The organism is Sphingomonas sp. DC5200-1 (genome assembly GCF_049897245.1).
In the GTDB taxonomy this organism is placed as follows: Bacteria; Pseudomonadota; Alphaproteobacteria; order Sphingomonadales; family Sphingomonadaceae; genus Sphingomonas; species Sphingomonas aquatilis.
In genome coordinates this window covers 1-57,671 of sequence record NZ_JAFCVW010000005.1, presented here as the reverse complement: position 1 = coordinate 57,671, position 57,671 = coordinate 1, and the positions used below count along the sequence as shown (strand labels likewise).

At 66.4% G+C, this 57,671-nt stretch carries 49 protein-coding genes (1 of these 49 running past the window's edge); 20 read left to right on the top strand and 29 right to left on the bottom strand.

All coding sequences use genetic code 11. The features are described from left to right. On the top strand, positions 1-549 hold the 3' end of the coding sequence (locus ACP7A3_RS11860; RefSeq protein ID WP_426255709.1) for a putative bifunctional diguanylate cyclase/phosphodiesterase. It extends 1,401 nt beyond the left edge of the window; 549 of the gene's 1,950 nt are visible here — the last part of the coding sequence; its start codon lies off the left edge, out of view; its stop codon occupies positions 547-549. A gap of 101 nt (positions 550-650) precedes the next feature. Then, the gene (locus ACP7A3_RS11855; RefSeq protein WP_331360170.1) at positions 651-1,301 is read left to right on the top strand and encodes a TetR/AcrR family transcriptional regulator; all 651 of its coding nucleotides are present in this window, start codon (positions 651-653) and stop codon (positions 1,299-1,301) included. 67 nt (positions 1,302-1,368) lie between these two features. On the opposite strand, the gene ACP7A3_RS11850 is transcribed toward ACP7A3_RS11855, so the two are convergent. Both ACP7A3_RS11850 and ACP7A3_RS11845 read right to left on the bottom strand, forming a co-directional pair. Next, a complete protein-coding gene (locus tag ACP7A3_RS11850) occupies positions 1,369-2,391 on the bottom strand; it encodes a FecR family protein (protein WP_426255708.1) in 1,023 nt (340 codons plus the stop codon). Continuing rightward, a complete protein-coding gene (locus ACP7A3_RS11845; RefSeq protein ID WP_024310307.1) occupies positions 2,388-2,957 on the bottom strand; it encodes an RNA polymerase sigma factor in 570 nt (189 codons plus the stop codon). The genes ACP7A3_RS11850 and ACP7A3_RS11845 overlap by 4 nt, the downstream gene beginning before the upstream one ends. 262 nt (positions 2,958-3,219) lie before the next feature. Between ACP7A3_RS11845 and ACP7A3_RS11840 the strand changes: the two genes are divergently transcribed. The 3 genes from ACP7A3_RS11840 to ACP7A3_RS11830 all read left to right on the top strand — a co-directional run bounded on the left by ACP7A3_RS11840 (position 3,220) and on the right by ACP7A3_RS11830 (position 11,163). Beyond that, entirely contained in the window at positions 3,220-6,354 is a 3,135-nt protein-coding gene (locus ACP7A3_RS11840; RefSeq protein ID WP_426255707.1) for a TonB-dependent receptor, read from the top strand. Positions 6,355-6,559: 205 nt separating this feature from the next. Beyond that, positions 6,560-9,421, top strand: coding sequence for a M16 family metallopeptidase (locus ACP7A3_RS11835; RefSeq protein ID WP_426255706.1), 2,862 nt, complete (start codon positions 6,560-6,562; stop codon positions 9,419-9,421). A gap of 83 nt (positions 9,422-9,504) precedes the next feature. Then, entirely contained in the window at positions 9,505-11,163 is a 1,659-nt protein-coding gene (locus ACP7A3_RS11830; RefSeq protein ID WP_426255705.1) for a peptide-N4-asparagine amidase, read from the top strand. An 18-nt stretch (positions 11,164-11,181) separates the two neighbouring features. On the opposite strand, the gene ACP7A3_RS11825 is transcribed toward ACP7A3_RS11830, so the two are convergent. Next, the gene (locus ACP7A3_RS11825) at positions 11,182-12,789 is read right to left on the bottom strand and encodes a DUF6055 domain-containing protein (RefSeq protein WP_426255704.1); all 1,608 of its coding nucleotides are present in this window, start codon (positions 12,787-12,789) and stop codon (positions 11,182-11,184) included. Positions 12,790-13,170: 381 nt separating this feature from the next. Between ACP7A3_RS11825 and ACP7A3_RS11820 the strand changes: the two genes are divergently transcribed. The 6 genes from ACP7A3_RS11820 (at position 13,171) to ACP7A3_RS11795 (ending at position 21,735) form a co-directional block, all read left to right on the top strand. Next, positions 13,171-14,241, top strand: coding sequence for a helix-turn-helix domain-containing protein (locus tag ACP7A3_RS11820; RefSeq protein ID WP_426255703.1), 1,071 nt, complete (start codon positions 13,171-13,173; stop codon positions 14,239-14,241). Positions 14,242-14,336: 95 nt separating this feature from the next. Beyond that, positions 14,337-15,416: an efflux RND transporter periplasmic adaptor subunit gene (locus ACP7A3_RS11815; RefSeq protein ID WP_426255702.1), complete on the top strand. Its 1,080-nt coding sequence runs from the start codon at positions 14,337-14,339 to the stop codon at positions 15,414-15,416. Between the two features lie 3 nt (positions 15,417-15,419). Then, positions 15,420-18,461, top strand: coding sequence for an efflux RND transporter permease subunit (locus ACP7A3_RS11810; RefSeq protein ID WP_426255701.1), 3,042 nt, complete (start codon positions 15,420-15,422; stop codon positions 18,459-18,461). Next, positions 18,454-19,881 carry an efflux transporter outer membrane subunit gene (locus ACP7A3_RS11805; protein WP_426255700.1) on the top strand — a complete coding sequence of 476 codons (1,428 nt, stop codon included), beginning with the start codon at positions 18,454-18,456 and terminating at the stop codon, positions 19,879-19,881. Before ACP7A3_RS11810 ends, ACP7A3_RS11805 begins: the two co-directional genes overlap by 8 nt. Positions 19,882-19,897: 16 nt before the next feature. Next, positions 19,898-20,752: a MipA/OmpV family protein gene (locus ACP7A3_RS11800; protein WP_426255699.1), complete on the top strand. Its 855-nt coding sequence runs from the start codon at positions 19,898-19,900 to the stop codon at positions 20,750-20,752. A 602-nt stretch (positions 20,753-21,354) separates the two neighbouring features. After that, on the top strand, positions 21,355-21,735 hold the full coding sequence (locus tag ACP7A3_RS11795) for a hypothetical protein (RefSeq protein WP_426255698.1): 381 nt from the start codon (positions 21,355-21,357) through the stop codon (positions 21,733-21,735). Positions 21,736-21,917: 182 nt separating this feature from the next. Here ACP7A3_RS11795 and traA read toward each other — a convergent pair whose 3' ends face one another. Then, positions 21,918-24,776, bottom strand: coding sequence for a Ti-type conjugative transfer relaxase TraA (gene traA, locus ACP7A3_RS11790; RefSeq protein WP_426256040.1), 2,859 nt, complete (start codon positions 24,774-24,776; stop codon positions 21,918-21,920). Positions 24,777-24,789: 13 nt separating this feature from the next. Next, a complete protein-coding gene (locus ACP7A3_RS11785; RefSeq protein ID WP_426256050.1) occupies positions 24,790-25,143 on the bottom strand; it encodes a hypothetical protein in 354 nt (117 codons plus the stop codon). On the opposite strand from ACP7A3_RS11785, the gene ACP7A3_RS11780 reads away from it, so the two are divergent. The 3 genes from ACP7A3_RS11780 to ACP7A3_RS11770 all read left to right on the top strand — a co-directional run bounded on the left by ACP7A3_RS11780 (position 25,042) and on the right by ACP7A3_RS11770 (position 26,134). Next, a complete protein-coding gene (locus tag ACP7A3_RS11780; RefSeq protein WP_426256039.1) occupies positions 25,042-25,281 on the top strand; it encodes a conjugal transfer protein TraD in 240 nt (79 codons plus the stop codon). The two genes, ACP7A3_RS11785 and ACP7A3_RS11780, sit on opposite strands and share 102 nt — an antisense overlap. Continuing rightward, positions 25,193-25,534 (top strand): conjugal transfer protein TraD, encoded by a 342-nt coding sequence (locus ACP7A3_RS11775; protein ID WP_426257155.1) that lies wholly within the window; start codon positions 25,193-25,195, stop codon positions 25,532-25,534. The genes ACP7A3_RS11780 and ACP7A3_RS11775 overlap by 89 nt, the downstream gene beginning before the upstream one ends. Before the next feature lie 81 nt (positions 25,535-25,615). Further along, a complete protein-coding gene (locus ACP7A3_RS11770) occupies positions 25,616-26,134 on the top strand; it encodes a MucR family transcriptional regulator (protein ID WP_426255696.1) in 519 nt (172 codons plus the stop codon). Between the two features lie 46 nt (positions 26,135-26,180). On the opposite strand, the gene ACP7A3_RS11765 is transcribed toward ACP7A3_RS11770, so the two are convergent. The 3 genes from ACP7A3_RS11765 to ACP7A3_RS11755 form a co-directional block, all read right to left on the bottom strand. Further along, entirely contained in the window at positions 26,181-27,101 is a 921-nt protein-coding gene (locus tag ACP7A3_RS11765) for a HEPN domain-containing protein (protein WP_426255695.1), read from the bottom strand. Between the two features lie 69 nt (positions 27,102-27,170). Beyond that, positions 27,171-27,365, bottom strand: coding sequence for a sigma factor-like helix-turn-helix DNA-binding protein (locus ACP7A3_RS11760; RefSeq protein ID WP_426256038.1), 195 nt, complete (start codon positions 27,363-27,365; stop codon positions 27,171-27,173). Further along, entirely contained in the window at positions 27,365-28,270 is a 906-nt protein-coding gene (locus ACP7A3_RS11755) for an ArdC family protein (RefSeq protein WP_426255694.1), read from the bottom strand. Before ACP7A3_RS11755 ends, ACP7A3_RS11760 begins: the two co-directional genes overlap by 1 nt. A 475-nt stretch (positions 28,271-28,745) precedes the next feature. Here ACP7A3_RS11755 and ACP7A3_RS11750 point away from each other — a divergent pair, with 475 nt between their 5' ends. Then, a complete protein-coding gene (locus ACP7A3_RS11750; protein WP_426255693.1) occupies positions 28,746-28,958 on the top strand; it encodes a helix-turn-helix transcriptional regulator in 213 nt (70 codons plus the stop codon). Positions 28,959-29,211: 253 nt separating this feature from the next. Here ACP7A3_RS11750 and ACP7A3_RS11745 read toward each other — a convergent pair whose 3' ends face one another. Beyond that, the gene (locus ACP7A3_RS11745; protein WP_426255692.1) at positions 29,212-29,793 is read right to left on the bottom strand and encodes a TetR/AcrR family transcriptional regulator; all 582 of its coding nucleotides are present in this window, start codon (positions 29,791-29,793) and stop codon (positions 29,212-29,214) included. Next, positions 29,790-30,254, bottom strand: coding sequence for a DUF1348 family protein (locus tag ACP7A3_RS11740; RefSeq protein WP_426255691.1), 465 nt, complete (start codon positions 30,252-30,254; stop codon positions 29,790-29,792). Before ACP7A3_RS11740 ends, ACP7A3_RS11745 begins: the two co-directional genes overlap by 4 nt. Before the next feature lie 378 nt (positions 30,255-30,632). Between ACP7A3_RS11740 and ACP7A3_RS11735 the strand changes: the two genes are divergently transcribed. After that, positions 30,633-31,730 (top strand): helix-turn-helix transcriptional regulator, encoded by a 1,098-nt coding sequence (locus ACP7A3_RS11735; protein ID WP_426255690.1) that lies wholly within the window; start codon positions 30,633-30,635, stop codon positions 31,728-31,730. Between the two features lie 80 nt (positions 31,731-31,810). Continuing rightward, a complete protein-coding gene (locus tag ACP7A3_RS11730) occupies positions 31,811-33,250 on the top strand; it encodes a S41 family peptidase (protein ID WP_426255689.1) in 1,440 nt (479 codons plus the stop codon). 313 nt (positions 33,251-33,563) lie between these two features. On the opposite strand, the gene ACP7A3_RS11725 is transcribed toward ACP7A3_RS11730, so the two are convergent. The 12 genes from ACP7A3_RS11725 to ACP7A3_RS11670 form a co-directional block, all read right to left on the bottom strand. Further along, positions 33,564-34,895 carry a sensor histidine kinase gene (locus ACP7A3_RS11725; RefSeq protein ID WP_426255688.1) on the bottom strand — a complete coding sequence of 444 codons (1,332 nt, stop codon included), beginning with the start codon at positions 34,893-34,895 and terminating at the stop codon, positions 33,564-33,566. A 2-nt stretch (positions 34,896-34,897) separates the two neighbouring features. Beyond that, on the bottom strand, positions 34,898-35,575 hold the full coding sequence (locus tag ACP7A3_RS11720) for a response regulator transcription factor (RefSeq protein WP_426255687.1): 678 nt from the start codon (positions 35,573-35,575) through the stop codon (positions 34,898-34,900). A 7-nt stretch (positions 35,576-35,582) separates the two neighbouring features. Continuing rightward, the gene (locus ACP7A3_RS11715; RefSeq protein ID WP_426255686.1) at positions 35,583-36,959 is read right to left on the bottom strand and encodes an efflux transporter outer membrane subunit; all 1,377 of its coding nucleotides are present in this window, start codon (positions 36,957-36,959) and stop codon (positions 35,583-35,585) included. Next, a complete protein-coding gene (locus tag ACP7A3_RS11710; RefSeq protein WP_426255685.1) occupies positions 36,956-40,078 on the bottom strand; it encodes an efflux RND transporter permease subunit in 3,123 nt (1,040 codons plus the stop codon). The genes ACP7A3_RS11715 and ACP7A3_RS11710 overlap by 4 nt, the downstream gene beginning before the upstream one ends. Further along, on the bottom strand, positions 40,078-41,055 hold the full coding sequence (locus ACP7A3_RS11705; RefSeq protein ID WP_426255684.1) for an efflux RND transporter periplasmic adaptor subunit: 978 nt from the start codon (positions 41,053-41,055) through the stop codon (positions 40,078-40,080). Before ACP7A3_RS11705 ends, ACP7A3_RS11710 begins: the two co-directional genes overlap by 1 nt. A gap of 115 nt (positions 41,056-41,170) precedes the next feature. Continuing rightward, positions 41,171-41,824, bottom strand: a complete 654-nt coding sequence (locus ACP7A3_RS11700; protein ID WP_426255683.1) for a DedA family protein — start codon at positions 41,822-41,824, stop codon at positions 41,171-41,173. Between the two features lie 98 nt (positions 41,825-41,922). Next, complete coding sequence (locus tag ACP7A3_RS11695; RefSeq protein ID WP_426255682.1) at positions 41,923-42,582, bottom strand: phosphatase PAP2 family protein; 660 nt, start codon at positions 42,580-42,582, stop codon at positions 41,923-41,925. A 23-nt stretch (positions 42,583-42,605) separates the two neighbouring features. Next, entirely contained in the window at positions 42,606-43,613 is a 1,008-nt protein-coding gene (locus ACP7A3_RS11690; protein WP_426255681.1) for a YncE family protein, read from the bottom strand. Beyond that, positions 43,610-46,684 (bottom strand): efflux RND transporter permease subunit, encoded by a 3,075-nt coding sequence (locus ACP7A3_RS11685; protein ID WP_426255680.1) that lies wholly within the window; start codon positions 46,682-46,684, stop codon positions 43,610-43,612. The genes ACP7A3_RS11690 and ACP7A3_RS11685 overlap by 4 nt, the downstream gene beginning before the upstream one ends. Next, complete coding sequence (locus ACP7A3_RS11680; RefSeq protein ID WP_426256037.1) at positions 46,684-47,718, bottom strand: efflux RND transporter periplasmic adaptor subunit; 1,035 nt, start codon at positions 47,716-47,718, stop codon at positions 46,684-46,686. The genes ACP7A3_RS11685 and ACP7A3_RS11680 overlap by 1 nt, the downstream gene beginning before the upstream one ends. Positions 47,719-47,723: 5 nt before the next feature. After that, complete coding sequence (locus tag ACP7A3_RS11675; protein ID WP_426255679.1) at positions 47,724-49,031, bottom strand: TolC family protein; 1,308 nt, start codon at positions 49,029-49,031, stop codon at positions 47,724-47,726. Between the two features lie 98 nt (positions 49,032-49,129). After that, complete coding sequence (locus tag ACP7A3_RS11670) at positions 49,130-49,444, bottom strand: PepSY domain-containing protein (protein WP_426255678.1); 315 nt, start codon at positions 49,442-49,444, stop codon at positions 49,130-49,132. Between the two features lie 124 nt (positions 49,445-49,568). On the opposite strand from ACP7A3_RS11670, the gene ACP7A3_RS11665 reads away from it, so the two are divergent. Continuing rightward, entirely contained in the window at positions 49,569-50,243 is a 675-nt protein-coding gene (locus ACP7A3_RS11665; protein ID WP_426255677.1) for a winged helix-turn-helix domain-containing protein, read from the top strand. A gap of 7 nt (positions 50,244-50,250) precedes the next feature. Further along, the gene (locus ACP7A3_RS11660) at positions 50,251-51,645 is read left to right on the top strand and encodes a sensor histidine kinase (RefSeq protein WP_426255676.1); all 1,395 of its coding nucleotides are present in this window, start codon (positions 50,251-50,253) and stop codon (positions 51,643-51,645) included. On the opposite strand, the gene ACP7A3_RS11655 is transcribed toward ACP7A3_RS11660, so the two are convergent. The 4 genes from ACP7A3_RS11655 to ACP7A3_RS11640 all read right to left on the bottom strand — a co-directional run bounded on the left by ACP7A3_RS11655 (position 51,606) and on the right by ACP7A3_RS11640 (position 54,330). Continuing rightward, the gene (locus ACP7A3_RS11655) at positions 51,606-52,304 is read right to left on the bottom strand and encodes a protein-L-isoaspartate(D-aspartate) O-methyltransferase (protein WP_426255675.1); all 699 of its coding nucleotides are present in this window, start codon (positions 52,302-52,304) and stop codon (positions 51,606-51,608) included. The two genes, ACP7A3_RS11660 and ACP7A3_RS11655, sit on opposite strands and share 40 nt — an antisense overlap. Positions 52,305-52,666: 362 nt before the next feature. After that, a complete protein-coding gene (locus ACP7A3_RS11650) occupies positions 52,667-53,203 on the bottom strand; it encodes an AAA family ATPase (protein WP_426255674.1) in 537 nt (178 codons plus the stop codon). A gap of 57 nt (positions 53,204-53,260) precedes the next feature. Continuing rightward, the gene (locus tag ACP7A3_RS11645; protein WP_426255673.1) at positions 53,261-53,812 is read right to left on the bottom strand and encodes a VOC family protein; all 552 of its coding nucleotides are present in this window, start codon (positions 53,810-53,812) and stop codon (positions 53,261-53,263) included. A gap of 134 nt (positions 53,813-53,946) precedes the next feature. Continuing rightward, positions 53,947-54,330 (bottom strand): VOC family protein, encoded by a 384-nt coding sequence (locus tag ACP7A3_RS11640; RefSeq protein ID WP_426255672.1) that lies wholly within the window; start codon positions 54,328-54,330, stop codon positions 53,947-53,949. 151 nt (positions 54,331-54,481) lie between these two features. Here ACP7A3_RS11640 and ACP7A3_RS11635 point away from each other — a divergent pair, with 151 nt between their 5' ends. Beyond that, positions 54,482-55,408, top strand: a complete 927-nt coding sequence (locus ACP7A3_RS11635) for a LysR substrate-binding domain-containing protein (protein WP_426255671.1) — start codon at positions 54,482-54,484, stop codon at positions 55,406-55,408. Positions 55,409-55,559: 151 nt separating this feature from the next. Here the strand turns inward: ACP7A3_RS11635 and ACP7A3_RS11630 are convergent, their stop codons facing one another. Genes ACP7A3_RS11630 through ACP7A3_RS11620 form a run of 3 tightly spaced genes read right to left on the bottom strand, consistent with a single transcriptional unit; the run spans position 55,560 to position 57,499 of the window. Next, positions 55,560-56,312 (bottom strand): SDR family NAD(P)-dependent oxidoreductase, encoded by a 753-nt coding sequence (locus ACP7A3_RS11630; protein ID WP_426255670.1) that lies wholly within the window; start codon positions 56,310-56,312, stop codon positions 55,560-55,562. Positions 56,313-56,357: 45 nt separating this feature from the next. Next, positions 56,358-57,248, bottom strand: coding sequence for an aldo/keto reductase (locus ACP7A3_RS11625; RefSeq protein ID WP_426255669.1), 891 nt, complete (start codon positions 57,246-57,248; stop codon positions 56,358-56,360). Beyond that, the gene (locus ACP7A3_RS11620) at positions 57,245-57,499 is read right to left on the bottom strand and encodes a tautomerase family protein (RefSeq protein ID WP_426255668.1); all 255 of its coding nucleotides are present in this window, start codon (positions 57,497-57,499) and stop codon (positions 57,245-57,247) included. The genes ACP7A3_RS11625 and ACP7A3_RS11620 overlap by 4 nt, the downstream gene beginning before the upstream one ends. Between the last annotated feature and the right edge of the window lie 172 nt (positions 57,500-57,671).

Below are 57,671 nucleotides of genomic sequence, written 5' to 3'. Positions count from 1 at the left end.
TTCGCCCGCGCGCTCGCCAGGGCGACGCAATGGCCGTCGCACCTCGCGCTGTCGTTCAACGTCACCGCGGGCGAGGTCGGGCCGCATCTGTGCGCCATGGTCGCCGCCGCCTGCGAACGCCACGGCTTCCCACTCGATCGCCTGATCGTCGAAATCACCGAAACCGCGCTGCTGCGGGACCTGGAGGTGGCGCGACGGACCATCGCCGAATTGCAGGCGCTCGGCGTCCGCGTGGCGCTGGACGATTTCGGCGCCGGCTTTGCCTCGATCGGATACCTCAAACACATCCGGTTCGACCTGATCAAGATCGACGGCGGCCTCGTTCAGTCGATCGCCGAATGTCCGCTCGCCGGTCAGTTGCTGATCGGCGTCGTCGAGCTGTGTCGTGCGGTCGGCACGCCGATCGTGGTGGAACAGGTGGAGACGCAGGCGCAGCTGGATATTCTGCGCGTGCTGGGCGTCGACAAGGTGCAGGGCTATCTGCTCGGCCATCCGACCGCCGATCCCGATCTCACCCCACAGCCCTCGCTGCGGGCCAACCAAATGTGACGGCACCCGCCGGGGGAGCGCGGCCGGTTCCATGGCTGCCCGAGCGCTGGGCCCGGCGACGTCGGTTGTCAGCGTATCGCACCACGGCTAGAGCCGGCACCATGGCGGCTTCGAAGAACGCACCCGACCCGGCGGCGCCGCGCGCCAATTATCATCGGGGCAATGTCGTCGAGGATCTGCGCAAGGTCGCTGAACATATCCTCGCCACCGAAACGCTGGAACATGTCACGGTGCGCCGCCTGTCGCGCGAACTCGGCGTGACGCCCGGCAATTTCTACAACCATTATCCCAGCATCGACTTCCTCGTGCTCGACATCGCGCGCGAGGCGTTCGATCGGCTCGAGGTCGTGTTGCAGGCCGCTGCCGCGACCAAGGATACGAAGGTCGACCGGCTGATCAGCCACGCCCAGATCTACGTCCGCTTCGGCGTCGCCCAGCCCGAGCTGGTCCGGGTCATGTTCGGGCGCACCGATCGGGGCACGATCCATCCGGGGTTTCGCGCCGCCTCGCTGCGCGCGTTCGTCGGCATGGCCGAACTGATCTATGGCGAGGGTGGGTTCGACCTCAGCGATACCGCCGCGGCGCATCGCAACTGTCCGCTCGCCTATAGCTGTTTCGCTTTGTGCATCGGTCTGGCGCGAACGATCGGCGCCGGCCAGTTCGACATCGACCTCAGCCGCAGCGAAGATATCGACCGGTTCGTGGACCTGACCGTCCGGCCGATGGTACAAGGGGCGATGGCGACGTTTTAGCGAGCATCGGATGGTCGATGCCGACCGACCGCTCTGGCATCCGGCGCCCCCGCCCCGCGCGCGCCGATCACGGCTCGACGACGATACCGTTCGCTTCGGATCGCACCTTTAGCCCGTACGCGGAGTGAAGGAGGTCAAGGAACCCCGCACTGTTGTCGATCTGGAACGTCCCGCCGATCCGGATGTCGGCGGTGGACGGATCGGCGATACGGATCGGGCGGTTGGTATAGCGGTTGAAATCCGCCACCGCGTCCCCCAGCCGCTGGTTGTCGAACACCAGCAGGCCGTCGCGCCATCCGGTCATCGCTTCGACCCGCGCCGGTGCCGCCAGCGCCACCAGCGTGCCGTGCGATTGGGCATAGGCGATGTCGCCCTGTCCGATGACGGCGGAGCGCGTGCCCGTGCCAGCGGTCGCATCCTCGATCCGCACCCTGCCCGACAGCACCGCCACCGTCACCTTGTCCCCATCCCGGCGAACCGTGAAGCGCGTGCCCAGGACGGTCACCGTTCGCGGCCCCGCATGCACGACGAAGGGATCGTCGGGGCGGTGGACGATATCGAAATAGGCCTCGCCCTTATCCAGCCAGACCTCGCGCCCATGATCGGCGGCCGCGGTGCGCACAACGGTCGCGGTGTTCAGTTCCACCCGGCTGCCATCGCGCAGCGCAATCGCATGGCGAACGCCGACCGGCGTCTGCACGCGCACCGGCGCGGACTGCGATGGCGACGCCGTGTCCTGCGCACCATGCCCCAGGCCAAAACCCGTCGGCGATCGCAGCACCGTGGTGCCGATCCCCACCGTCACCGCAAGCGCGGCGGCGATCGCCCCGATCGCGCGAGGGCGGGCGCGCAGCACAGCCTGCCAGCCGCGCCGCGCGCGCGATCGCGGGGCGGCGCTCTGGAACCCAAGCGCGCCGACCCGGTCTGCCGCCGCCCAGCCGTGGCGCAGACGCCAGAACGCGGCCTTGTGCGCCATCTGCTCGTCCAGCCACGCGGTCAGCGCGGCGGCGTCCTCGGCGGACCATTCCCCGCTTTCCTGTTGGACGATCCAACGCGCGGCGGTTTCTTCGATCATCGTCGCGCGGTTCATTGGCGGCGCGCCTTGCCGGTGCCGGCCGCGCCGCCGCGACGGATCTTGCCCGCGCCGCCCAGCATCGCATCGGCCATCGCGCGGATACCGAGCACCAGCTGGCGTTCGATCGTATCGATGCCGACGCCCATGCGCGCCGCCGCCTCGCGGGTCGACAAGCCTTCGATCTTGCGCAGGCGCACGACCTCGCGGCAGCGCGGAGGCAGCCGCTCGATCCCCTCCTGCGCCCGGCGCAGCGCGTCGCGCGCATCCAGATGGCGGTCGGTTGCGGACAGATCCACGCCCTGGTCGACGCTTTCCATGTCGGCATAATGTTCGAACTGCACGATCCGTTCGCGCTTCGCCCGATTGACCAGAATATTGCGGGCGATCGTGAAGACATAGCCTGGGGTGTTCGTCGGCAATTCCTGCCGCCCGCCCGTCAGCGCCGCCTCATATATGTCCTGCCGGATATCCATGATCTGCTCGGCCGTCCGCCAGTTACGACGCAGATAGCGGGTCAGCGACGCTTCCAGGGGAAGCACCTCCTCGCAAAACCACCGCTCCAACTGCCTGTCGTCTACCATCGTCCGCTCGAGACACTCCTTCGTCCAAGGGGTTCGGCCGTCATGACAATCGGCCGCGTCAAAACCCTAACGGAAAAACGCGACAAGCCCCTCTCCGACCACTTTTGGCGAAAAGTTCCACGATCGTAAACTTTTTTGAAATCCGATGTTACGGGTTCGTGGCGCCCGAATGACAATCTTGCCGAGCGGCGTGATGGGAGCGACCGCAACAAGGGGGCATCAGATGAAAAGACGGGGTGTGGCGATCGCCTTGGGGGCGAGCATGCTGACGGCCTTTGTGCCAGGCCATGTCGCGGCGCAGACCACGCAGGGCGTACGGGCCGCCCAGCGGTTCGATATTCCGGCCGGGAGCTTGGCGGCGGCGCTGCAAGCCTGGAGCAAGGTGACCAAACTCCAGATCGTGTATCGGATGGACGATGTCGGCCGCAAGCGGACGAACGGCATCCATGGCGACTATGCCCCGTTGCTGGCGTTGCAAGGCCTGCTGATCGACACCGGTCTGAAGATCGTCACGACGGAGGATGGTGCGGTCGCCCTCCGCCCTTTGGCCGGCGACGAGGTCGACACCAGCGCCACGCCTGACATCCTCGTCAACGGCAAGGTCAATTGGTCGCTCAACACCGGCATCGAACGCACGCAGGACGATAGCCAGCCGTTCATCGTGCTCGGTCGCAAGGAGATCGAGCGCAGCGGCGCGCCCAACCTCGAAACGTTCCTGCGCAACCAGCTGAACGTCAACACCTCGCCCACCGTCGGCGATCAGGCGATCGGCGGCAGCACCGCAGCCGATCCCCGCCGCCCGATCGGCGTCAGCGCGATCAACCTGCGCGGCATCGGCCTGCGCGACACGCTGATCCTGGTCGACGGTCGGCGTCAGCCCGGCATCAACCTGGGCAATGGCGACATCACCCAGCCGTCGATCACCGGCATCCCGATCGCTGCGGTGGAGCGGATCGAGGTTCTCGCCTCGTCGGCCTCCGGCATCTACGGCAGCGGCGCATCGGGCGGCGTCATCAACATCGTGCTGCGCCGCGACTTCAAGGGCGCCGAACTGTCGGCGAACTACGACAACACCAGCGATTTCAAACAGGGTCGCGGCTCGATCGATCTCACCGGCGGCCTGCCGCTGGAAGGAGGACGCACGCGCCTGACCTTTACCGGCAATTGGACCAAGCAGCTGGCGCTGCGATACGGCGACCGCGACAATCTGCGCCGCCGTGGGCTGGACGACATCCTCGCCAACGACCCCGGCTCTTTCTATGGTGGCTTCACCAATCCGCCGCAGGGTTCGCTGGTCAACTTCAAGACGCAGGACGGCTCGCCGCTCCAGCTGAAGCCCCAATATGGCGGTCAGACGCTGTCGAGCGGCCTGGGAACCATTCCCAAGGGCTATGCGGGGATCGCGAAGGCCGGCCTAGCTCCGCTGCTCTCGTCACTCGGCACCTTCAACCTCGACCAGCCGAATACCGCCGCCGGCACCGGCGCGCGCGCGCCGCTGCTCTATCCGATGAATCAGTACAGCGGTTCGGTCGCGGTGCGGCGCACGTTCAACAGCTGGCTGACCGCCTATGCCGAAATCGGCATGTCACATTCCTCGGCGGTCAACACCTTCTCCAACACGCTCAACTCGGTCTTCCTGTTCGCGTCGGCCCCCAGCAACCCGTTCACGCAGGATCTCGCGATCGCGTTCCCGGCCAATCCCGCCTATGATGCCCGGATCAAGCAGGTGTCGTCGACACTGCGTACGCTGGGCGGTGCCATCGTCCGGCTGCCGGCAGACTGGCAGGCGGTCGCCGAAGTCTCCTACTCCAAGTCCAACTTTTCGGTCGCGAACAGCCCGCCGGCGATCAACGCGTTCGCTTCCAACGATCTCCAGTCCGGGGTTCTGAACGCGCTCGTCGATACCTCGACCTATCCACTCCCCTTCACCTACGACAAGACGCCTTATTATCAGCGCCAGCAGGACGGCAAATCGAGCAACGTCGCGCCCTCGCTACGCCTCGCCGGGCCGCTGCCGTTCTCGCTGCCGGGCGGCAAGCCGCAATTGACCGTCAACACCGAGATCAACACCCAGAAACTGGACTCGCGCCTTCTCACGCTGCTGACCGACGATGGCGCGGTCACCACCTTCACCCCCACCGCGCACCAGACGACCAAGTCCGTCTATGGCGAAGTCGTATTCCCGATCCTGGGCGACAAGCATCAACTGCCGCTGATCCGATTGCTGGAATTGCGCCTGTCGGCACGGCATGAATCCTATAGCGGCGACGGCACCGATACGTCGGACCCGGTATCGTGCGCGACGCCGTTCGAGGCGAAACTATATAATTATTTCGACAACTGCCCGCCGACGGGAACTGTCATCGAGCGATCGACAACCACCAATGCGCATACCGATCCCAGCATCAGCCTGCTCTGGTCGCCGATCGATGGCGTCACGCTGCGCGGCTCGTACACGACCGGCTATCTGCCGCCACAGCTCAGCCAGTTGGTCAAGGTCCCCCGCCCGCAGATCACCCTTCAGATGCGCGATCCGCAGCGTAACAACGAGTTGATCGGCACCCAGATGTTCGGCCTTGGCGTCATCTCGGGATTTTCGGGCGGCAATCCGGCCGTTCGGCCGGAATCGTCCAAGACGTGGACGGCCGGCCTGATCCTGAAGCCGCATTTCATCGACGGCCTGCGATTCTCGGTCGACTGGACGCGCATCCACAAGCGGGACATGTATTTCGATCCGCTGCTGCTGCTTTTCGGTGCCGTGCAGTCGCAGTTCAACCAGTTCATCACATCCAACCCCGACCGCGTCACGCGCGGCCCGGCATCGGGGGGCTTTGCCGTCGGGCCGATCACCGCGCTGGACATATCGCTGATCAACCTGACGTCGCTGGTCACCTCGGCCTATGACTTCACGCTCAACTACGACACGAACCTGTTCGGCGGTCAGCTGTCGGCCATCGGTCGTGCGACCTATGTCGACCAGTTGGTGATCCAGCCGTTCGCCGACACGCCCGCACAAAATTACGCAGGCGTCGTCACGGCCGGTTTCGCGGCCGGCACCAGTGCATCCGGGTCCCTGCGCTTCCGGGGCAGCGGGTCGCTGCAATGGACGAAGGACCGGCTCAGCCTCGGCTGGCAGACGCGTTATCTCAGCGGCTATTACCTGACGCTGGATCGCAGCGTCGTGGCCGCGCAGGGATCGGCAAAGGTCGCCAGCCAGATGTATCATGATATGAACATCAGCTACCGCCTGCCGCAGAAGATGACGGTGCGTTTCGGCATCAACAACATCTTCAACAAGATGCCGCCGCTCGATGTGACGCAGGCGCCGCTCTATTACAGCCCGTACGGCGATCCGCGGCTGCGCAACTTCTATCTGGGGGTCAGCAAGTCGTTCTGACCCCGGCCGCCGCATCCCGTCGAAACGACGGGGTGCGGCGGATCGTCGACAGGCGCAGCGCGGCCGGACGCCGCCCCAAACACGGTCCTCGCCATTACGGTTTTCCCACCCCCGATTGTCCTGTCCCGCGACGGTTCCGCACCCCTGTCACGGTGCCGAACCGTCGTTCGACCAGTGCCTACCCCAACCGATCAAGGATAAGTCGATGAGCCTGCGTATGATGTTGATGGCCGGTACGGCACTGATCCTGGCCCCCGTCCCGGCCTTGGCCGGACGTCCCGCGAACGCCGCAACCACCACGGCATCCCGCCCGGACACCACCCCGGCGGAGCTCGTCAAGCTGGTCCGCGACTTCACCATTCCCTATCAGACGTTCACGCTGCCCAACGGCCTGACGGTCATCGTCCTCACCGATCACAGCGTGCCGATCGTCTATACCAGCATCAATTATGCCGTCGGCTCCACCTTCGAGCCCGCGGGGCGCAGCGGCTTTGCCCATCTGTTCGAGCATCTGATGTTCAACGGCAGCGAGAATGCGCCGGGCGACTATTTCAAATATCTGCGCGACGCCGGGTCGATCGGCGTCAACGGCAGCACCGGCTATGATTTCACCAACTATCACGAAGCGGTGCCGACCGGCAGCCTGGACCGCGTGCTGTTCGTGGAAAGCGACCGGATGGGGCATCTGCTCGGTGCGATCACCCAGGGCGTGCTCGACGAGCAGCGCGGCGTCGTCCAGAACGAAAAGCGCAACAACGACAACAACCCCGCCAGCATCCTGGGCTACAGCCGCCGCAGCGCGATCTATCCCGCCTCGCACCCCTATGGCCACAGCGTCATCGGATCGATGAAGGATCTGAACGCGGCGTCGCTCGCCGACGTGCATCAGTGGTTCAAGGATTATTACGGTCCGAACAACGCCACGCTCCTGCTGGCGGGCGACATCGATCTCGCGACCGCCAAGGAAAAGGCGATGCGCTATTTCGGCGACATCCCGCGCGGGCGCGCGATCACCGCGCCCGCCGCCGAGCCGCCGGTCCTGACCGCGCCGATCAACCAGTCGTTCACCGGCCCCGTCTCGACGGCTCAGATCGCCCGGACCTGGCCCGTGCCCGGCGGGCGCGACCCGGCGAACTTTTCGCTCGACGCGGTATCGGGCCTGATGACCGGAATCGACGGCGCACCGCTGTTCGACAAGCTGGTGCGTCAGGAGAAGCTGTTCAACAATCTCAGCGCCGACAACACGACCTATCGCGGCGTCGGCGAATTCACCATTTACGGCTCGGTCCGGAAGGGTGTCGATCCGAACGTCGCGGCAAAGGCGCTGGACGACGCGATCGCCGCCTTCCTGCGCAGCACGCCGTCCGCCGATGCGCTGGAGCGCTACAAGGCGACGCGGATCATTCCGGCGGTCCGCAACAACGAGACGATCGAGGCGCGCGGCGGCCTGTTGATGCAGGCCAATTCGGTGCTCGGCTCGCCCGCCAAATATAAGGACGACCTGATGGCGTATCTCGCCCTGACCCCGGCAAAGGTCATGGCCGATGCGCGCAAGTGGCTGGGCCGTCCGGGCTATCGCGGCATGATCGTCCCGGGACCGCGCATGACCGCGGCGGGCGACGAAAGCGTCGCAGGGACCGAGGTGCCCGATGCACCCAAGACCGCCGTCGTCGCCCCGCAAAGCGGCACGCGCGGCCCCATCCCCGGCGTCGGCGAGCCCCAGGCCGCCCGCTTCCCGCCGGTGCAGCACGCCAAACTGGCGAACGGCATTCCCGTCCTCTACGTCCAGCACGACGCCGTCCCCTTCACCACCGCCGAACTGTCGTTCGACGTGGGCAGCGTCGACGATCCCGCCGGCAAGCCCGGCACGATCCGCGCGATGTTCCAGATGCTGGACGAAGGTGCGGGTGGCCATGACGACCATTGGTTCAAGCAGCTGCGCGAACGGACCGGCGCGGCGATCTACGGCAGCGCGCAGAACACCGATTCCGGCGTCTCGTTCGCGGCGCCCAGCGCCAGCCTGGACACGACGCTCGACACGATGATGCTGATGCTGACCCGCCCCGACTTTCCGCAGGATCGGCTGGAGGAATATCGGCGGCAGGAATTGTCGCGCGTCACGGCCGCACCGACCAGCCCCGGCACGTTGTTGGGCACGGCCTTCACGCAAGCGCTCGCGCCCGGGACGCTGCTCGCCAAGGCATCGCAGGTGCCCAGCGTGGCCGAGGTCGACGCCATCACCCGCCCCGATCTGGAGGCGGCCTTCCGTCGCTGGATTCGCCCCGAAGAGGCCAAGCTGGTCATCGTCTCGAACGAGCCGCTCGCCACGCTCCTACCGAAGCTGAACGCCACGCTGGGCCATTGGAGTGTGCAAGGGCGCGGCCCCGCCCCGGTCGCGCTGGACCCGCGCCCGGCGCTCGTCACCGGACCGCCCAAGATCGTGCTGGTCGACATGCCCGGCCAGGTCCAGGCGTTCCTGGGGGGCGGGCAACTGGTCGACATGCCGCGCAGCTATGAGGGCGTCGCACCGCGTCTCGCCAACATCGCGCTGGGCGGCGAGTTCACCTCGCGCATCAACATGAACCTGCGCGAGGACAAGCACTGGACCTATGGCGCGTCGGGCAATTTCGACGTCAACGATTTGGGGTCGAGCTATCAGGTCGAGGTGCAGCTGCAACCGGACAAGGTCGGCCCCGCGATCAAGGAGGTGCAGAAGGAGCTGAACGCGATCGTCACCGACCGGCCGATCACGCAGGAGGAGTTCGACGAGGCCGTCGCCAACACGCTGCGCAAGAATGTCGCCTCGTTCCGCTTCGGCGGGCAGGTGATGGCTGCTGCCGCCATGCTCCAGCGCAATGGCTGGCCGGATGACTTCTTCAGCACCTTCGACGCGCGCATTCGCGCGGTGGCGCTACGCGACGCGAACGCCGCGATGCGGCAGTATCTGCAGCCCGCCAAATGGGTCTGGACCGTCGTGGGCGATGCCAAGACGATCCGCCCGCAGCTGGAAGGACTGGGCCTGCCGGTCGAGGTGGTGACCCCGGCCCAGGTGCTGGCCAAGCATTGAGGTGCACCGGGGCGAGGCCGATCCTGCCTCGCCCCGGGCGGCCATTGGCGCGGACGCGCTCCTCTTTTGACATGGGACAGGCCATGGACATCGATCATATGCCGCGCGTCCGCCTTTGCGGCATCATGGGGCGGGCGCTGTTCGCTGCCGGGTTATCGGCCAGCATCGGCGCACCCGCCGCTGGCCAGACCGCGCCACGGCCGATCGGCAACGCCGTCGTCGACCTGAGCCCGCCGCTGCCCCGCCCCAGCGGCCCATCCTGCACCGTCACCTTGTTCGACCGGCGCGAGTTCCAGGGCGACGAACCCTTGCCACTGGCCTACCGCCCGCCTGCCGACTGTCCCGGCCCGTGGCGCAAGGTGGTGCTGGAGGCGGACTTCGACGTCTCCACGGGTACGCAATTCGATCGCTCCGCCGACCTGACGCTGGGCGGTGCCACCCTCTTCCTCGGCACGACGATGGAACCCGGCGATACCTATGCCCCGCATTGGCATGTCGCCCGCGACGTAACCGACTATGCCGCGCTCCTCCGCACGCCGACCGACGGCCGGGCGACCTTGGTCAACTATCTCGACAAGGACCATGATGCGCATGTCCATTGGGGCGCACGTCTGGTCTTCTACGCTGGCGAGGCGCCCGCTCCGAACGGCGTGGTCCTGCCGGTGACAGCGGGACTGGCGCGGCTCGACCCGCAAAAGCCGCTGGTGTCACGCACGATCCGTTTCCCGCGCAACCTGACGAGCCTGGCCATCGACCTGTTCGCCATCGGGCAGGAACGCGAGGAATTCTGGTACGATTGTGCGCCCGGCAATCTCGCCCAGCGCAACATCTTCGGGCCGCCGCCCTGCGACGCACCGTATCGCGAGGTGGAGGTACGGATCGACGGACGGCTGGCGGGCGTCCGCTCCGTCCAGCCCGACATCTTCACCGGCGGCATCAATCCCGGCCTGTGGCGACGCGTGCCCGCCCTGCGCGCGCTGAACCTGCCGCCCGCCCGGGTCGACCTCACGCCGTTCGCCGCGCTGCTCAACGACGGCCAGCCGCATGTGATCGCACTTGCGATGCCGACCGCCGGCACGTTCTTCCGAGTGTCGGGCACGCTGATCGGGACGGTCGATCCCACCCGTCCGGTGGTGACCGGAGCGCTGACCGCCAACACGCTCGCCCCCGCGCGCATCGTCACGCGACAGCTTCGCGCACCACGAGGGCCGAGCGCGATCGGCACGGTGCAGACGATCGCCACGCGCGCCGACCGTGTCGAGGGCTATGTCGACACCCCTCACGGCCGCGTGGTCACCCGCGTCGCCTATGACCTCGACCAGCGGCTGACCAACACCCGCGACACCGGCGTGTCGAGCAAGCGCTATGCCGCACGCCAAACGATGACCGTCACGACGCACGGCGCGACGCCATCGCGGCGCCGCATCGCCGAACGCGACACGCTGGCCATCGACATCGGCGTCCAGCCACCACTCTATGGGGTACGAAATGGCACGCAGATCGCGCAAGCCAGCGAGCGCACGATCAGCGGCGATGGCCCCGACAACGGCCGCACGGCACAGACGCTGACGACCTTCGCCCCCAGCTTCTCGCTGTTCGCGCCGCCGCAGCCCACGCCGAACCGGGTGACCGTGACCGCACACGACACGGGTGCGGGCGGACGTCGCTATGACAGAACGGCCGTGGTGACGGACGACACCGTCGTGTACACGTCCGGCACCACGACGCCCCCTGCCCGATAGGCGGCGCAGAGCCCCGCGTCAGCAGGCGGGCGGCGGCCCCTTCAGCGTCATTTGCGGCATCCGGCAATCGACCTCGCCCTTCAGCCGCGGCGCCGCGCCACTGATGTCGACGACATAGGGAAAGCGCGCGCCCTCCGTCGATCCGGGCTTCTGCCAGCCAAGCGATTCATACACGCCCGGCGTCGCCGTCACCGCCAGATACAGGCGCGCATCCTTGGGAATACGATAGGAGACCGTGGCGCTACCGGTCCCCTCCACCGCGCTCAGGCGGGAATAGGATGCATCCGTCTCGCCTCGCACCGCCACCAGCGCGAAACGCCATGCCGCGTCCTTGGCGGTGGTGGCGCCGGTCAGGCGTAAGGACACGGTGTCGCGATGGCCGGTCGGGGTCAGCGGAATGAGGTCCGTGCCGAACTGGTGCAGCACCTGGTCGGACTGCGGCACGAAACGGCCCGGCCGGTCGCCCGTGACCAGCGCGGCAAAACGCGTCCCGCCGAAGACGAACCGCGACTGGGCAACCGCGTCGAGCAGCGCGCGTTGGTTCATGAAGTCGAGCGTGACGAGCCGCGCGCCATACCATCCCATGTCGTCGGCGAAGGAGCGAAAGCCCTTCGGATAGGCGCCCGATGCCGTGCCGAGCCGCAGGATCGTTGGCACGAAATCCTCGGTCGACGCCCCAGAGGCGGTCCGCGCATTGTGGGTCCACCCCGCCCAGACGAGCGGTCGCGTGCGCGGATCTTCGAACAGCATATTGAGGAACGGAAACGCACCGTAGCGCGCATCGGGCCACAAAGGCCCGACATATTGCCGGTTGCCGTAACTCCCGATCCACGTCGTCGATCCCGGCACGAGCAGGTTTCCAAGCCAGTTGCCGCCCGCTTCCCAGATCGCCCCGGCGCTCGGACTGTCGCGCAGGCCGCCCGAGTAGAATTGCATGACGTGGCCGAATTCATGCGCGAACGTCTTCGATCCGTAATTCAGCATGCTCGCGGCGATCCAGATGGCGGGCGAGGCGACTGGCGTGCCCGACATCAAGTCGCCGTCCGCGACATGGGGGCGCCCGGTGCCGGAGATGTACACCGCGATGCGTCGGCGCTCGCCGGCCGGACGGTCGGCATAGGGCATCGGTGCGCCCGTCAGATCGCGGCTCAGATGCCACACCTGCTCCGCCCACGCCCCCGCGCGGGTCAGGACGGTGCGCCAGTCCTGCCCGGTGTCGCGTGCATAGGCATAGCTGTCGCCCTTGGTGTTCGTGCCGTACCAGAAGACGAAATGCTGGGTCTCGTACTTGGCGATCCTACCGGCCTCGAGGTCACCTGGCTCCACCTGCCCCGGCTCCAGCACGGTCGCATAGCCGTTGGGATCGGGGGTGGGGGGATGCCGCGCGACTTCGGCGGCGATGATGGCTTGGTCCGCAGAGACGAACGAATCCGCCCGGAACGCGCGATAGCAGCCCGCCGCGGTCACCATCTCCACGATCCGGCGCGCCTCGCCGTCGTCGACGCCATAGGCCTGCACCATGCGCGCGCGGAACGGCGCACCGATCGCCAGCCCCTCGCGTTTACTGCCGTCATCGTCGATCGTCGCGGGCTGGCGGATCTGCCGGATCGGCGTCCAGCGTCGCATCGGATAACGCCCCCATGGCGCCAGCGTCGTGTGACTCCGACACCCGGACGACGCCGCAGCGAACGCGGACGCGGGCGCGGCGTGCAAAGACGCCGTGCCGATCAGCACCGACACCAGCGCCACCCATCGCACTCCCCGCGCCATGCGCATCACTCCCCCACCCCACGACCTCTCGTCCTGCAATACGACAAGGCACGATCGAAAAGCCGTAACGCCGCCACAAGATCGCACCGCACCATGCATCTCGATGAAACCGCCCCTCGCCGCTTGGCAAGCCGGGATCGCCGCAATAGGTCGGCGCGGAAGACCCCGCCTCCCCACCTTTCACCCGACCGACAGCGTGCCGTCGCACGCGATCGGCGCCACCGTAGAAAGACCCGCGTGCTGAGCATCGAAGCCTGGCTGCACGGCGGCATCGCCACGTTGCTCGCACTGGCGGTCGCGCTGTTCCTCAGCGAAGCACCGACCCGCGCCGGTCGCTACGGCGCGGCCCTGGCATGTGCCGCCTTGCTGACGGAAGCGGCCGCTTTGCCGTTCGTCCAGCATAGGCAGGCGCTCGCCACACTGCTGCAACTCGCCGGATCGGCGAGTTTGCCGCTGTTCTGGCTGTTTGCCCGTTCGTGGTTCGAGGACGATTTCCGCCCGGGCGTTGCCGAACTGGGCTTGGCGCTGGGGTATCTCGGCGTCAGCGCAGCGGTGATCGGCGGCGAGCGGGGGACGCATGCACCGCTCCATCCGCTCGATGGGATTCTGTACGTCGCGGGCATAGCCCTCACCGTCGATGCGCTGCGCCATGCCTGGCAGAACCGCGCGACCGATCTGGTGGAGGCGCGGCGGCGCGCGCGCGTGGCGTTCGTCGTCATCGTTACGATCGTCGTGCTCTGGACGATCGGTGCGGAGATCGTCGGTCGGGCCTTCGGCCGCTTTGCCATGGCCGGTATCGCGAGCGCGATCGGCATGGTGACGGGGACGTTCGGTCTCGCGCTGCTGCTGTTCGGCCTGCGGCATCGGGACATGTTCGCATCCGCCGCGCCCGACAGCACGCTGCCCCTGGTGATCGCCGCCGATCCGTCCCCGCCGCAGGAGCAGGACGAGCCGCTCGCCCATGCGCTCGACAGGGCGATGATGCAGGACCGCCTGTACCGCGAGCCCGAGCTGACCATCGGCGCCATCGCCGCGCGGCTCGACGTGCCCGAATATCGCGTCCGCCGATTGGTGAATGGCCGTTTCGGGCATCGCAACATCAGCGACTATCTGAACGGACTGCGCGTGGCCGAGGTCTGCGCTGCGCTGGCCGACCCCGAACAGGCGGACGTCCCGATCCTGACCATTGCGATGGACGCGGGCTTTGGCAGCCTGGCGGTCTTCAACCGCAGCTTCAAGGCGCGGCTCGGCGAGACGCCCAGCGCCTACCGTCGCCGGCATCTGGAGACTCCGCCCCTGTCGGACTGATCGATTCCGAAATCGATCGGTCGAAATCGGAAATCCGGGAGGCGCGGCGAGTCGCACCCGGCATGGCGCGCCCGTTCCGCTTTCTGGGGGCCGTCATGCCGTTTGCTCGCCACCGTCACTTCGTCGCGCTTCTGTTACCCCTGTCCGGCTTGTACGCCTGTGCGTCGCCACCGTCGCAGCAGCCCGATCGCAATACGGCGATCGTCGATGTCGTGCCCGGCCATGCCGCAGGCGGCGCGCTTCGCCAGTTCAGCGGCGTCGTGCGCCCCTATCGCGAGACGATGCTCGCGTTCAAACGGCCCGGAAGGCTGCTGACGCTCACCGTTGAGGTCGGCGATACGGTGCGCGCCGGTCAGGTGCTGGGCCGCCTGGTCAAGGCCGAAGCCGACGCCGGAGCGGCGCAGGCCGAGGCCGAGCTTGCCGCCGCCACCGCCGATGCGCGGACAGCGCAGGATGCGGCCGACCGGTCGCGCGGACTGGACGGCGTTGGCGCCTTGTCGAGCGCCGAGGTCCGCCAGCGGGCACTGGCCGCCCGCGTCGCGGCTGCCAAGGTCGCCGCTGCCGCTGCGGTCGTCCGGCGCAGCCGCGACATGCTGTCGGACGCGGTACTGGTCGCGCCGCAAGACGGGGTCATCACCGCGCGCCTCGCCGAACCGGGCAGCGTCGTCGAGGCGGGCGGGGCGGTGCTGAAACTCGCCAGCGGCGCGCCCGAGGTGGAGATCCACGCACCGGCCGATCTGCGCCTGACGTCCGCGACGATGGCCGATGTCGGCGTACCGGGCCGGGCGGGCACGTTCACCGCCCGGCTGCGCCGCCTCGCGCCGGAGGGCGATCCGACGTCGCATCTGCGTGATGCCCGCTTCGTCCTGAGCGGCACGGGATCGCCGCCGCCCTACAACAGCATCGTCACGCTTACCCTGCGCACGCCCACGCCGGACCAGCAGGTCCGCGTCCCCCTGTCCGCCATCGGCGATGCGGACAGGCGCCCCTATGTCTGGACGCTGCAGCCCGACAGCCACATCCGGCGTCAGCCGGTGCGGATCGCGGCATGGCTGGGGCGCGATGCGCTGGTCACGGGTCTGCGTGATGGCCAGTCGATCGTCGCTACCGCCGCCGACACGCTGGTCGACGGACAGAGCGTGGTCGATGCCGGTATCGAGCCGGGGTTCCACTAAGCCATGGACCGGCTCAACCTCTCCCGCTGGGCGATCCGACACCCCGCCCTGGTGGGTTTCCTGATCGCGCTGCTCTTCGTCGCGGGCGCGGCGCAGTTCCTGGCGCTGGGGCGCAACGAAGACCCCGGCTTCACGCTGAAGGAAATGATCGTGTCCGCCCGCTGGGACGGCGCGAGCCCGGCGCAGATGCAAGCGCAGGTCGCCGATCCGGTCGAGCGCACGCTGCGCGGGATCGACTATCTCGACTATCTCCAGACCTATTGCCTCGAAGGCGCCTGCGTCATCACCGTCGAGCTGAAGGACGCCGCCCCTCCCGGACAGGTCAAGGATGTCTGGCAACAGGTCCGGCGCAAGCTGAAGGGCATCGAGCCCGCGTTGCCGGCCGGCGCATCACTGGCGGCGAGTGAGGACAATGCCGACGTCTATGGTTACGTCTTTGCCCTGACCGGCGCGGACAATGCCCGGCTGGTCCGGCTGGCGGAGCAGGCGCGCGATACGATGCTGCGCGTACCCGGAGCGGGCAAGGCCGAGATCATCGGCGAACTGCCGCAGCGGCTGTTCGTCGATGTCGACCCGCGGCGGCTCGCCGGCATGGGCCTGTCGCCCGGTCGCTTGGCCCAGGCACTGGCGCAGCGTCAGGCGATCGCCCCGGCGGGCGGCGTACAGGGTGCGATGCAGACGCCCGTCCGGCTGGACGGCGAGGTGGACGATGTTCGCGATCTGGAAAGCGCGTCGATCCCGACGCCGTCGGGCGCGATGCGTTTGGGTGATGTGGCGACGGTCGCGCGGGGCTTTGCCGATCCGCCCGAGGCGGTGGTGCGCCACGACGGTCAGTCGGCGGTCATCCTGGCGGTGTCGATGCGGCCGAGCGCGGACGGACTTGGCTTCGGCAAGGCGATCCGCGCGGCCGCCGAGCAGGTTCGGCGCACACTGCCCGCCGGTGCGCGGCTGACCCAGGTCGAGGACCAGAGCGCCAATATCCGCGAGGCGGTGAACACCTTCCTCATCAAGTTCTTCTGCGCGTTGACCGTCGTGCTGGTCGTCGCCTTCGTCACGCTCGGCTGGCGGACGGGGATCGTCGTGGCGCTATCGGTGCCGCTGACGCTGGCGATCGTCGCTTTGTACATGGGGGTGGCGGGGATCGGGCTGGAGCGGATTTCGCTCGGCGCGCTGATCCTCTCGCTCGGCCTCCTGGTCGACGATGCGATCATCAGCGTCGAAGCGATGGTGGTCCAGATGGAGCAGGGCGTCGATCGGCATGAGGCCGCAGCCTATGCCTGGACGCACACCGCCTTTCCGATGCTGACCGGCACACTGATCACCGTCGTCGGGTTCCTGCCGGTTGGTCTCGCCCAGTCGACGACCAGTGAATATGCGGGCGGCATCTTTTGGGTGACGGGATCGGCGCTGCTGGTCAGCTGGATCGTCGCCGTGGTCTTCACCCCAATCCTGGGCGTCAAGCTGTTGCCCGACATGGCGCGGGGGCATGGCCATGCCGCCGGGCCGTCCGGGCTATACCGGCGACTGCGCGTCGCGATCGAGAGGGCGCTGAACCGGTGTTGGCTGGTCGCCGGCATCACGATCGCGCTGCTGGCGGTCAGCTTGCTCGGCGCGACACGCGTGCGGCAGCAATTCTTTCCCTATTCCGACCGGCCCGAGGTGATGGTCGACCTCGCGATGCGGCCGGGAAGCTCGATCGAGGTGACCGCAGCGGCGACCCGGCGGCTGGAAAATCTGCTGCACGGCGACCCGCGCATCCGCAGCATGGACAGCTTCGTCGGTCGCGGCGCGCCACGCTTCTATCTTCCCTATGGTCCGGCCTTGCCCAATCCGGCGAACGCGACGATGATGCTGGTGGCCCGCGATCTGGCGGCGCGCGATGCGTTGATCGATAAGCTGGAGCGGATGCCGGGCATCCCGGGCGCGAGCCTGCATGTGCGTCGCCTGTCGCTGGGGCCGAGCCTGGGATCGCCGGTGCAATACCGGGTGACCGGGCCCGATCCCGCCCGATTACGCGCGATCGCTCAGCGGATCGCCGCCGTGCTGCGCGCCATCCCATCGTCCACGGCGGTTCAGATCAACTGGGGGATCGCCGCACCGGTCGCGCGCTACCGAATCGATCCGGCGCGTGCGGCGGCGCTGGGGGTGGACCGGGCACAGGTGGCGAGCGATCTTGCCGCCACCTTGTCGGGCGCGCCCGGCGGCGCGGTGCTGCGTGGGACGAAGCGGATCGGCATCATGGTACGCGGCCGGGCCGAGGATCGGCACGACTTGGGCGGTCTGATCGACATGCCCGTATCGACACCGCACGGCATGGTGCCGCTGAGCGAGGTCGCGACGCTGTCGCCGACCACCGAACAGCCGATCGTCTGGACGCGCAATGCCGCGCAAACCATCACGGTGCAGGCCGACATGATCGGCGACGTCCAGGCCTCCGAGATCGTCGACGCCGACGCTTCGCGCATCGCCGCCATCCGTGCTGCGCTGCCGCCCGGATATGACATCGCGGAGGGCGGCGACGGCGAACTGTCCGCCGACGCCAACCGCGCGATCTATCGTCTGCTGCCCGTGACGATCGGGATCATGCTCGTGCTGCTGATGATCCAATTGCAGAGCCTGCCGCGAACCCTGCTGGTGCTGGCGACCGCGCCGCTGGGGATCATCGGCGCGGTGGCGGCGCTGCTGCTGACGGGCGCGCCGTTCGGCTTCGTCGCGCTGCTGGGGCTGATCGCGCTGGCCGGGATGATCATGCGCAACACCATCATCCTGGTCGATCAGGTGGAGATGCACCGGGCCGAGGGGATGACGGTGCGTGCCGCGGTGATCGAGGCAACGATCGGCCGCGCCCGCCCGGTGGTGCTGACCGCCCTGGCTGCCGTGCTCGCCTTCATCCCCCTGTGCTTCAACATCTTCTGGGGGCCGATGGCGATCGTGATGATCGGCGGACTGATCGGCGCGACCATCCTGACCTTGGTCGCGCTGCCGACCTTCTACCTCTTGCTCTTCGGCCGCGAGGATACTGCCAAGGAGACCGCGCATGATTGATCGTCGCACCGTCGGCGCGGGCTTGGCCGCGCTGCTGCTGCTGGGCGGCTGCACGGTCGGCCCGGATTTCCATCCGCCCGTCGCCGACCTGCCCGCGCGGTGGCCGGGGAGCGTCGCAGCATCGACCCGGCCCGATGCGCCCTGGTGGCGCAGCTTCGGCGACCCGCTGCTCGACCGGCTGGAGGATGAGGCGCGCGCCGCCAATCTCGACCTGCGCATCGCCGAGGAGCGGCTGGTCGCGGCGCGGATCGCCCGTGACGCCAAGCATGCCGACAGCCTGCCGCAGGTGGGCGCACAGCTCGGTTATAGTCGGAACCGCATCGGAACCGCTGGGCTGGCCGGCGTCCTGGCGCCGCTGCTGGGCCAGTCGCCGAATGCCGCCGACGCTACGATCCCCAAGGGCTATGCGTTCGATCTCCACCAGACCGATATCAGCGCCAGCTGGGCCATCGACCTATGGGGCAAGAACCGGCGCGAGGTGGAGGCCGCCACCGCCGGGGCCGCGCAAGCGGACGCCGCCACCCGGGGTGCGCGGCTGTCGGTCGAGGCGGCGGTCGCGCAGACCTATTGGCAATGGCGCGGGTTGGTGGAGGAGCGCAGGCTTGCGCTCCGCGAGCAGGCGCTGGGCGACCGGATGCTCGCGATCGCCACCGCACTCCAGACGCGGGGCCTCGCCACCGGCATCGACGTCCGCGCGGCGGATCGGGAGCGGCGGGCGAGACAGGATGCGCTGCTGACGCTCGACGCCGATATCGCGCGCACCGCCCGCGCCTTGACGGTGCTCGTCGGCCGCAACCCGGATACGCCACCGCTCGACGCGACCGATCGGTCCGCCATGCCGATGCTGGCCGCCCCTGCGCCCGGCATCCCCAGCGATCTCGCCCGACGCCGACCCGACATTCTGGCCGCGGAGGCCGCGCTGCACGCGGCAACTGCCGCGATCGGTGCCGCGCAGGCTGATTTCTACCCCAGCCTCAACCTCTCCGGCCTCTTCGGCATCGACGTGTTGAACCTAGCCGATTTCGGGTGGGATGCGCGTACTGCCGGCGTCGGCCCGGTGCTGTCGATCCCGATCTTTGCGGGTGGGCGGCTGCAACGCCAATTGTCGCTTCGTCGGTCCGAAGAGCGCAGCGCCGCCCTTACCTATCAGAAGACGGTGCGCGATGCCTGGCGCGAGGTGGACGATGCGCTGGCCATGGTGCGGATGCTCGACCGACGGCGGGCGCTGGCGACGATCGACAGCCTTGCCCAAACGCAAACCGTGGCCGCGATCGAGGCGCGATATCGGCGCGGCGACATCGCCGCCGGGCCGCTGATCGAGGCGCAAGCCGCACAGACCGCCGCCGAGCGGGCGCTGCTCCGCCAGACCATCGCTGGCGCGCTCGCCCGCATCCAGCTGCACGTCGCCCTCGGCGGCTGATCGAAAGGTTCTTCCTGTGTCGAAATTTGCTGTCTTTGGCGCGACGGCATGGCTGACCGCCTGCCTGTTCCCCGCACCGGCCACGGCCCAGTCCCGTCTGGACACCGACCCCCTCGATCGCGACATCGTCGCGGTCGGCGCGGGGTTGGCGGTCGTTCCCGACTATGAGGGTTCGGATCATTACCGCCTGGTCGTCGCGCCCGCCGCGATCGGATCGGTCAAGGGGCACAGCTTCGTCGTCGCCGGCAACCAGGCCAGCCTCAATCTGCTGGGCGATCGACCCGGGCCGGTCTGGCAGGTACAGGTGGGGCCGTTTGCCCAGATCAATTTCAATCGCAGCGCTATACGCGCTATTCACGATCCTCGTGTACGGGCGCTCGGTGCGCTTGGCCTCGCCGTCGAAATAGGCGGCTATGTCGGGGTCCAGAAGACGGAGGTCGTGACCAGCCCCTATGACAAGCTCACCATGGCGCTGTCTTATCGGCACGATGTCTCCGGCGTGCATGAAGCGGGGGTCTGGCAGCCCAGCCTGACCTATTTCACGCCGCTCTCGCTTCATGCGGCGGTGGCCTTTACGGCATCGGCCGACATCGCCGAAGATCGCTATGCCCGAACCTATTACAGCATCTCACCCGCCGACAGTATCCGAAGCGGCCTGCCCGTCTATGATGCGAAGGGAGGGTTGAAAAGCTGGACCATCGGCCTGATCGGCGTTCGGACGGTGCGTGGCAATCTCCTGCACGGCGTCCAACTCGTCGCGGTTGGCACGTACGGGACGATGACCGGCAGCATCGGCGATAGTCCGATCGTCGCGCAGGCCGGGTCTCGCGGCCAGTGGCTGGGGGCGCTGGGGCTCGCCTATAGCTTTTAACCGGCAGTGGGGCGGTAGCCGTTACGTTTGGCGATGCTGCTGGCCGTCATTCGGTGGCGTAGCGTCGTGAGGCGAGGTGAGCGGATAAGCCGCGGCGGCAAGGCAGCAGGCCTGTCCCGCGGATTGGGCGGCGCATGTGCGGGCGGTTCTGTTGTGAGGTTACGCTGGGGATGGATGCGGGCTCAAACGCACGAAAGCCCCGGACCGGGTGGTCTGGGGCTTTGGTGAGGGTTGGTTGCGGGGACAGGACGGTTTAGCAACCTGCGGAACGTGTAACTATCTGAAATACTTCAACTATTGCCAGCGGAAGGCGACCGGCACCCCGTTCAATACCCCATTCACAGATCATTCTCGGCAAGTGGGGTATAAAGTACGACGAACCGCTTTGCAGATCTGGTCAGTGCCTCGGATAGGTCAAGCTCAACGCGGCAGAGCGGTCAAGGGCCTCGGATTTGCCATTGGACCGGGCCTTAATCAGAAGCAGATTTGCCCTTGTGGGGTCCCTCCCTTGCGCACCAAAGCGGACCTTCCGCTTTCGCCCAATTGCGGACGTTCACTGATTGCGGCAAACTAAGGAGATGTCAGCGGAAGACCTTGCGGATTTGAAGAAGGCAGCCCTGCCGGTATTTCTGCTCATCGCAATCGGATGGTACGCCGATACCCGTCCGCACGTCCCGGCGGCATCGACGGTGAATGGGGTCTACTCGAACCCGTGCTGCGGCAAGTTTACGATCAGCAACGGCGTAGTGCTGACCGGCAACTCTCGGGTGCCATTTGACCTAGAAAACATGAAGTTTGGTCTTACCGCCTTTCCGAAAGCGGAGATATTAGTTCAAGATGGACGAGTGCAGGCCTATCAAGACGCTGATCCCGGCCCTCTGTCCTTTGACAAGAGTGGAACAGTGGTAACGGTCTGCAGCGACAGGCTCTGTAAGCGAGCGTTCCAATTCAGACGTGTGTCGCCCCTTCTGAACGGCAGCTAACCTCCCATGAGCGGACGTCGTTTGGGCGAAACCCGTTTCGCTGCGATCGACATATCCAGCGCCCCACGCTGGTCTTTATGCCCGCCCTTTTGGAGGCTGGCACCGGTATCCCGAGCACGCCAATACGATTGCTCCAACCGCGGTCATAGAAAGATGGTCTAGCGAGGTGATGCGCTGCAGGCTCATCGCCCGAGCCCCCGCCCCCGCCAGCGACCGACCATCTGCTCAAGCCCTGCTGCAATGCTCGGCCCCGCCTCTGCCTTCAGCCCAAGCTCGATCCGACGGCTGCGCAGCAGCGACTCCACCTGCGGGTCTCGCTCGAGTCCCTTGGCAAGACCGAGCATCCGGTCGGCTACCTTGCCCGCGCGCGTGGTCTCGTGGTCTTCGAGGAGCAAGCGACGCTGTCGCTCGAGCGCTTGCCAGCGGTGGACGAAGACATCCGCCCTGAGACGCGGATCGCCACGCATATCCGCTTCGAGCTGCATCGCCTGGATGACGCGGGCAGTGCGCCCATTTGCCGCCTCGCGGATGAGGCCACGATCATGTCCGAAGGCCGCCTCAAGATCGCGGTGCGCCTCGGGATGGAAGGCGCGCAGCGCTGCCCGGCTGGCGGCAAGCTCGCTGCGCTGTTCGGGCGTAAAGGGTTCGGCAATCGACTGGCTGAACAGCATGGCTTGGACGATGCGCCCGTGGCGGGTGACGGCGGCATCGAGCCGCCTGACGTCTGTGTCAGGATTCCGTACCGGCGCTGCCTGCTGCGGCTCGATCGTTCGAACCCGGCGTGCCGGCTCGGCCGGCAGCCAAATCGACCGGCGCTCGGCAAACGCCTGCCCGGGCGTCACACCTGGGTCCCGATCATAGTCGGACGCCATGTCCTTGGCTCGCTCGCGCGCCAGCGCGGCGACGAGCCGGCTCCGGTCGGCAAAGTCGTCCTGACCATAGTGCAGGTCGACGCCGTCGCGGTGCCGCGACAGCGCGACGTAGGCGGCATGCCGGTCAAGCCCCGGGGTGGCGAGCACATGGACGCGGTCGACGGTGACGCCCTGGGCCTTGTGGATGGTGGCGGCGTAGCCGTGGTCGATGGCGGCATAGTCCTTGATGTCGAAGGCGACATGGCGACCGTCGTCGAGCAGCGCCGTCATGCGCGAACGGGTGACGCTCGCGATCGTGCCGAGCGTGCCGTTCTTGACGCCAAGGCCGCGCTCGTTGCGCCCGAACATCACGCGGTCGCCAGCCGCGAAACTGCGGTTGCCCTTGTCTACGTGGATGGTGACGTCAGGCCCGAGTTCGCCCGCTGATCTCAGCTTCGCGCGCGCGGCCTCGTTGAGCAGGCGGACCTCGTCATTGGTATGGGTGAGGATCAGCCGGCTGTCGTTCGGGGAAGCCTGGCGCTCGCGGTCCCAGCGCGTGATGAGATCGGCGCGCGCCGCCTCGCGCGTCGGTGCCGTATGGACCGCGCCATGTCGCTCGTACGCGGCGATCGCCTCCTCGGTCCGCTCGGTGGCGAGATGCCGCGTCGCGCTGCGCTGCCAGTCCTCGCGCTGGCGGCGGATCTCGGTGATCTCGACGCTGCCTCGGGCCTCCGCGACACTGCGGAAGGCTGCGCCGGCTTCGATCGCCTGGAGCTGCTCAGGGTCACCGACGAGCACCACCTTGGCGCCGCGCTTCTGGGCTTCGGCGATGACGCGCTCGAGCTGTCGCGTGCCGATCATGCCGGCCTCGTCGATGACGAGCACGGAGCGCTGGTCGAGCAGCTCGCGATTCTCGCCCCAGTGATGCTCGAGGCTGGCGATGGTGCGCGACGCAATGCCAGAGCCACCCTCGAGGTTCTCGGCCGCGATACCGGACAGCGCGGCGCCCTGAACGCGGTAGCCAGCGCTCTCCCAGGCCTCGCGCGCAACGCCCAGCATCGCCGACTTGCCGGTACCGGCATAGCCGATGACGACGCCGATCCCCTGGCCCTTGGTGACGTGCTCGAAGGCGCTGCGCTGCTCGTCCGAGAGGACCAGCCCGCGCATCTCGGCACGGGTCAGTGCGAGTTTGCGATGTAGTTCGCCGACCCCATGACGACGGCTCGCCTCGAGCAGAGCAGTCGCGCGCTCGAGGCGCTGCTCGGTCGCGATCATGTCGCGGCTGGTGAAGCGGTCCTGCCCGTGCCCGTCCCTGCCAAGCTTCACCATCTCAGGTGACGCGCGAACCGCCGCCATCACCGCATCGAACTGCTCCTTGCCCTCGCTATGGCGGTGCACGAACATCGCGAGGTCACGCGTCGTGAAGGTCGCCTGCGTCCTCGTGATTGCATCCAATGCGAGCGCCGGGTGGCTGAGCAGCGTCTCGCCATTGCCGCGCGCGATGGCGTGATGTTCATCGAGCCGCTCGGAAGCGAGCCCCTGCCCCGCCATCCGTGCCGCAGCCGGCCCGATCTTGCCTTGCGGCTCGAGGGCAATGCCTTGCGCTTCCAGGCTGCGATGATCGACGCTCGCATCGATGTCGAGCTCGGCGAGGCGCGTGTTGACGTGGGCCGCCCAGGCTTCGCGCCAGTGCTCGAGCAGATCGGTGCGGTTCCAGTCGCGTACCTTGGCGCCGAACCCATCCTCACCGACACTCCGCGTCGCCAGCATGACATGCGCGTGCGGCTTGGCCTCGCCGCATGCGCCGATATCCCAGTGCACGTTGAGGTCGGCGACCATGCCGCGGGCGACGAACTCCCTCTCGACGAAGTCACGCGCGAGGCGAATGCCTTCGGCCTCGTCGAACTCGCGCGGGATGGCGAACTCGACCTCGCGGGCAAGCTGCGCGTCCTTGCGGACTTCCGCGGCCTCGACCGCATTCCACAGCATCGCCCGGTCGTGCCACGCGTCCGGCGCGCCGTCGGGCAGCAGCAACTCGGAATGGACGACGCCGGCCTTGTTGGAGAAGTCGTGGTGACGGTCGAGCCGGACATCGTGCAGCCGCGAGGCGGAACGATAGGCGGCGGCCGCCAAGGCACTCGAGCCGTTGGCACGCGCGATGATCTTGGCGGAGAAATGGTAGATCGCCATGGCGGCCAACCATCTACACTTCACAAGCGACGTCGGCACGACGTATAAGCGCGCCCTTCGAAGATTTCATCTTTCTCAGGGACACATCGTACCAGATGATCCCAGCCCGTGTACGCTGATCGGGCAAGGCGATAAATGGCCTGTTCTTCGCCACACAGGAGAACAGATGATGCGACGCCCCCGTGATCTTGATGCCGAGCTGAAAGCCCTCGATGCACGCGCCCGTTCTCTGCGCTTGCGCAAGGTCATCCAAGCGGGTGAGCTGGTGATCGCGTGCAAGGCGGATGCCTTGCCGGTCGAGATGCTCGCTGGCGCCTTGCTCGAGGCGGCCGGCACGAAGGACATCGCGCGGCAGGCGGCGTGGCACGCACGCGGTGCCGCCTTCTTTCGCGGCGGCAAGCGGGGTGAAAACGCAGGTGCGGCGCCTGGCGGCGACACGGCGCCAGGCACTTCGCCTGCAGGCGACGCGTCATCGGCTGGTCCTGGCGCAGAACCGCGGCAATGAACGCGCCTGGCAGGTGACCCGGCGCGAGCGCACGCGCCGGCTGATCGAGCTTGGCGGCCTTGTCGTGAAGTCGAGGATCGACACGCTCGTCGACGATGATCGTGCGGTGATCTTTGGGATGCTCATCGAGGCGGCAGCCCGGCTGAACAGCGAGGATGCGGCGCAGCAGATCCTGCTGTGGCGGCGACGCGGGCAGCGTGCGTTCAACGCCGCGGCCGAAGACGGGACAGTCGTGTCGCCGGACAAGGCTTGATGTCACCTGCCGGCTGGTCGATGAGCCTCTCTCGCCGACGCCGTTCCACCCTCCTGCGCTGCTAAGAATTGGATCATCATCATGAGCGACGACACCGCGAATACCAACGAAGTCGGCACCACCGGCGGCAACGATACGGTCGAGCTCGCCACCGCGCTGACGGTGGCCTGGCTGTCGAACGGCCACAACCGCGTCTCGGCCGATGACGTGCCTGCCTTCCTTGCCTCCATGCACCAGACGCTGAGCGCGCTTGGCCAGGCCGCCACGACCAGCAGCGCGGCGCCGGAGCCGGCGGTCCAGCACATGCCGGCCGTCTCGGTCCGCAAGTCGCTGGCCTCGCCCGACCACATCATCTCGATGATCGACGGCAAGCCCTACCGGACGCTGCGTCGACATCTCTCGACCAATGGCCTGACGCCCGACGAATATCGCCAGCGCTACAACCTCAAGGCCGACTATCCGATGGTCGCACCGAACTATTCGGAAAGCCGCCGCGCGATGGCCCGGAAGATCGGGCTCGGCCGCAAGAAGGGCGAGACCGTCGCCAAGCCTGCGACCACCAAGACGCCCGGTCGTGGTCGCGCCAAAAAGGACTCCTGACGAGCAGTGCCCGGCGGCAAGCTCCTGCCTGCGCCTATGTGACGCTTTAGCCGGCAGCCTGCCGTTCGAGCAAAGCGATGCGGTCGGTGCAGACGGCATGGACCGCCTGGCCCAGTTCCTCGACCCGCGCCGACAGCCATGTGAGCTCGTCGGCGCCGATCTTGTAATGCTTCGAGTAGCGCGCCTTCACATAGGCGTCCTTGAGCTTCTCGAACATCGCCCGGTCGGCGCGCGCCTGGCGCGGCCAGACGCGTACAAGCCGCGCGTCGATCTTGTCGGCCTGCGTGCGCAGGAACGCGATGTTGTGGACGTGTGGCGTGTAGAAGGTCGTGACCAGCAACACACAGTGATAAAGGCATTCGACGGCCTGATGTAGCTCGAATGCCGCCGGCTTGTTGAAGCCTCTGCCAACAGCGTGCGAGGCAAGCTCGTTGCGCTGCATGGCCTGAGAAAACCACTCCTCGAAATACTCCTTAGCCATCGCCAGCGCATCAGCCGGCGTCTTCGGCTTGGGGCTGTGCAGCGGCGTGTCGTCGGCCTGGTAGAGCGCGATCCCGTCGCGGGCGATGTCCATGAAGAAGAAGCGGCCGTGCGCGAGCGCGTCGTTCACCTCCTGCAGCGTGTGGACGATGAAGTTGACCGGCGTGCGCAGGGCATGCGTGATCGTCATCTCGCGGATGAGGCGCTCCTCCGCGCGATACCAATAGGTGGCGCGGTCGGTGAGCTCGGCCTGGTTGACGATGACGAGGAGGTCATAGTCGGACTGATAGCCCTTGGCGGTGTGCGGCTCGTCGACCCAGTTCCCTCGCGCATAGCTGCCGAACAGGATGATCTTGAGGATGCGCCCCTGCTTACGCTTGCCCGTCGCCGTCCCGTGCGCATCGGCGAACTCCTCGAACAGGATCTCGACGACACGGGCAAGCTCGCGCCGCTTGGCATCGGGAAGATGATCGAGGTCGGTGCGCATCGGTCATGATCCTAGCTGTTGTGGACTGGGCAGAACAGCCTCGCCGGCAACGCCGGCGAGGCTGCAGGCTCATCGGGTCGCTTGCTCGAGCGCGACGAGCGCCGAGCCAAGCACCTGCTCGACGGTGGCGACATCGATCCGCAGGCGCGCCGCGATCTCGGCATTGCCGAGGCCCTCGACGCTTGCCGCGCGATACACCGCCCGCTCGAGGCGGGGGAGAGCGGCCAGCGCACGTGCCAGCCGGGCAACGTCCACCGGCTCCATCACGCCGCCTCCGGCGCGTAGGCGAGCAGATAGTCGGCCGCCTCGGAGGCGGCGCTTGCCGCGCGCACGATTGCCCTGTCATCCTGCCTGAGCACACCGAGCCAGCTGGCGATGTAGTCGGCATGCCGCACCGTCGGCTGGATCGAGAGCGCGGCGCAGGCAAAGGCGCTGGCCATCTCGGCGACCAGCTCCTCGCGCGCATAGTCGGCGCTGCCAAAGGCCCCACGCTGGTTGCGGTCCAGCCGGGTCTTGTGGCCCGTCCAATGCCCAAGCTCATGGAGCGCCGTACGATACCAGTTGACGGATTCGCCGAAGGCCGCAGGCGGCGGCACGACGACCATGTCGCTTGCCGGGGCATAGAAGGCATGGTCACCACCAATGCTGACATGCGCACCGCTCGCCTTGATCAGCGCCGCGACGCGCGGCAGGATTTCCGCCTCGGGCTGGACTGCGGGCGTCTCATGCAGCGCGTCGGGCAATCCCTCGCATTGATCGATGTTGAAGACGGTGAAGCGCTTGAGGAAGGCGATGGTCCCTGGTTTCTCGCCGTCTCCCGGCTGGGTGTCGCAGCCTGTGTCAGCGTCACCCTTGGGCGTGAAGCGATCCGCATAGCAGATGGTCGTGCCGCGCTCGCCCTTGCGCACGCTGCCCCCTGCCGCCCGGGCCTGGGCAAAGGTCAGCCAGCGTTGTGCGCCATAGCCCCCTGCCACCACCGCTGCCCACAGGATGAGGACGTTGATCCCTGAGTAGCGCCGTCCCGTCATTGCATTCGCCGGCATCGTGCACGCAGTCTTGGCGCTGTCCCAAGGCTGCACCCAGGGGACATGTCCCGCTTCCAGCTCGGCGATCACCCGCGCCGTCACCTCGGCATAGAGGCTCTGGCGGTCGTCGTTGGTCTTGCGCATTGCCTTTGCTCCTTCAAAACCACCGCAGCCCGGCCGGACGTGGCGGGGGTGGGCGGCAGGAGCGGACCGACGATCCCGCCTGCATGAGGCGGCATGCACCCGAAGGGCCGAAACAGCGTGGAGGACCGGCGCAGCCGGTTGCAGGCCGCCGCGGCGGGATCACAGGGTAGCGACGCCCACCCCCGCCAGATCCGCGCCGGCGCGTCACGCCAGCGGGGGAGCAGCCCACGCTGTCCGCCAGACGGTGCGACACGCGCACCGTCATCCGTCAGGGAACGTCACCCCCATGGGCCAAGACGCCACGGCTTGGCGCCGCAAGCAGCGGCGTAGAGCCCGGTCCTGCGGCGGCAGGAGACGGCCGGCCTCGATACCCGTGCCACCAGACAGTGGCCCAGTGACCCCGGACAGACGCTGTCCCGCCTCGGTCGTAGGCCCCAAGATCGTGGGCACGTCCCAAACACAACAAGGTGATGTCATGTCAGCCGAGAATGACCGGATCCTGCGTCTCAAGGCGGTACTCGACCAGACCGGCCTCAGCCGCTCGACGCTCTATCGCAAGATGGCTGAGGGTACCTTCCCCAGGAACATCCGGCTCGGTGCCCGATGCGCCGGATGGCGCGCCTCGGCTATCCAGGCGTGGATGCACAATCCGATGTTCTACCATGTCGATGATCACCGAGGGGGATAACGGGCGATGACTCGTCGGACGGTGTCGCCCATGGCAAGCATCGTAAATCCCATAATGCGGTGGGAGCGAAGCGTCCGGCTCCCGTGATAGCCCCCGCTCCCTCCCACGATGAGTGAATTGCGGCCGTTCAGCGCTGCCTTGCCGTTTCCCGTTTTCTGCCGTTCGTTCACCCGCGAAGAAGGTTCTCTTACAGCGATGCCGGGAAACTGAGTAGCTTCTATTGGTAAAACCGGACACTCGCCGCGTCCATCCATCAACCCTTTTGGTTGATGGCATCAAGCAACAGAGATTCAAGCCGAGCGATGATGCGTCGAAATGCGGCCTCCTCGTTGAGCGCGCGGGTTAGGACAATCGCTCCCTGGATGCCGGAAACCGCCTCTTCCGCGAGTTCCGATGCTTGTGCTGGCGCGACGCCTCCCTTTTCGAGGCAGCCGGCAAGAGTGACAATCCAGCGCGCGAAATACTGCCTGACAAGGTTGGCGAAGAGCTCGCCAGAGGCGTTCAGACCAAGACTGCCCACGACGCAAACCCGCCTTCCAGACGAAAAATAGGTAGAGACGACGTCGAACATCGCCGCGATTGCCTGTGCTGGGTCGGTGCTCTCTTCCAATTGCCGAAAGATTGCTTCCGCGAACCACTGATCGATGTCCTCGAGCACGGCTGCCATCATCTCCTCCTTCCCGCCGGGGAAAAAGTTATAGAGGCTGCCCTTGCCGAGACCCGTCGCCTTCGAAAGTACGGCAAGGCTCGCGCCTTCATAGCCGTGCTCTCGGAAGGCTTCCGCCAGGGCCGGAAGCGCGCGCCTGCGATCCGTCAGGGCGCGCTTTGGCCTCACAGGTTCAGGTCGCTTAGCGAGGGATGGTCGTCCGGACGGCGACCCAGCGGCCAGCGAAACTTCCGATCCGCCTCAGCGATCGGCATCTCATTGATGCTGGCATGGCGGTCCGACATCAGGCCGTCCTCGGCGAACAGCCAATTCTCGTTGCCATAGGCGCGAAACCACTGACCACCATCATCCCGGTATTCATACGCATAGCGTACGGCGATGCGGTTGCCGGTGAAGGCCCAGAGCTCCTTGATGAGCCGGTATTCGTGTTCCCTGTTCCACTTGCGAGTCAGAAAAGCCTGCGCCTCAACCCGGTTGGTCGCGAACTCGACCCGATTACGCCAGCGGGTATCCAGCGTGTAGGCTTTTGCGACGTTGATCGGATCGCGCGTGTTCCAACCGTCTTCGGCCAAGCGAACCTTTTCGACGGCGGAATCATGGGTGAACGGAGGGAGCGGCGGGCGGGACATCTCTGATCCTTTCAGCAAACGGACGGCGTGGGAGGGCGCTTACCCATGGGAAGGTACCGCGAGCACAGCGGGTGAACGGGCGATGGCGAATGCACCTTCTTCGTTCGCCACGTTGTACCGATCGGTAAAGGAGTTTACCGATCGGTACAAGATGATTTTCGTCGCCGTGCTGCGGTTCGGGACCGGTCGCCCCCCCCCTTGCCCGCGACGACCCATTTGCGGTCGTTCAGCGTGCCCAGATCACATTCCGAAAGCGGTCGTCCGTTCATGTTAGCGGACCGCCCTACCTAATCATGAGCAAGTGCGTGACGGATAGGAGCAGCGTCCATGATGGCCTTCGCATGACAGCGGCGCCCAGATCGGTTAGGCTCCGCCGCCATGGACCTCGTCTTCGGCTGGCGCACCGCGATCCTTACCGTTGCGGCCGCCATCCTGCTTCCGCTGGCAATCGCGCTGTGGTCCTCTTTACGCAACCGGGTCGCGGCACGAACCCTCGCGGCAGCGTTGGTGGCGATGACGGGGGTGTTCCTGCCATGGCTGATCGGGTTCGCCGGCTTCTACGACCGATGGCGCTGGCTCACCTTCGCCCCCTTCTCAAACCCGCTACTCGTACCGCCGCTGCTCTACCTCCACGCTCATGGGCTGGTTCACGGCCGCTGGCTTGGCCGCGGCTGGCGGCATCTGATGCCGGGGACGGCGCAGTTCGCCTACGGAGCCGGCGCGTTCCTGCTGCCCATGAGGTTGAAGGAACAATGGTCGGCCTTCGCCTACCCGGCGATGGACGCGGTCAGCGCCGCGCTGCTCGCGGCGAGCTTCGCGCTTTACGGCTCATGGACAGCGAGGCTGCTTCGATCCTATCGCGCCGCGCTCGCCGCCGAGCGGAGTGATGACGCGCTATTCGCCGCCGCCTGGCTCGACCGCGCGATGGCCGCCTTCACTGGCCTTGCTCTGTTGTGGGCGGCGTACTTGCTGACCGACGCGGTCGTTCCGCTCGGCTACAAGGGGCTAATGCCGCTCTACACGGGCATTGCTGGCTTCGCGCTCTACCTTGGCATCGTCGGCTGGCGGCATCTAGCCCTCCCCTTTCCAGAACTGGATGCCTTACGAGCGCCCCCGCCCGTGCCGACGCCGGCGCGCGACTGGTCCGCGCAAGGCGCCGTGTGGGCGGCGCGGACGCGAGAAGCGCTATGGTATCGCGAGGAGTCGTTGACGCTGCGTCAGTTAGCCGGATTACTCGCCACCAACGAAAGCTATCTATCCCGCGCTTTGAACGAGGGGCTCGGCATGAGCTTCTCCGAGTTCGTGAACGGCCTGCGTTGCGAGGAGGTGGCGTCAGCACTGCGGGCTGGCGACCCGCGTCCGGTGCTGGCCCTGGCGATGGACGCGGGCTTCGCATCCAAAGCGAGCTTCAACCGCGCGTTCCAGCAGCGGTTCGGATGCGCCCCGAGCATGATGCGCGCGTCTCACAATCCGTAAATAACGGCGCATGACGGCCGATGAGGCGACCGGAGGCTAGTGTCCCCGCTAGGAAGGCCGCTTCTCATCATGGAGCGTTCATGCCCTTTCCTGCTCGCCGCGATGTCCTTTCTGGGCTCGGCGCCGCCTTGCTTGCGACGACCGTCCGCGCCCGAGCCGCCGAACCCGGCCTGCTCGCACCATCAGCGATGCGTGCCGACGTGGCGCTGCTCTGCCGCGCCTATGGCGCGCTGCATCCGGGCTTTTGGCGCTACAATACGCCCGCCGAGATCAATGCTCGGTTCGCCGCGCTCGAGGCTGCTGTCGCCCGGCCCATATCGCTGACGGCCTTCTACCTTCTCCTGTCGCGGTTCCTTGCCACGGTCCGCTGCGGGCACAGCTACGTGAACCCCTACAACCAGCGCACCGGCGTCGCGGCCGCGCTGTTCGACGTGCCTGATCGACTGCCGTTCGACTTCCTCTGGCTAGGCAACCGGATGATTGTCACTGCGGACCCATTCGATATCGGTATGGCGCGGGGCAGCGAGGTGCTGACAATCGATGGCCGCCCATCGGGTGAGATCCTGGCCGCGCTCATGCCGTTCGCGCGCGCGGACGGACACAACGACGCCAAGCGCCGTCGGCTGTTGTCGGTGCAGGGCGGCGAGCGGTACGAGACGTTCGACCTATTCTTCTCCGCGTCGTTCGGTTGCGGTCGCTACGCGTTGAGCATCGAGGGCTCCGACGGACGACGGCGCATCATGGACGTCGCGGCCGTTGCGCGGCCACGACCGGCCGCGCCGGAGCACCCCGGCGCGCGCGCCTGGACGATGGAGCGCCGTGGCGCAGCGGCGTTGCTGACCATGCCGAGTTGGGGGCTGTACGACAGCAAGTGGGACTGGCGCGGGTGGCTTGACGAGCAGGTCGACCGACTGATCGCTGACCGGGTGCCACGCCTGGTAGTGGATTTGCGCGCGAACGAGGGCGGACTTGATTGCGGCAACACGCTGGCGGAGCGGCTCGTCCCCGCCCCGATCCCATTCGAGGAAATGCAGCGCCTCGTCCGCTATCGGACCGTGCCGGACGACCTTCGCCCGTACCTCGACACCTGGGACCGCAGCTTCGATCAACTGGGTGAAACGGCGGTCCGGATGAATGACCGCTTCCTTCGCTTAGACGGCCGCGGCGACCAGGTCCCGCCCGTTGCGCCGCGAGGCAAGCGCTACGCGGGCGACGTGCGCATCCTCATCGGCCCCCAAAACAGCTCCGCCACGTTCCAATTCGCCGATTTCGTCCGTCGCAGCGGGATCGCGACACTGGTGGGCGAGCCGACTGGCGGCAACCGACGCGGCATCAACGGCGGCTGCTTCTACTTCCTGCGCCTGCCCGGCACCGGTCTTGAGGTCGATCTGCCGCTGGTCGGCCGCTTTCCAATCACGCCACAGCCCGATGCCGGCGTTCGACCCGACGTGATCGTGCCCGCTACGCAGGCGAGCATCGCATCGGGGCTGGATGCACAACTCGCGCGTTCGATCGCCTGATGAGTGGATCAGCCTATCTTCGCCTGGCTGGCCAGACCCAATCCCGGCCATTCACGCGCACCTTCCCGCTGCCCAAAACCTGCCACTCGTTCATCTAAGCGGACGGACCGCTCGGGCGAGCTCAGCTGGCCACTCGGAGCGGCTTAGATTAGAGACTTTCCTGCCAGGCAGGTTTCAGGATCGGAACGGTCGAAAGCCGCCGGTACATGGTGTCACAACCGTTCGTGGCTGTTGAAAATTCCCGGCGGACGCTGAACGCCACCTCAAGAACTGCCGCAACTGGCATTCTGAGGGGTCTCACATTGATCCGCCTTCAAACTTTGACGGGCAGTCTCAATGTAACGCCGAAACCGCTCTCGGATCGCGTAAGGGCAGCATCGCCACCATGCCCAATAGCCACGGCGCGAACCAGCGCCAGGCCAAGGCCGTGTCCATCGGTGGTGCGCGACACCTCCGTACGAGCGAACCGCTGAAACAGTCGTCCGGCGTCGGCGGGAGAAACACCCGGACCGTCATCCTCCAGTGTCACCTCGATCCCATCCTGCAACAACCTGGCGGAGAGCATCGCGGCCGTGCCTGCCGGCGTGTGCCGCAACGTGTTCTCCAGCAGGTTCGACAATGCCTGTGCGAGCAGGCGGCGGTCGCCCTCGATATGCAGCCCGCGCACGATGTCGACTGTCAGGGCATGGCCGGCAGCCTCGAAGTCGGGGCGATAGGTTTCGGCCATGTCCTCCAGCAGCGCCGACAGATCGACCGTTCCCAACGCTCGACGTTCAGCCAGCCCCTCGACCTCAGCTATGCGGAGCAGCGCCGCGAAGATCTCCAGCAAGTCGTCGGCTTGCCGCCGGGCGGAATCGATCGCGCCTGGGTCACCGGCCGCGGCGCGATCGAGCTGGTTGCACAGGCGGGTGAGCGGCGTGCGCAGGTCGTGTGCGACGTCGGTCGAGACCTGCCGCAGATTGTCCATCAGCGCCGCCATGCGGTCGAGCATCCGGTTGAGCGTCGCGGCAAGGCGATCGAACTCGCTGTCGGACCCGTCGCGCAGCACCCGCTGCGTCAGGTCGCCGGCGATGATCGCCTGCGCCGTGGCATCGATGCGAGACAGGCGGCGCCGCGTCAACCATCCGACCAGTACCGCCGCGCCGATCCCCAGCGCCAGCACCGCGCCCAGCGCTCCGGCGAACAGCGCCGCGAGCGTTCTGTCGATCGCGTCCAGGTCGCGGCGATCGGCGACAACGACGAGAAGCCCATGGGCCAAGGGCGTGGCGAGGGCTTGGCCGACGCCGGTATTCTCGCCGCGGCGAAAGCCGAAATGCTCTTGGTAGCCGGGTTCGGACGGCGCGAGCGGGGCGATGGTGGCGGCGACCGTCCGCCCGTTGCGGTCGACTAGCAGATAGTCGAGACTGGCTTCGTTCCGCGCATCCTCGCGCAGGCGGATGGCTTCGGCCACCCCCGCCAGTCCCGCTTCACTCGCCTCGGCAACGAGCGCGCGCGTTTCCACCGCGACGCGGTGGTCGAGCTGTTCCTCCAGCGCCTCGTGCGTCACCTCGTAGGCGACTGCGCCGATCGCGAACGTCGCCGCGGCGAAGGCCAGCGCCACCAGCACGACGATGCCGAAGGTGGAGCGCCACAGGCGGCGGATCATCGTCACGCGTCCCGGATCATATAGCCCGCGCCGCGCACCGTCTCGATCGCGTCCATGTCGGACCCGGCGTTGAGCTTGGAGCGCAGCCGGCTCAGATGCGTCTCGACGATGTTGGTCTTGGGGTCGAAGTCGAAGTCCCAAACGCGTTCGAGCAGCATAGTGCGGGTCATCACCCGGCGGGGGTTGCGCATCAGCTCGGCCAGCAGCGCGAACTCGCGCGGTTGCAGGGTCACCCGCCGTCCGGCCCGTTCGACCGTGCGACGATGCAGGTCGAGCACGATGTCGCCGACCCGGAGCAGGTGCGCGTCGTCGCCGCGCGGTACCGGCCGGCGCGTTAACGCATTGAGGCGTGCGGCCAGCTCGGAAAAGGCGAACGGTTTGACGAGATAATCGTCGGCGCCGCCCTCCAGCCCCTCCACGCGATCCGCAATTCCGCCCACCGCGGTGAGCATCAGGACCGGCGTCGCGTCGCCGGCCGCGCGCAACGCCTTGACCAAGGCGAGGCCGTCGAGGCCGGGCAGCATCCGGTCGATCACGATCGCGTCGAACCCGCCCCCGGTCGCCTGGAACAGGCCATCACGACCATCGACACTGACCGCGACCTGGTGCCCGGCCTGGCCCAAGCCCTGCGCCACGAAGGCGCGGGTGTCGGCATCATCCTCGACGATCAATATCCGCATCGCCCGACTATCGCGTGCCGGCGTCGGTTCGCCAACCGCCACCCAGCGCACGGAACAGCGCGACCTCGTTCTGCGACACCGCCAGATCGGACTGGACCTGTTGCAGCGTCGCCGACGCCGTGGCCCGCTGCGCATCGACCTGGAGCAGGCGGGGCGCATCGCCGAGCCGAACGCGCGCAGCGGTACGCCGGGCATAGGCCTGCGCCTCACGCGAGGCGGTCGCCAGATCGAGGTTACGGCGAGTCTCGGCATCATAGGCCGCCAGCGCCGTCTCAACCTCGCGCAGAGCACGGAGGATGGCCACGTCCCATCCGGCGAGCGCCGCGCGCTCGGTCGCGCGGGCCTGTTCCAGGCGAGCGCGGGCGGCCGCCTGATTGGGGAACGCCCAGCTGACGAGCGGCGACGCGACGGCCTTGAATCCGCCCGACAGCAATCCGATCGCTCCGCCCAGATTGACGCGCGGGTAGAGGTCCGCCCGCGCCAGCCCGATCCGCGCCGCGGCTGCGGCAAGGCGTCGCTCCGCCTCGCGGACGTCAGGGCGCCGGAGCAGCAGCGCGGTCCCGTCGCCGATCGGCGCGGCCGTCCTGAGGCGCGGCGCGGCGGTGCAGGTGAAGGCATAGGCACGCGCTTCCGCCGGGGGGCGTCCCTGCAGCGTCGCGAGGCGATACAGCGCGTTCGCCCGCTGCGTCTCGAACGGCGCGATGGCCGCGCGAGTGGCAGCGGCAATGGTCGCGACCTGCGACACCTCCAGCGGCGACACTTCGCCAGCGCGGAGCTGTTCGCGCACGAGCGCGACCGACCGGTCCTGTGCCGCCGCGACCTCGCGCGCGGTCGCGATGGCGCGGGTCGATCCGCACAGGTCGACATAGGCCAGCACTGTGTCGGCCACCACGGCGACGCGCAGTCCATCGATGACGGCGGCCTGCGCTTCGGCATCCGCGCTCGCCGCGGTCGCGGCCGATCGCAGCCGGCCGAACAGGTCGAGATCCCAGCTCGCTGTCGCAGCGATGTCGTAATCCGTCGTCGGCACGTTGCCTGACGCGCTCGGTTGCGAGGCGGGGTTGTCGACCCCCAGCGCGCTCTCGATCGTCGTCTGCGGCAGCCGCGCCGCCCGTGCCTGCCGCAGCGCGGCGCGCGCGCCGTCCAGATTGGCGTAGGCGACGCGCAGGTCGGCATTGGCGGCGAGCGCCGATCGCACCAGTCCGTCCAGGACAGGATCGTCGTAGAGCCGCCACCAGTCATCCGGCACCGGCGCTATCGACGCGACGGGAAGCCGGGCGAACTCGCCCGTCGCGCTGGGCGGGGCGACCGTCGGCGGAGGTGCGGGCACGCTCATGCACGCGGAGGCGAGCAGCGCGACGGCGGGAACGAGGCGACGGATCATGCCAGCACCTCCTTGGGTGCGGTGGCAGGCGGCACGGCGCGGTCCTCGCCATAGCGGGCATAGAGCGCGGGCAGCAGCAACAGGTTGAGCGCGGTCGACGAGATCAGGCCGCCGAGGATCACGATCGCCATCGGATGCTCGATCTCGTGCCCCGGCGCGTTGCCCGCCACGATCAGCGGCACCAGTGCCAGTCCCGCGCAGGCGGCGGTCATCAGGATCGGCACCAGTCGCTCCTCCGCGCCGCGCAGCACCAGTTCGCGTCCGAACGCCATGCCCTCATGCCGTTCGAGATGCTGGTAGTGCGACAGGAGCATGATGCCGTTGCGCGCGGCGATGCCGATGACGGTGACGAATCCGACCAGCGAACCGAGCGACAGCACCCCGCCGGTGACGGCGACGGCGACCACCCCACCGACCAGCGCGAAGGGCAGGCTGACACCGACCAGCGCGGTGATCCGGCGCGACCGAAACTCCATCCACACCAGCAGCAGGATGCCGACGAGGCAGATGGCACCGATGCTCCAGAGGCGGCTGCGCGACTCCTTCAGGGCGGCATATTCGCCCAGCACCTGCGGATGATAGCCGGTCGCGAACGGCACCCTGGCGACCGCGGCGTCGACCGCCTGCGCGACCGTACCGAGGTCCGCACCCGCGACGTTCATCGTCACGTCGAGCCGGCGCTGGCCGTTCTCACGCTTCACCTCGTTGGGCGCAGGCGCGATCTCGATATCGGCGATGTCGCCGAGCCGCACCGGCGCCCCGGCGGCCGCATTGCCGGGCGCGGGGACCTGGATCATCAGGTCGCGCAGGGCGTGGACGCTGTTGCGCACTGCCGGCTCGCCCCACACCGCCACGTCGAAGGCACGCTGGTCGCGATAGATTTCCCCGACCTTGGCCTGCGCGACCAGCACCTGCGCCTGGCGGCGCACCTCGCCCGCGGTCAGGCCGAACCGCGCCAGTTCGCCCGCACGCGGCCGGATGCGAATTTGCGGCACCAGCACCTGCGATTCCAGCTTCAGGTCGGAGACGCCCGGGATGCCACCGATCGCCTCACGGACGCGGGCACCGGCCGCGCGCAGCTCCGCCTGGTCGGGGCCGTAGATGCGCACGACGATCGTCGCGCCGGCGCCGGTCAGCACCTCCTTGATCCGCTCGCGCAGATAGGTGAGCACATCGCGATAGAGGCCGGGATAGCCCTCGACCACCTCCTTGATGCGCGCAACCGACGCATCATAGTCGGCATTCTCATCGAGGCTGATCCAGAGTTCGGTGAAATTGGGGCCTACCACCTCGTCGGCCTGTTCGGCGCGGCCGATATGCGCGCCGAAGTTGCGGACGCCGGGGATCGCGCGCAGCTCCTTCGACGCGCGGATCGTGATCCGGTCCATCGCCTCGATCGACGTCCCCGGCTTCTCGACGAAGTGCATCAGGAAGTCGGTTTCGCGGAAGTCGGGCAGGAACTGGTCCTTGAACGTCGCATAGCCGACACCGGCGAGCAGCAGCCCGCCCGCGACGATCCCGACCGCCATCGCTGGCCGCGCGACCACGCGCGGTAGGAAGCCGACATAGCGGCGCTTCATTGCCGCGACGAAGCGGGTGTCGCGCTCCTCCTTCAGCGGCGCGTTGGGGAGCAGGAGCAGGCACATCGCCGGCGTGACGGTCAGCGCGACCAGCAGCGACATGCCGATCGCCAGCACATAGGCAATGGCGAGCGGCTGGAAGAAGGTGCCCGCGACCCCGCCCAGGAAGAAGATCGGCACGAACACCAGCATCACGATCAGCGAGGCGAAGACGACCGCCGAGCGCACCTCCAGTGAGGCGGCCAGCACCACCGCGAACGCCGGCTTCGGATCGGCCGCCTCGCGGTTCAGCCGCAGCCGCCGCGCGATATTCTCCACGTCGATGATCGCATCGTCGACCACCTCGCCCAACGCGATGACGAGACCGGCGATAATCATCACGTTGATGGTGGCGCCCGACCAGAGCAGCATCAGACCCGCGCCGAGCAGCGACAGCGGGATCGCGACGAGGATGATCGTCGCCTGCCGCCAGTCGCGGGTGAACAGGAACAGCACCGCCGCCACCAGCGCGCAGCCGATCATCAGCGCGCGGGTGAGATTATCGATCGAACGTTCGATAAAGGTCGCGGGGCGGAAGATGGTCGTGTCGACCTTGACGTCCTTAAGGCCCGGCTTCAGCTCAGCGAACGCGGCCTCGACCGCGCGGGTCAGCTCCAGCGTGTTGGCGGTCGGCTGCTTCTCGACGATCAGCATGATGCCCGGGCCATCGTCGATGATGGCGTTGCCGATCGGCGCATTGAAACCGTCGACCACGCGCGCGACGTCGCCGATCCTGACCGGTGCTTCGCCCGCCTGCCTGACGACCGCCTGTGCCAGCTCGGCCGCGGTCTGCACCGTGCCGGTCTGCTGGACGGCGAGGCGCTGGTGGGGGGTGTCAACGAACCCGCCACCCCCCACCAGCACCGCGTCGCCGGCGGCCGCGCGCACCTCCGCCAGCGTCACGCCGGCCGCGCGCAGGCGGTCGGGATCGACCAGTACCTGCAACTGCCGGTCACGCTGGCCCCACACCGCGACGTTGGCGACTCCGGGGACGGCCATCAGCCGCGGGCGGATCGTCCAGCGCACCAGCTCGGACAATTGCATCTGGTCGAGCTTCGTCGACGACAGCCCGACCTTCATCGCCCGGCTCGTCGACGACAGCGGCGGCATCAGGACCGGCTGACGCGCCGCGAGCGGCAGCCGCGGCTGCACCTGCGCGATCCGCTCGCCCACCATCTGGCGGGCGCGGATCACGTCGGACCCGCGCTCGAACAGGATCTGCACCGACGACAGGCCCAGCACCGACTTCGATCGCAGCGTCATCAGGCCGGGCACGCCATTAACCGCCGTCTCGATCGGCACCGTCACCAGGCTCTCGACCTCCTCGGTCGACAACCCCGGCGCCTCGGTCTGGATTTCCACCATCGGCGGGGCGAACTCGGGGAACACGTCGAGCGGCACGTCGCGCCCTGCGCGAACTCCAAGCACGACCAGCAAGGCGGCCAGCGCGAGGACGAGGACGCGCTGCGCGAGCGCGAAATGGACGAGCCGGCCGAGCATCAGTGCGCCGCCCCGAACTCGGTGCCGAACAACTCCGCCGCGCCATTGGTCACGACCTGCGCCCCGGTGGACAGTCCGCGCGCCAACAGCGCCCGTCCGCCGCTCTCCGATGCCACCTCCACACGCTGGCGGACGAAGGTGTCGGGCGCGGTCTTCTGATAGACCCACTCGCCGCCGTGGATATCGCGGAGGATCGCGGCGGAGGGCACCGACAGTCCCTCGGTTTGCCCAGAGAGCGGCAGGTCCACCGCGACACGCTGGCCGACGCGGAAGGCGCGGTCGCGATTGTCGAGCGCGTAATACAGGTCGACCGTACCCGCGACGGTGTTGGCCGAAGGCGGCGCCTGGACCGGGCGTGCCGCGCGGGGAACGCCGCCATCGCCGAGCGTGCGCACCGTCGCGCTGTCCGCGCGGCGCACATCGCTCATGTCGCTGCCGAACACCGACGCACGGACCCATAGCACCGATTGCGAGCCGAGCGAGGCGACCGCTGGTCCGAGCAACCGTCGCTGCTGACGGGCGGCGCCGAGCGCCGCCTGCGCCGCAGCCAGCGCAGCCGCAGCTTCATCGCGTGCCCGCACGCTGCCGGCCTCCTCGCGCATCAGGCTCTCGGCCCGGTCGAGCGCGATCCTCGCCAGCCTCGCCTGCGCCGTAGCGCGGGCCAGTTCGGCGTCGGCCGCCGCCTGCTGGCTGCCGATCTGCTGGAGATTGGTGGTCGAGTTGACCGGCACGCCGTTGGGGCTGATCGGCGGCACCACGATCTCACCGGCGACCTGGCGCGAGGAGGAGGCCGATCCTCCACCCACCCTAGCCAGTGCGATGCCGAGACGCTCCTGAGCTTGGGGTGTAAGTGTCAGCTTCAACAGCTCGCTCTCATGCGCGATCGTCTCGGCATGAGCAGGCGGTGCGGGCGGCTTTGCGGCCTTCTCGCCGCAACCGGCGAGCAGGATCGGGATCAGAAGGAAGGTCTGGCGCATCGTGACGGCTTAGTCACGAAAGAGTGGGCGCTACTGGAGCCGACTATACAAAATCCCAATAAAGCCGCGCCCCGCTATGATTGAAGGCGAAGGGACCGAAGGTCATTCCCGACCCTCATTCGGTTTCTGCGGCCCGTGAAGCTCGCGCCCCCGTCAGGCGACGCCGCACGAACCATACTGCCGCCAGTACGACCGCGCCCAGCAGGAATAGGTCAATCTTGTGAAACAAGGCCGACAATCGCGGGTCCGTGTTCCAGCGGCTCCCCAGCATCTGGCCGACATAGGCCAATCCCAGGCACCAGGGCAGTGATCCTATGAACGTGTAAAGGTGAAAGCGCAGCAACGGCATCTGGGCGATCCCCGCAGGTAGCGCGATGAACGAGCGGATGCCTGGCAACAGCCGACCGAACAGAACAGCCGCACCGCCGAAGCGGTCGAAAAACCGTTCCGATCGGTCGAGATCCTCGGATGTGAGCAGGAGCCAGCGTCCGTAACGCGCGAACATGGGACGGCCGCCGCGGCGCCCCGCCTCATAAGCAAGGGCCGACCCGAGATTGCAGCCGATCGCCCCCGCAATCGCTACCAGCCACAGGTCGAGGCGACCGGTCGAGACCAGATAGCCACTGAACGGCATGATGATTTCAGACGGCAGCGGGATGCAGGCGCTTTCGAGAGCCATCAAGCCGATGATGCCGATATATCCGGTCGCAGCGATCGCGGCGACGATCCAGCCCGCCAGGGTCGCGATGAGATTGCTTAGCCCATTCATTTTGATGTCCTCGGCACGGCAGTTTTCTTACGCGAAGGCGTGCAAACGCTCGTTGGCCGCCTGAAATGACCGGCAAGCGTCGGGTCTTCGATCATGGGCTAGCGGCGAGACGGCCAGCGGCTTGGCGCGGAATTCATGTCATCGGTCAAAGCGAAAACCCGCGTTACGATGGCGGTCCAACTCAGACCGACTGCCCAGCCAGCGGCCACATCCGTCGGCCAGTGGACGCCAAGGATGATCCGTGAAGCCCCGATCGCGAAAATCAGCACCATGGCAACGGCGATCGCGACAGTCCCTCGACGGTTGCCACCAGCCTCCGCCGCCATGACGATCGCCAGAGAGCCATAGACGAAAGCGGAGTCCATGGCGTGCCCGCTCGGGAAGCTGGCCGTTCGAACATCAACAAGATGCGCGACAATCATCGGCCTAGGCCGGTCTACAATTGCCTTCAGAACGCTGATGATAATGGCCCCACCTGCGGTCGTGCTCGCAAGATAGGCGCACAATCGCCAGCGTTGCCTAATCGCCAGATACCCAAGCCCGATCGCGGTCATGATCCACAAGGTCGAATTGTTACCCATCATGGTCACATCGCGGGCGATGACGATGAGCGGACCATGATCGCCGGTGCGCTCGCGCATCCACAGCAGGATGGCCGGGTCGAAGCCCGTCATCCGGCCTGTCGCGAAGAACGCCGCCACGACGAGTAGAAGCGCTCCGCCAAATGCGAACAGAGCGCCCCCGGCAAGAATCCGCATAGCTGCCTTTGCCCGGCTCACCGTCACGCCGGCTTCACGACCAGGACCCTGAATGTGCCGGGCGTTGCGACCGGGCGGGTGCCGGGCTGCGCTGGCGGGGTAAACGACGCCGTCGGCAGGTAGATGGCACCGCTCTCTGGATCGAGTGCACCCGTCCGGGCACCCACGGCAGTCTTGATACGCCCCACGCGCGTCACGAGGGGGCCTTCGAGAGACAGCACGTCCAGCACTCCGTCCCTGCCGCAGGGAATGAACGCCAAGCGACGCTGCGGATCCAGAATGACGGCATCTGGGCCTGCACCTATGTCGACCAGCTGCGTAAGTTTGCGGTTCGAGCCAGTGACGATGGCCGCCTTACCGTTGGCACACGCGGCGATGAGGCGATCCGTTTTCGCGTCATAGGCGAGGCCAGACGGCTCGGTGCACCCTGGCAAGGCGATCGGCGCAGCGGCCGTGCCGCGACGGATGTCGACGACCTCGATCTCGTTTGCGTCCTCGTCGTTGACGAACAGCGTGCCGTTCGGCGTCAGCGCGGCATATTCAAGGCCGGGCTTGAGCTGCACAGTGCGCAACGTCCGCATCGCTGTCGTGTCGATGATCGATACCGAGCCGGCCTTGGCATTCATGACAAAGCCGGCCTTGCCATCAGCGGAGACGATCGCAGCGTCGGGTTTTTCGCCGACCGCGACACGGCCCAGTTCGCGACCATCGGAGGTTGAGAGAAAGCGGACCGAGGCATCGTCGCCGCTCGTCGCCATGAGGCGCCCGCCGGAAAGCGGTACGACCGCATGACCGTGCGCGATGTTGCCGATCGATCCGACTGCCCGCTCACGTCTGGTGTCGATGACGGTGACCGAGGTCGACCGCGCAATGTAGAGGCGGTAATCGACGGGATCGACGCGGGCATAATCCCATCCCCCGCCGTCCGGACCGGAGATCGTAGCTGCGACGCGGTAGGCTGGCACCGGCGGGGCAGCCCCCGCCGCGAAGGATGTCAGCGCCAAGATGGCAGTCGTCAGTACGCGCTTCATCGTGCAGGTTCCTGTTCTGGAATGGCAGGATCATGGTCGGAATGGGGTAGGGTCAGCCGAACGAGGATCGGCATTGCCAAGAGTACGAGCGGATACTGCAGCAACAGGCCGGCGATGATCGCGATTGCGAGTGGTTGCTGAATGCCCGAGCCCTGACCGATCGCGAGCGCCAGTGGCAGCAATGTCAAAATCGCCGCCAGCGTCGTCATCGTGATCGGGCGCAGGCGATTGCGGCTTGCCTCGCGCGTCGCGAGGACGGGCGGCATGGTGTGGCAGAGTTCCTCGAACTCGGAGACGTAGAAGATCGCCATCTCGGTGCCGATGCCGATAATCATCGTCATGCCCATCAGCGCCGTGATGTTGAGGTCGACGCCGGCGAGCCATAGGGCGGTGAACACTGCCGTGGTCGACAGCAGCGAGCAGCCGATGATGATAACGGGCAACCAGAACCGCCGGTAAAGCACAAGGAGCAACACCAGTTCGGCGACGAGGGCTGCGCCGAATACCTTGATGAGGCCTGCGAAGGCGATCTGCTGCTGCTGATAGAGGCCGCCCAGCTCGTAGCGGATGCCGGGTGCCAGTACGCCTGGCTGGTCAAGGGCCTTGGTTACGTCACCAACGGCAGCGCCGATCCCACGCCCTTGGATACGACCGGTCACGGCCACCATCGGTTCCAAGTTCTCGCGGGCGATCTGTGGCTGTCCGACGACCGCCTCGATGGATGCGACGCGCGACAGCGGAAACACATGGCCGTCGGTCGCACGGATGGGCAGTTGCGCAAGCCCCGCCTGGCTGATCGTCATCGCCTGCGGAAGCCGGACGCGCACGTCGATGGCCTTGTCGGGTCGGGCAAGGGTTGTGGCGACAGTGCCACTCAGGGCGGTCGACAGCTGTGCCTCAACGTCTGCGGGCGCGACCCCTTCCACGCCGGCGCGGACCGGGTCGACGCGGACATCGAGTGCGTCACCTGCCAGTTGAACGCCGTCCTTCACCTCGACGACGCCGTCGATCCTTTCGATCAGGGCAGCGACCTTCTTCGCCTGGGCATCGAGCACGGTCGGGTCGGACGAGTAGAGCTTGACCTCGATCGGCTGTGGGACGGCGGTGAGATCGCCGATCAGATCCTCGATAAGTTGTGCGACCTCGACTTGGACGCCCGGCACCTTGACCCCGATCTCGTCGGCGACGCTGGCGGCCACCTCCTCGGTCGGGCGGCTGTGGTTCGGCTTCAGCCGGACGAAATAGTCGCCGTGATAGCTCTGGCCGAGATCGCCACCGAGGCCGGTGCCGAGCCGCCGGGAGAAGGTCAGCACCTCCGGATTGGCCCGCAGCAGCTGGTCGATCTGACCGACCTGACGCCCGCTTTCGTCAAGCGAGGTGCCGGGAGCGGTGTAGTAATCCATGACGAAGCCGCCTTCGTCGACCTTCGGCATGAAGCCTGTCGGCACCTTGGAATAGCCGATATAGCCGACCGCCAGGAGCGGGACGAGGATGACAAGGAGCAGCCACGGTCGGGCCGACAGCCGATCAAGGCCCTTGTCGTGCACCACGGCGAGGTGTCCCTCTCCCGCGACGCCGGGGTCCCGCCATGTGCGGAAGTCCACCAGCCAGCGCACGAGGACCGGTACGACGAACGCGGTCATCGCCCAGGAAATGGCGAGCGCCGCGGCCATCGTCACAGACAACGCCTTGGAGAAGGCGCCGGTCACACCGGTCAGGAACGACAGCGGCAGGAACACGATCAGCGTCGCCAGGCTCGATCCCGTCAGCGGTGCCATGAACTCGCGCGCGGCGGGGATGACCGCAGCGTTGCCAGCGACGTCTCCATCCCGCGTCACCTCGCCGGCGCGTCGGGCGATATGCTCGACCATCACTATGACGTCGTCGATCAGTAAACCGACCGCGGCCGCGATGCCGCCGAGGGTCATGATGTTGAAGCTCATGCCGAGGATGCTCAGCACCAGCACCGTGGTCGCTAGCGTGGCCGGTACAACGATGATGGCGACGAGCGTCACACGCCAGCTGCGCAGGAACAGGAGGAGCACCAGCGCGGCGAGCACGAGGCCGATCAGCACAGCGTCACGAACGCTTGCGACCGATTGGGTCACCAGCTCGCTCTGATCGTACCAGTTGACCAGCTTGACCCCGGCCGGCAGCTTCACGCCTGCCAGTTTTGCCTGCACTTGCCTTGCGATCTGGACCGCGTTGCCGTCTGGCTGCTCGTAGATGTTGAAAAGTACCGCGGGTTTCCCGTCCTCGACGATCCGCTGCCAGACGGGCACGGCACCGGTCTGCACGGTCGCGACATCCCGTACCCGAACTACCCCTGCCGGGGCCGCCTTGACGACGATATCACCAACCTGCGCGGGGCTGGCGACACTGCGGTCAGCGATGACGAGCGAGAGGCGACCACGATCCTGGACCTGCCCGACCGCGCTCAACACATTGCCGTTGCGGATGGCGGTCGTAAGGTCCGCCATTGCCAGGCCATAGCTTGCGAGCCGTTGCGGGTCCGCGAGCACCTCGACCTCCGCGGTGTCGCCACCCTGCACACCGACCTTGGCGAGACCGGTGATCGAGGACAGCAGCGGGGTGATCTGAAGCCGTGCAAAATCCTGGAGCTGCGCCGGATCCGCTGTATCGGATACGAGAGCATACGAGATGATCGGGAAGACGGTCGGGTCCATCCGGCGGACATTGTACTGCGTGCCGGCAGGCAGCGATGGCAGGATACGGCCGACCGCGGTGTCGACCAGCAGCGTGCTCGCGATCATGTCGCGCCCCCAACCGAAGTCGATCGAGATCTGGGCCGTCCCGCGCGCCGTCTCGGAGCGGACGTTGTTGACGCCGGGGATGGCGCGGATTGCCTCCTCGACCGGGCGGGTGACAGTCAGCGCGGTCTGGTCGGCGGGGCGGCTCCCCGAATCGAGATCGACCACGACCCGCGGAAACGACACCTGCGGGAAGAGGCCGATTGGCAACGATAAGGCTGCGACGATCCCCGCGAGCGCCAGCGCTAGGCCGACGAGGACGAACGCGCGCGACTGGGTGCGCAGGAGACGCTCAAGCATTACCGGCTCCGGACCGCGTCGCCGTCAGTGACCTGATAGGCGCCTGCAACGATCAGCGGGAGGCGCGGTGAGAGGGCGCCGTCGACCACGTCGCCGGCGTCAGATGAAAGCCGGACGGCGACCGGAACCGCCTTGGCCTTGCCGTCCCGGACCTGGAAGATGCGCGGGCGACCGCTCGCGGTGACCACCGCCGCGTGCGGCACGACCCATCCGCCGACCTCGCCGGTGCGGATGTCGACCTGCATCGGCTCGCCCGGCAGGAGCGCTCCCGCCGGAAAGGACAGGTCGACGTCGACCATCTTGGTCACGGCGTTCAGCGCGCCGTCGACCCGGACGACACGGCCGTCGAGCGTGCCACCCCCGGACAATCGCTTCAGCGACGCACCTTGGCCGACGGCGACGACTCCACGCTGCGAAGGATCGATCCCCACGGTGACGACGATCCCGCCTGACCGCGCGACGGTCAGGATCGTGGCGCCTGCAGCGGTGCGGTCCCCCTGCGCCACGGCCACGGCGGTGACGACGCCGGCAAACGGTGCCGTGATAGTATGAACCGGCGCACCGGCGCCCTCTGCCCGAAGCGCGGCCAGCACTGTTCGGGCGTCGGACACCGCCTTGTCGGCCTGCACCAGCTGATCGGTTGTTGCGAGCTGTTGCGCTAGAAGCTGCGCCGTGGTGGCGCGCGCCTTCTGCGCTGCGGCGAGAGCGCTCACCGCTTGTTCGTAGGTGCTGCGCGAAGTTGGCGCGGTGACGAAGGTCGCCAGCGGCTGACCCATCTTCACGGCGCTCCCGGGCGCGACGAACAGCCGCGTGACCTGGCCCGGTTGCGCCTCGCTGAAGGTGCGGGTGCCGATCTCGGACGGTGCCACGGAACCGTAAGCGGTGACGATCGCCGGCAGCGCACCCTGGCGGGGTGCAACGGTGCCGACGAGGACGCTCGGCGTCGGGGTATCGCTGGGATCGGGCGTGGTGGACGTTCCGCTGCACGCTGCGACCGGCAGCAGGAGAATGGCAGCGGAAATCCTCTTGGGTATTGGGGTCACCGGACCGTCCCCGCTTGCTCAGGCGGCAGGTCGGCCGTCGGCAGGCCGTCGCCGACTAGCGTCTGGATGGCGATCTGCCGATCGAACAGCGCGAGTTCCAGCGTCATGATCTCCTCTTCCTTCGCGAAGCGGTTGGAGACGAGGTCGACATAGCCCCGCTCGTCGATGTTGGAGGCGCCGAACGCCGCCTGTGCACGGGACGCGGCGATGCGGGCGGCAGGCAGATCACGGCGCGCGATCGCTAGTTGCGACGCAAGCTGTTCATATTCCCGCAGCAGCGCGCCAACCGTACCGGTAGCAGCCGCTAGGCGCGCCGCATAATCGGCCTGGAGCTGCGCCCGCGTCGCCCGCGCGATCGCGACATTGCCCTGGTTGCGATCGAAGATGGGCAGGCCAACCTGCACGTTTGGCCCGCCATTGATGACCTTCGAGCTGTCGCTCGACACGGAGCCGCCAAGGATCAGGTCAGGAAACTGCGACAGGATTACGACGCGCAATTGCTCGTCCGCGGCGGCATAGCCGAGGCGCAGCGCGAGCAGATCGGGCCGGCGATCGGGGAGGGTCGCAAGCCCGGCACGGATTGTGGCAGGGTCGAACGGCGGCAGGTCGGGCGCGGTTGCGAGCGGCACGACCGCGTCCGGCGTCAAGCCCAGCAGGGCGTTCAGCTGGTGACGCTGTGAGAGCAAAGTCTGGTCGAGCGTGTTGAGCGATGTTCGCGCCGCCTGAAGCGCGACACGGTCCGGGGCGACGGTGACAAGCGTCACGGTTCGCGCCGCCAGCGCGCGCTCGAGCTTGCCGTTCCGGTCGGACAGGAGATCGTAGGCCGCGACATAGGTCGGGCGACTGCGCGTGCCGATGATGATGTCGGTGGCAAGCTGGCGCGCCTGTCCGGCGACCTGCCATTCCTGCCAGACGAGATCGGCCGCGACCTGCCGGGTGCTCGCAGTGGCAGCGCGGCGTCGCGCACGATAGGTGACGAGGCTCTTGATGTCCTGTGCCAGTCCCAGATTCCACGCCGGGACAGTGCCCGCCCCCGAAAGCAGAGGCAGGAAAGCGCCCGACAGGGACGGATTGGCGAGGATCGAGGCTTGCGTCGCCTCGCCCTCGGCAATGCCCCGCTTCAGGCGCGCAGCGCGAAGGTCCGGGTTGTTCGCCAGCGCCAACGTAACGACATCGCCAACTGACAGCGCTCCATGATCCTCCGCGGCCCTCTGGAGCGCAACGATTGACGGCGCGAGCGGTACATCTCGCGTGAGCGGCAGTGGGGTGTAATGCGCGCATCCCGCCAGCAACGCTGCGAGCATAACGGGCCGAACGCCCTTCCTGGTCCCCCTGATCAGCATGTTTCTGTCGCGCCTCATGACCGGTGACGCTGGCCAATGCGCCGGCATCTCGATGTTGGTCAGTCCGGGTTTTTGCTTTCCGCAACATTCTCGAGGATCGCGCCGCTTCGCGCATCGATACCAACCTCATAAGGCTTGCCGTGGCTGGTGATGTCGAAGGAATACCGCAGGCCGCTGCCGCCCTTCTCCTTTTCCAATTCCTGGTCGGTAATCTTGCCGGGACGCGCCTTGAGCGCGGTCTGCCGAGCCGTCGCGAGAGAGATTTTCGCCTCAGCGGCGTATTGGTGTCCTTTCAGTTTCGTTGGTGCCGCGGCGGCTGTCCCACTCAACGCTGCGACGGACAGCAGACCCAGCATCAATCGCACGTCTTTCATGACACACACTCCTTGAGGCAGGTTACACCGTGCCCTTGTAGGAGCGGCAACCTTCGCCGCAGGTGAGGACAAGATTGATTATGCCCAACTTGCCGTCGCCGTCGCGAAACCGGATTATCCGTCGATGAAGCTCTTGTTGCTCGAAGACGATGCCGTGACGCGTGAGGACCTGGAGCGCGTGCTGAGCAGTGCAGGCCATGTCGTCGACGCCTGTACGACCGGGCAGGACGCGATCTTTCTGGCGTCTTCCAGCGATTACGCCGTTCTGATCCTCGACCGGATGGTGCCCGGCATTTCCGGCCTGCCGGCGCTCAAGGCTATCCGGGCGGCGGGGATACGAACCCCGGCACTCTTTTTGACGGCCATGAACGGCGTCGAGGACCGGGTCGAAGGGCTCGAGGCGGGTGCCGACGACTATCTGGCAAAGCCGTTCGCGGCGACTGAGTTGCTTGCCCGGATCAATGCGCTCGCTCGGCGTCCCCCGATCTTGGAAGTCGCTGCCACGATTGCGGTCGGTGACCTCGTCCTCGACCGCATCCGGCGCAGCGTCACGCGGGCGGGGCAGCGGGTGGAGCTGCAGGCGCAGGAACTGAAGCTGCTCGAATATCTGATGCTGCACGCGGGCGAGGTGGTGACCCGCACGATGCTCCTTGAGAATGTCTGGTCGTTTCACTTCGATCCCAAGACCAACATCATCGAAAGCCACATGAGCCGGTTGCGCGCCAAGGTAGATCGTGGTTTCGGTTGTGAACTGATCCATACGGTTCGGGGCGCTGGATACCGGATCGATGCGGGTTAGGTCGTTCATGCCGGCCGCATTCGGAAGCGCGGCCTTTCGCTTCGCGCTGATGCTGGCGGTCGTCGTGGCGCTCGGCGCAGGCGCCCTGTTGTTCACCGTGGAGCGGCAGGTCGGTTATTTCGCCCGAGAAGCCAGCGATGGCATGCTGCGGGCAGAATCGTCGGTCCTGGCCGCGGAATATACCCAGCTGGGTCTCTCGGGACTGACGGATGCCATCGCGCGGCACCGGGGGAGCGACGCTGATCCGCCCTATCGATATCTCCTGACCGACAAAACGGGACACCGACTGTCCGGCGACCTGCCGCTGCAAGCCGCCAGGATCGGTCAAGGAAGCGTTGCGGTGCCCGAGGATTTCGACGGCTCGCGACACGTCGAACGTCTCGCAACGCAAGTAACGCAGCTGCCCGACGGGTTGCTGCTCGTCGTAGCCACCGACAGCTTCGATGTTCAGCAACTACGCCACCGGCTCGGACGCTTCACGATCTGGAGCGGCATCGCCATCGCCGCCTTTGCATTGATCGGCGGGTATCTGGTGGGGCGCGTCTTCCTGCGTCGGCTCGCAACAGTCAATCGCGCCATCGACCGGATCATCGATGGGGACGGCGCGGAACGGCTGCCGATGATCGGGTTCGGTCCGGAGTTCGACGACCTCACCCGGAACCTTAATCGCATGCTTGAGCGGAAGGCTGCTGCGATGGAGGCTTTGCGGCAGGTGTCGACGGATATCGCGCACGATCTGCGCACGCCACTCACCCGGCTCCACCAGCGGCTCGAACGATTGCAGGTAGCAGGTGCCGGCGATCCCGACAGTATCGATGCGGCCGTGGAGCAGACCAACGGACTGCTCGCGACGTTCGAAGCCCTGCTGCGGATCGGGTCGATCGAGGGAGGTGTTGGGCGACGTCGTTTCGCGACCGTCGACCTGACCGAACTGCTAGACCGTATCCATGCGGCCTATGTGCCCGTGGTCGAGGACTCCGGGCAGACGTTCATTGCCAACCATAGCGCAGGGGTCACCGTCATCGGCGACCATGACCTTCTCGCGCAGCTATTCACCAACCTGATCGAGAACGCGATCGTCCACACCCCGAGTGGAACGCGCATCGTTTCTCGCCTGCGCACCGTCGGCACCGAAGCCGTGGCGGAGATATGCGACAACGGTCCCGGTATCCCCTTCGATGAACGCGAGAAGGTGTTTCGACGCTTCTACCGGCGGGATGCCAGTCGCAGCACGGAAGGCGCAGGTCTCGGCCTAGCGCTGGTATCAGCCATCGCCGCCCTCCATCAGGCGAAGTGCATCATCCCCGATGGCGCAGAGGGCTTGTGTGTGCGGATCGCCTTCCGTCTGTCGTCTGCGATCGATCAGGTAACCGACGCCCCGAAGCACCATGGCTTGCCGTGATCGCCAATACCCGGACGATCGGGAGCATACCCTCGGCCTGTGAGGGGCACGAACATTGCCCAGCCTAGAGAACATGCGACGACGCTACCGTCCGCCTGCTTCGTCAAGACCTCCAACCGCTCGGTTGCTGTGGAGGGGCCGATCGGCATCACCAGGCGCCCGCCGGTCCGCAACTGATCGAGCAGCGGGGCTGGAACGCTCGCGGAACCCGCGGTGACGATCACCGCGTCGAACGGCGCGCGCTCGGGCCAGCCTGCGAAGCCGTCCCCGACGCGGGTATGGACCTCCCGATAGCCGCGCCGACGCAACGCCCTGGCCGCTTGGCGTGCCAGCTGCGGGACGATTTCGATCGTGGATACCTCAGCACCCAACTCGGCGAGGATCGCGGCCTGATAGCCGGAGCCTGTCCCGACCTCCAGAACGCGGGAGCCGCGCTGCACTTGCACCGCAGCCGTCATGATCGCCATGATGTAAGGATCGGAAATCGTCTGCTGCCACCCGATTTCCAAGGGCGCCCCGATATAGGCTTGCGGCTTTGCAGCGCGAGGCACGAAATCCTCGCGTGGCAGCGTCGCCTCCACAGCAACTGCTGCCTGGAAAAAGCGGTCATCTCGGAGTGCCGGAACGTCAGCAGCCGCTGCGTTGATCGAGCTAATCATTCGCGCACGCTCGTCTGTTCGGTCCGGTGCGCGAAATCCAAGTGAAGTCGTAGCGGCTATAAGGCAGACTAGGCCCAGAGAAACCTTCTTCAGCACCCTGCTTGTGGCTCCAAGGGAACGCTGACCACCGCCGACATGGGGTGGCGATGTCGGCATGCGGACGCGCTTACCCCCCATGACATTACGCCACGATCGCAGTGGCTATACGATTTCCCAATGTCCGATAGATCCTCGGTAAGCGCGGGTCGCGATCCGCAACTTAAGTGTCGGAACACGCGGATGATCGGTCGGACCGCCAGAAAAACGACCGGGGCTGTTGAAAAAACGCCCCGCCATCCATAACCGGGGGAGCCGTTCGGAGGCTAGCCGATCTGCTCGCGGACGAACTTCGCCCGCTCCGTTACCGACACCAGCGGCAGCTCGACAAGCTCGTAGCCCAAACCGGAATATGCATCGACCATTGCATGGTAGGTAGCTTCGGCTTCTGCGAGCGTCTGCTTACGCTCTGCGTCCTGCCCGAAAATGGCTGTCCACGGTGGGGCTATAAAGACCCTGCTCGAATACCGCCGCTGCTCGGCCGCCCGCAGCGCCGTAGCCGGCACTGGCAATCCGCAGAGCCGCAAATAGCCGATCACGTCGGGTATGCCGCGATCGAAGATTACCGGGCCGGAAGAGTTCAAGGCTTCGCGATAGGATCGCATCTCCCATGCAAGCATCAACGTCGCGAACGCTTCCCGGTCGGCCCACGGCAGAGCGGTGCCGCCAATGTCCACTTGGTCCTGGATGATTGCTCGGCCAGCTTCCGGCATGTGCCGCACACCCTCGCCGGCGAGAGCGTCAATCAGGGTTGTCTTGCCCGATCCGGGACCGCCCGTGATGACGTAAAGGTTGTCTGTCATGTTCTATGTCAGCGTCTTGCAAGGGATCGGGAAATGGGAAAGCTTACCCAAAGCTCATTACCGGGCTGGCGGCTGCATAAGCTCTATCGTGATGTGATCGGGACCTGAAACATAGGCCACCAGAGTCCCTTTGCGTGGACCACCCGCGATTGGCAACGGACTACCCTTGGCTTTCCATCCTGCTGCCTCAACGCGGGCGATGGCGGCATGAATATCTTTTACGGTCAGAGCCAGGTGCGCCGCACCGATCGCCCCCGCGCTAGAAGGCACCGCCCCATTCTGGTGCCCTTTTGAATATTGCAACAATTCGACCGCGTAACCGCTCGGTGCCCTGACGATCGCCGTTTTCACACTCGGATCATCGACACCGGTCACCTGATGCAGGAAGTCGCCTCCCATCTCCGATTGTCGCTCAAGGGTGAAGCCGAGCGCTCTCGTCCAAAACCGAATGGCTTCGTCCAGAGACGATACGGCGAAGCCCGTGTGGTCCACGGTAATGACGTTTGCGGCATCGTTCATTGCTGCACTCCCACTGGGCCGTGCTTGCATTGTCTGTGCCTGCGCGTTGGCTGCAACCGACGCCAGCAGCATGGCGAATACGATCTTCATCGTAACGCTTTAGGGCACGGACGCTTTCTCGAAAAGGAACGGCGATCGAGACGGCCCCGCCATTCCCATTGGGATCGAGTTTCGGGAAAGGTGGATGCCCTGCCGGTCGGAGTTACCGGCAGAGCGTGACCTTATTATGCGGGCTGCAAGAGTTCCACTAGCATACCCTCGTTGTCGTGGATGAACGCGAAGCAGCTTCCGCCGCTGTTAGGAACCTCACGGGGCGGCGACACCACCACGACTTCCTTTTCTTCCAAGGCCGCGACGACCGCATTAAGGTCGTCCACCTCAATAGCAAAGTGGTTGATCCCGCCAATCTTCAGGTTGGTCTCGGCCCGACGCCGATCTTCAACCATAGGTTTTGCCTCTTCATTCTGGAAAAGCTCGATCTTGACGGAGCCACGGCCGATAAAGGCCGCTTGAACTCCCTGCCAGCCAAAGGTGTACAACCGCTTGAAGCCGAGATGCTCGACGTACCATGCCGTGCTCGCTTCCAGGTTTTCGACGACGATGCCCACATGATGGATTCCCCCGAGTGTAAACATTCTGATTGTCCTTGTAGTTGGGTGCGGTTGGTGACGTTGCACCACCTTAGTCCTACGTCCTGGGGCATGATCGCTTGTTCGGATGCCTTTGATAATACGCTCAAGATCGGATACGCTGATCGGCATGGCGAACAATCTCGAGGCAACGAGTTTTGATAACCTGAAAGTTTTCCTGTCTGTCGTCGAGGCGCGTGGCTTCCGGGCAGCGGCAAAGCAGCTTGGCCTCTCCCCCTCAACTGTAAGCGAGAAGATCGTCGAAATAGAACAACAGCTAGGCGTTCCGCTTCTCACCCGCACAACGCGCAGCGTTATGCCGACTGAGGCCGGAAGCGCATTGGCCGCCCGACTCACGCCGCTACTTGCCGAAGCCCGGGCAGCGCTCCAGGACGCAGCCAATTCGCAAACCGAGGTGCGCGGCCTCCTCAAGCTGAATGTGACAGGCGCGGTCATGGTGGATATTCTTCCGCCGCTGATCGACCGTTTCCTTACCTTGCACCCGCACGTCCGGATTGAAGTCGTGGTGGAGGATCGGCTCGTGGATATCGTAGCGGCGGGTTGTGACGCCGGAGTTCGTTACGGGGAGCATCTCGCCAAAGACATGATTGCGGTGCCGATCGGGCCGTCAATTCAGGGCTTGGCCTATGCCGCCTCCCCCTCCTACTTGAAGAGAGGCGCGACGCCCGTCCGCCCGCAAGACCTCCTGGCTCAAGACGCAATCCGGCTTCGCTTTTCGAGCGGCGCGCTTGTAGCGTGGGAGTTCGAGCGCGGACCTGAGGCGATTACGATTGACCCTCCTGGCCGGCTGATCATCGGCGTTGACGCTGCACATGCCGCGATCGCAGCTGCGTGTGCTGGTCACGGCATCATTGGAACCTTCAAGAACTGGCTTCATCCACACATTCAGAACGGCTCGCTTTGTCCCGTTCTGCCTGAATGGTGGCCCTCCTTTGAAGGCCCAAGGCTGTATTTCTCGCGGCGCTTTGTGCCCGCGCCACTGCGCGCGCTGATCGATTTTATTGCCATGGAACGCCAGTCACCTGATATAGCATAACGGCCGCAAACGCCCAATGCGTTCAAATCACGACTGTTCATAAGTAAAGGTGGCCGGTCCCAATCCATGATGGTGTTTTGGGAACCTCAGGCTCCTTGATCCAGGAACGGCTTTCCGGTGCAACTTCCCCGAGAAAGCCGCCCTTGATCGTTTAGAGCGACCATCCCCCATCAACGGACACCGCCGCGCCGGTGACGAACGCGCCCAGATCGGCGCTCATCCACAGAACGGCGTCGGCAATTTCCTCGGGCTTACCCAGACGGCCCACCGGCTCAAGATCGATCGCCTTCTGGATATCGCTGTCCGTGAACCGATCCATCATCGGCGTTTCGATGTTGCCTGGCAGTACCGCGTTCACGCGGATGTTCTGCTTCGCGTAGTCGAGCGCTGCGGCCTTGGTCAGGCCGATGATCGCGTGCTTGGAGGCGGTGTAGGAGGCGCCGCCTGCCACACCGCGCACGCCGGCACCGGAGGACGTGTTGACGATCACCCCGCTGCCCTGACGCACCATCTGCGCCAGCTCATGCTTCATGCACACGAAGGTGCCGCGCAGGTTGATGTCCAAGATGCGGTCCCACTCGGCGAGTTCGATCTCGTGGACGGGCGCTGCCTTGTTCTCGACCCCGGCATTGTTGAAGGCGATGTCGAGCTGACCGAAGGTCTCGACCACCCGGCTCACCGCCGCTTCGACCTGTTCGGGCTGGGACACGTCGCAGGCGAGGACCAGAACTTCCGACCCCGCCTTCTTCACCGCGTCGGCCGTTTCGGCCAAAGCGTCTTCGGTGCGATCCAAGACCGCGACACGCGCGCCCTGAGCTGCAAAGGCGATGGCCGTCGCCCGGCCGATCCCGCTGGCAGCGCCAGTGATGAAGGCGACCTTGCCGGTGAAACGCTGATTAGACATGAGATACCTTTCTGGTTTGATGGGGAGCGGCCGCGCGCAGTGCGATCAGGCGTTGGCGCCTGATCCGGCGACCTGGCGCGGCTTGCCAAAGACGGGGAATGCGCTGGCTTCGCCGTAGTCGATGGCATCACCGGAGCCGCGAAGCGTCGCCATGTCGTCCTCGCTGATGTCGAAATCAACGGCCGCGTTGCTACGCATATGATCGGCATTGGTGGATTTGGGCAGCGGTAGCAGCCCAAGTTGGAGACAATAGCGGATGCAGAGCTGCGCCACGCCGACACCGTATTTGGCCGCCAGCTCGACAAGCATGGGGTGCTGAAGCGCCGCGCCATGTGCGACCGGCGAGTACGCCTCGATCAGCACGTCCTCCGCGCGGCAATAGTCGATCAGATCGAACGGGGTGTTGCCGACATGCGCCAGCACCTGATTGACGGCGGGCTTCACCGTGCCATGCCGTAGGATGTTATCAAGATCGCCGCGCTCGAAGTTCGAGACGCCGATCGCGCGGAGCTTGCCGGCCTGCTGCGCCTCCTCCAGAGCGCGCCACGCCTCAAGGTTGCCGGCGTCGAAGTCGCCGCCCTCGCGAAACTCGGTCCACGGCTGCGGGCTGTGGATCAGCATCAGGTCGATGTGGTCGAGGCCGAGCGCGTGCAGGGAGCCGTCGATGCGGCCCCTAGCATCGGCGTAGGTCTTAGATTCCGCGGCGAGCTTGGTGGTGACGAAAAGCTCGTCACGCGCAATGCCGCTGGCCCGCAGCCCCTCACCGACACCGCGCTCGTTCCCATAGGCTTGCGCGGTGTCGATGTGGCGATAGCCGATAGCTATAGCATCGCGAACGACCTGCACGACTGCGGCATCATCGACGCGCCAGGTGCCAAGGCCGAGCTTCGGGATGGCGATGCCATCGGCAAGGGCAAAGGTTTCGTTCAGGATCATTGTTCTTGCCTCCGCCCGGTCGGCCGCTCGCCATAACCGGGCTGCTTGGTCAGGGTGTTCCACTTCGCGGCGATGTCCGGCTCGTACACCTTGGCCGTCCAATCGGCGGGAGCGACCTCCTCGAACCCGACCGACACCGCCTCCTCGCCATAGCCGAGCGTCTCCACCACCCCGACCGTGATGGTTTCGGTCAGACGCCGCTTCTGGTCATCGGACTTGCCGGGCCAGAGTTTCACGATGACGTGCGGCATGGCCTCACTCGGTGCCGAGCGGCGCGAGATATTCCTCGTCCGTCACCTTCTCCACCCACATTTCCCAAGTAAGGCGCTGATTTCGCTGTCCTGACCATTATATTTCCTATATAAAACATGGTGTTGAAGGCTGCGAGGGGCGCGTTTCATGGATCACCCAGAGGGTGCGGGC

Excerpts from the sequence above, each read along its gene's own strand:
- ACP7A3_RS11825 (WP_426255704.1), bottom strand. The coding sequence starts at position 12,789 with ATGCGACGCTGGACGCCGATCCGGCAGATCCGCCAGCCCGCGACGATC.
- ACP7A3_RS11630 (WP_426255670.1), bottom strand. The coding sequence starts at position 56,312 with ATGTCTAATCAGCGTTTCACCGGCAAGGTCGCCTTCATCACTGGCGCT.
- ACP7A3_RS11730 (WP_426255689.1), top strand. The coding sequence starts at position 31,811 with ATGCCCTTTCCTGCTCGCCGCGATGTCCTTTCTGGGCTCGGCGCCGCC.
- ACP7A3_RS11755 (WP_426255694.1), bottom strand. The coding sequence starts at position 28,270 with ATGCGCAAGACCAACGACGACCGCCAGAGCCTCTATGCCGAGGTGACG.
- ACP7A3_RS11840 (WP_426255707.1), top strand. The coding sequence starts at position 3,220 with ATGCTGACGGCCTTTGTGCCAGGCCATGTCGCGGCGCAGACCACGCAG.
- ACP7A3_RS11620 (WP_426255668.1), bottom strand. The coding sequence starts at position 57,499 with ATGCCGCACGTCATCGTGAAACTCTGGCCCGGCAAGTCCGATGACCAG.
- ACP7A3_RS11645 (WP_426255673.1), bottom strand. The coding sequence starts at position 53,812 with ATGAAGATCGTATTCGCCATGCTGCTGGCGTCGGTTGCAGCCAACGCG.
- ACP7A3_RS11805 (WP_426255700.1), top strand. The coding sequence starts at position 18,454 with ATGATTGATCGTCGCACCGTCGGCGCGGGCTTGGCCGCGCTGCTGCTG.
- ACP7A3_RS11695 (WP_426255682.1), bottom strand. The coding sequence starts at position 42,582 with ATGCGGATTCTTGCCGGGGGCGCTCTGTTCGCATTTGGCGGAGCGCTT.
- ACP7A3_RS11725 (WP_426255688.1), bottom strand. The coding sequence starts at position 34,895 with ATGATCCGCCGCCTGTGGCGCTCCACCTTCGGCATCGTCGTGCTGGTG.
- ACP7A3_RS11690 (WP_426255681.1), bottom strand. The coding sequence starts at position 43,613 with ATGAAGCGCGTACTGACGACTGCCATCTTGGCGCTGACATCCTTCGCG.
- ACP7A3_RS11740 (WP_426255691.1), bottom strand. The coding sequence starts at position 30,254 with ATGTCCCGCCCGCCGCTCCCTCCGTTCACCCATGATTCCGCCGTCGAA.
- ACP7A3_RS11830 (WP_426255705.1), top strand. The coding sequence starts at position 9,505 with ATGGACATCGATCATATGCCGCGCGTCCGCCTTTGCGGCATCATGGGG.
- ACP7A3_RS11685 (WP_426255680.1), bottom strand. The coding sequence starts at position 46,684 with ATGCTTGAGCGTCTCCTGCGCACCCAGTCGCGCGCGTTCGTCCTCGTC.
- ACP7A3_RS11675 (WP_426255679.1), bottom strand. The coding sequence starts at position 49,031 with ATGCTCGCAGCGTTGCTGGCGGGATGCGCGCATTACACCCCACTGCCG.
- ACP7A3_RS11650 (WP_426255674.1), bottom strand. The coding sequence starts at position 53,203 with ATGACAGACAACCTTTACGTCATCACGGGCGGTCCCGGATCGGGCAAG.
- ACP7A3_RS11625 (WP_426255669.1), bottom strand. The coding sequence starts at position 57,248 with ATGATCCTGAACGAAACCTTTGCCCTTGCCGATGGCATCGCCATCCCG.
- ACP7A3_RS11735 (WP_426255690.1), top strand. The coding sequence starts at position 30,633 with ATGGACCTCGTCTTCGGCTGGCGCACCGCGATCCTTACCGTTGCGGCC.
- ACP7A3_RS11750 (WP_426255693.1), top strand. The coding sequence starts at position 28,746 with ATGTCAGCCGAGAATGACCGGATCCTGCGTCTCAAGGCGGTACTCGAC.
- ACP7A3_RS11855 (WP_331360170.1), top strand. The coding sequence starts at position 651 with ATGGCGGCTTCGAAGAACGCACCCGACCCGGCGGCGCCGCGCGCCAAT.
- ACP7A3_RS11760 (WP_426256038.1), bottom strand. The coding sequence starts at position 27,365 with ATGGAGCCGGTGGACGTTGCCCGGCTGGCACGTGCGCTGGCCGCTCTC.
- ACP7A3_RS11710 (WP_426255685.1), bottom strand. The coding sequence starts at position 40,078 with ATGCTCGGCCGGCTCGTCCATTTCGCGCTCGCGCAGCGCGTCCTCGTC.
- ACP7A3_RS11810 (WP_426255701.1), top strand. The coding sequence starts at position 15,420 with ATGGACCGGCTCAACCTCTCCCGCTGGGCGATCCGACACCCCGCCCTG.
- ACP7A3_RS11635 (WP_426255671.1), top strand. The coding sequence starts at position 54,482 with ATGGCGAACAATCTCGAGGCAACGAGTTTTGATAACCTGAAAGTTTTC.
- ACP7A3_RS11660 (WP_426255676.1), top strand. The coding sequence starts at position 50,251 with ATGCCGGCCGCATTCGGAAGCGCGGCCTTTCGCTTCGCGCTGATGCTG.
- ACP7A3_RS11715 (WP_426255686.1), bottom strand. The coding sequence starts at position 36,959 with ATGATCCGTCGCCTCGTTCCCGCCGTCGCGCTGCTCGCCTCCGCGTGC.
- ACP7A3_RS11845 (WP_024310307.1), bottom strand. The coding sequence starts at position 2,957 with ATGGTAGACGACAGGCAGTTGGAGCGGTGGTTTTGCGAGGAGGTGCTT.
- ACP7A3_RS11835 (WP_426255706.1), top strand. The coding sequence starts at position 6,560 with ATGAGCCTGCGTATGATGTTGATGGCCGGTACGGCACTGATCCTGGCC.
- ACP7A3_RS11655 (WP_426255675.1), bottom strand. The coding sequence starts at position 52,304 with ATGATTAGCTCGATCAACGCAGCGGCTGCTGACGTTCCGGCACTCCGA.
- ACP7A3_RS11670 (WP_426255678.1), bottom strand. The coding sequence starts at position 49,444 with ATGAAAGACGTGCGATTGATGCTGGGTCTGCTGTCCGTCGCAGCGTTG.
- traA (WP_426256040.1), bottom strand. The coding sequence starts at position 24,776 with ATGGCGATCTACCATTTCTCCGCCAAGATCATCGCGCGTGCCAACGGC.
- ACP7A3_RS11665 (WP_426255677.1), top strand. The coding sequence starts at position 49,569 with ATGAAGCTCTTGTTGCTCGAAGACGATGCCGTGACGCGTGAGGACCTG.
- ACP7A3_RS11705 (WP_426255684.1), bottom strand. The coding sequence starts at position 41,055 with ATGCGCCAGACCTTCCTTCTGATCCCGATCCTGCTCGCCGGTTGCGGC.
- ACP7A3_RS11815 (WP_426255702.1), top strand. The coding sequence starts at position 14,337 with ATGCCGTTTGCTCGCCACCGTCACTTCGTCGCGCTTCTGTTACCCCTG.
- ACP7A3_RS11720 (WP_426255687.1), bottom strand. The coding sequence starts at position 35,575 with ATGCGGATATTGATCGTCGAGGATGATGCCGACACCCGCGCCTTCGTG.
- ACP7A3_RS11700 (WP_426255683.1), bottom strand. The coding sequence starts at position 41,824 with ATGAATGGGCTAAGCAATCTCATCGCGACCCTGGCGGGCTGGATCGTC.
- ACP7A3_RS11765 (WP_426255695.1), bottom strand. The coding sequence starts at position 27,101 with ATGCGCACCGACCTCGATCATCTTCCCGATGCCAAGCGGCGCGAGCTT.
- ACP7A3_RS11770 (WP_426255696.1), top strand. The coding sequence starts at position 25,616 with ATGAGCGACGACACCGCGAATACCAACGAAGTCGGCACCACCGGCGGC.
- ACP7A3_RS11850 (WP_426255708.1), bottom strand. The coding sequence starts at position 2,391 with ATGAACCGCGCGACGATGATCGAAGAAACCGCCGCGCGTTGGATCGTC.